The following is a 57,671-nucleotide window of genomic DNA, read 5'->3' on the forward strand; positions in this document are numbered from 1 at the left end:
TAAGTTTAACAAGTCGTTTAGAAATTCAGGGTCGCTAGGGTCTTGTGGTGCGTCTAATACATTAGGAATATGTACAACACCCACTAATGGTGTTGACTCATTTGGATATTGATCCGGGAAACTACCACTACCAAAACCGCGCGCATGAACTGCATCACCATCTTTGTGTAAGTAATCCAAATACTCTAATAAGTTAGTAATATAAATAAACTGGCTGATACCATCAAAATGTACTTTTGAGCCTGTGGTATGGTCTTTTTCATCTACGCGGCCATATACTGACGCTTCATCACGATCAAAATAATAAGTACCTAGCGCGGCTTGAGCAAACGGTGAGCTCGTTGGTAAGGCACTGCCAATAAGGGCATGTTTACCTGTCAAGACACCTTCAACACCAGTTACGCGGTTGCTATCATCAAATTTTCTTAATTTAATGCGCAGTAAGTCTTGTGGTTTACCGGTTAAGCCGCCGTCTTCATCTATGATTTCACAATTGTCTTGTAATTCAGCAGTGATTGGTGGAAAGGTTGGGAAATAATCGGCATATTGATCGGTAGGTTCATCACCTTCAGCGGTACGGACCTGATCTTCACGGTAAAGAACGTCGCCAGATTGCGCATCAACCATATATTTAAAAACACCAAATGGGTTAGTTGAATAGTAATAGAACTGCCAAACTAAACTATGGCCTTCACCTGTTTGTACAAAACGTAACTCAGGCATAGGTGTTTTAAATACGCCTAATTTAGTGGCAATAGTTTCAAATGCGGGTGTTAATACATCTAATGCCGCCGCAGGAATATCTTTTTGAAATTGTAATAAATTTTGGCTTGCCGCTAATACCGCAGCTTCTGCAGAAAGTTCAGGCTGACTAGCAACATTAAAGGCTTTTTGATACGGCCCCATAACACCACGAACATTATTATCTGCATCGATAACAACACCGACACCATTACCTTCTACTTTAATGCCATTAAACACTTGGTCGAAACGAACAACTTGACCACCTAAAGCGGGTTTTAAGCGGTTAGCATTAAATTGTAATTGGTCATTACTCAAACCTTCAAAAATATCTTGATGGTCGGCAATAAAATTGCGCGCCATATTTTCTGCAGAGTTACCTGAAGTTTTAATGGCCATCCCCGTCATAGCATCGATTGTTCCAGTCATATCGTTCACTGAAACCTGTGCATTGGGGTTTAACGCTTTAAACTGGTTAATGGCTTGAGTTTGTGTTGTGCTCAATGCCATTAAATGAGTAAACGCTGTATCTTGTAGCTGATTAAGTGTTGGCACGCCAACAACATCAAAATTTAAGATTTTATTTGCTTTCGCACTGTCTGTAATTGCAGCAGCATAAGCGTCGGTGGGTAAAACGGTGAAAGGTGTAGCAAGTGCAAACGCAATAGCGCTAGAGAGTAGTGTAGTTTTCATCTTAATAACCTTTATATTTTTTGCCGCTATAAACGAGAAAATATTCAAACGTTCATGGCCGCTTTATGGGTAAGAAAGTAATTCACCTCTCCACAGTGCCCACTTTTTCAACAAAGGTTAATCGGGTGTTCCCCTCACTCAAGCTAGGTAAAAACCCCTAGTGCTAGTTATACCAAATTGATTAATTAAATTGATATTACTCAAAGTTTAATCATACAGGTATCTTGCCATTAACATCTTCATGGTAAGCTTTAGGATGCATAAAAGGGCCTAAAAATAAAGCCCCTAAATCGCTGTAACCTAGGTAGCTATTGGTAACTTGACCAAATATTATGGTTATAGTGATCAAATAAGTTGTCACTACCTGTCATGATAAATAATAAAAATGGCGCAAATAACGTCGATAAAATTGCTATTACGCTCATCAATCGAAATAGGTGAAATTTTGCTTTCATTTTTTACTCCTTCAATAGTGTTTTATAAGCCAAATTATCAAGCAAAAATCTGTTAAATAAGCCGATTTTTTACCGGTTGAATAGCCGCTGGTAACTCTATTACACCTAAAATCTCTAACAAATTAATTTCAATACCACGAGATATTGCACTCAACGGCAAGTCGTTAGCGGAAAGGCCAAAGGGCTCTTCGAGTTCTTCACTTAACGCATCTAAACCAAAAAATGTGTAGGCGATTATGGCGCAAAATAACGGTGTGATCAGCCCCATTGAGCCAACAATACCAAACGGCAATATTAAACAATAAAGGTAGGCGGTACGTTGCACCAATAGCATATAAGCAAACGGCAGCGGCGTACTTTGAATGCGCTCACAGCCCGCTTGCACAGTAGCCATTGAAGTAATATTATCGTCGATAGATTGGATTAAAAAGTCAGATAATAAATTTTTATGTCGACAAGTACCGAGCTTTTTCCCCATTAAGCGTAACAGTGCGTCAGGTAAATTCTGTGATTTACGCAGCGCTGCTATATCTTCAGGATTAAGATATTTCTCAATATCACTCCATGGATCTGATTGTCGTAATTGATGTCTTAAGGCATGGCTAAAAGCGATCGTCAGATAAATCATCCGTTGCTGTAATTCAGCACCACCTTTGGCACTTTCATCTACATAAGACGTCACTTGACGGGATAAACTGCGCGCGTCAATGACCAGTTGCCCCCATTGCTTGCGTGCTTCCCACCAGCGCTCATAACTGGCATTGTTTCTAAAACCCAGAAATAACGATAAGGCCACACCTAATAGCGCTAATGGTGATAAGGTAAAAGTTGGAAATATAACAGGATAGTAGTATTGTGCAGCAGCAACCGCAGTACCTAACAGGGTAAAAAAGGCGATTTGCCCAAATATAAGTGTCACAACTGAGCCACGTAAAATAAACAACAGTTTAAACGCATTAGGTTTATCTCGAACAATCATTATTGCCTCGACTTAATATTATGTTTATTAGGTGTAGATCAAACGGCTCAGTGTTTACTGAGCAATCAATCCATTAAGCAGAATAGTATGATGAACAACAACGAAAGAGTACCCGTCGTTGTTAGTTCAGGGGGCTATCAGGCACTTTGCCGAGCAATAAATTGCTCGAATGAAATATCATCACTTGCTTCAAGTAATTGCTGCTGTTTTATTGACTTAATCGTCTCACGCTTCAACTGTGCTTCCATCGCGCTAGCTAGGCCACGTTTACTGAAATAAGCTTGATGTTGCTTTGCTTGTGCAAGCATCGAATCGATAAATTCATCGCCGTTATCACCAGAGACCATCATAATAGCTGACGGTGTTAGTTCGCTATTCTCTATCTTAGCCAATTGCTCGATCAGTGCTTGGCTGTGCATTGAGTTTTTATCGCTTATGGCATCATTAGACTGCTCAAAATGTGCATTATCGAGTAAATCAGCTATTGGCTGAAGCTCTGTCAGTAACGCGTTCGCGGCCTTTTTAAATGCAACAGGTTGGCCGTTTTGTGTAAGCATTAACTTAGGATTTCGCCCTTCTCGCACGACACGTTGCTGGTTCGCTTTAATTTCTTCAGATTCCTCAGCGCTCAATTCAGCACTTTCAGACAAAAGACAATACAACAAAAACACATCAAGAAATCGGATCTGTTGGGCATCAATACCCACCGGCAAAAACGGATTAATATCGAGAATACGTACTTCAATGTATTCAACGCCCCGTTCTTTAAGCGCAACTATCGGTTTTTCGCCCGACTGTGTCACACGCTTAGGGCGAATTTCGCTATAATATTCATTTTCAATTTGCAGCACATTGCTATTAATCTGACGATAGCTGCCGTTTACATTAATACCAATTTTTTCATAATCAGAGTAACCCTGCGCGATGGCCTTGGTAACATCGTCGACATAATGGTCTAGATTGATATAGCTAATATTTAAGTTTGCTTGCGCTTCGCTTTGGTAGCCTAGATCACTCATTCGAAGCGAAGTAGCAAACGGTAAGCCAAGAGTGTTTTTGCTGAATTTATCTAACTTATCGGTCTTTTCATCCGCCATAAAGCTATTATCTAAAGTCGGCGAGGCGCCAAATAAATAGACTAATAACCAAGAATGCCGGCGAAAATTACGGATCAAGTCAAAATAGCGCTGCGATGTAAAGGCTTGTATATCACCTTGTTCTCCCCAAACTTGCTGGCAATAAGGCCAAAAATCATCAGGCATTGAAAAGTTATAATGTATGCCCGCTATCGATTGCATTGTCCGACCATAGCGATACGCTAAGCCTTGGCGATAAACATGCTTCATTTGACCGATGTTAGAACTACCATATTGGGCAATGGGTATACTCGCTTCTCCTACCAGTCGGCATGGCATACTGGCAGGCCAAAGGTATTCATCCGGCATGTGGCGCAAGGTAAAATGATGCAAATCACTCAAGTAGTCGATAGTGTCATCAACTTGCTGAAACACAGGAGTGATAAATTCCAACAAAGCTTCAGAGTAATCTGTAGTAATGCTATTGTGCGTTAGCGTGGACCCAAGAGCCTCTGGGTGGCCGGTTTGTGCTATCGTAGCTTTTGATGTAACTCTTAGGCCTTCTTTTTCAATTCCCCGTTGAATTTGGCTTAAAAATGCTAAGCCACTTGGTGATTTGAGGTGTTGCAAACGAGTTTGGAATAAATCGGACAAGAAGGTTTTCCTTTAAAATAAATCAATCTAATACAGTTGAGTCTAATACAGTTGAATCTAACGTTATTTATTTAAGTGCTGAGCATGGAAGCGCAAATGTTCTTCAATAAATGATGAGATAAAATAGTAACTGTGATCATAGCCATCGTGAATAGCCAATTCTAACGGGTAACCATTAACTTTTGCTGCCGCTTCTAAAGCTTCAGGCTTTAGCTGCTCAGCAAGGAAATCATCCGCGCCACCTTGATCAACTTTAGCGGGAATAAACTGACTGGCTTTGCGCATCAATTCACTGGCATCATGGTTGCGCCAAGTTGCTTTATCTTTACCTAAGTAAGCGGTAAAAGCTTTTTTGCCCCAAGGCGCTTTTACGGGATTACAAATCGGACTAAACGCCGACATTGAGCTATAACGTTCAGGGTTTAACATGGCAATAGTTAATGCGCCGTGTCCGCCCATTGAATGGCCACTAATAGCACGTTCATTGGATACCGGAAATGAGGCTTCAATAATGGCAGGTAACTCATTAACTACGTAGTCGTACATCTGGTAATGACGATTCCAAGGTGCTTGGGTTGCATTAACATAAAAGCCCGCGCCCATCCCCAAATCATAACCTTCATCATTGGCAACACCTTCACCACGTGGGCTAGTATCTGGCGCCACAATCGCGATACCTAACTCGGCAGCTATGCGCTGTGCACCGGCTTTTTGCATAAAGTTTTCATCGGTACAGGTTAAGCCCGAAAGCCAATACAACACCGGTACTTTTTCGCCATTAGAGATTTGCGGAGGCAAGTAAATAGCAAAGCGCATCGCGCAATTTAATGTTTTCGATTGATGACTATATTGCTTCTGCCAACCACCAAAGCTTTTGTTTACACTGATATTTTCTATTGTCATGGTAAAACCTCAAAATGATAGAACAAGCTCTCTTAAGAGAGCTTGTTCTTATTGAACTCAACGCATCTTATTGATCAAAATAACGTTTATTTGTCGAAATGGATAACCGTGCGGATACTTTCGCCTTTGTGCATCAAATCAAACGATTCATTAATGTCTTCAAGTGCCATGGTATGGGTAATAAAGTCACTTAATTTAAATTCACCTGCTAAATAACGTTCGACATAATCAGGTAATTCAGTACGACCTTTAACACCGCCAAATGCTGAACCTCTCCATACACGCCCTGTCACAAGTTGGAACGGACGAGTTGAAATTTCTTGACCTGCACCGGCAACACCAATCACTACTGATTCGCCCCAACCTTTATGACAACATTCTAACGCAGAGCGCATTAAGTTCACGTTACCGACACATTCAAACGAGTAATCAACGCCGCCATCGGTGAGCTCAACAATCACGTCTTGAATAGGTTTGTCATAATCTTTCGGATTAATACAATCCGTAGCGCCTAACTTTCTCGCTAACTCAAATTTACTTTCGTTAATATCAATGGCAATAATACGGCCTGCTTTTGCCATTGTTGCGCCAATGACCGCTGACAAACCAATACCGCCAAGACCAAAGATGGCTACGGTTGCGCCCTCTTCAACTTTCGCTGTATTCATTACTGCGCCCATGCCGGTAGTAACACCACAACCAAGCAAACAAACTTCTTCTAAAGGCGCATCTTTATTAACTTTCGCTAACGAAATTTCTGGTAATACTGTGTATTCAGAGAACGTTGAACAACCCATATAATGGAAGATTGGCTGGCCATCTTTGTAAAAGCGTGTAGTGCCATCAGGCATTAAGCCTTTACCTTGGGTTTCACGAATTTTTTGACACAGGTTAGTTTTACCCGATAAACAGAATTTACATTCACCACACTCTGGCGTGTATAAAGGAATAACATGGTCGCCAACTTGAACACTGGTAACACCTTCACCAATTTGCTCAACAATACCACCACCTTCGTGGCCTAAAATTACCGGGAAAATACCTTCTGGATCATCACCTGATAACGTAAAAGCATCAGTATGACATACGCCCGAGGCAATCACTTTAACTAACACTTCGCCTTTGCGCGGTAACATTACATCGACTTCTTCGATAGATAACGGTTGCTTAGGACCCCAAGCAATAGCGGCTTTAGATTTAATAAATTTATCTGTCATAATTATTCTCACTTTTTAATTGTTGATATTTTAATAGTTTCGCACAAAGACTAACTTCGACTATGAAGCCAGTCTACTCTTCTTACTTAATGATGATAATACACCTAACATGTAATTCACCTTTACTAATAGGTAACAATAAAGCAATATTATTACCTATAACACTTACTTACGCTTATTTACACGCTTAGTAACTAACGGGTAAACAAATTAGATGGTTTTAATGACTATGACCTTGAGAAAGACTAATCATTGCAATGCCAATAGCGACGAATGCCATGCCAAACCATGTCGTTAAGTCTAGATGCTGACGGTAAATAACGGTAGATAATAATGTCACCGTGATAATCGCTAACCCTGCCCATAACGCATGCACAATACCAATGGGCATCCCTTTCATTGCTTGCCCTAAAAACATAAAAGCCGCTAAGTGCCCCAATAATACTAGCGCACTGGCACCTGGCTTCGTAAAACCATCGGTTGCTTTTAAGGCTACATGAGACATTGCCTCAGCAATAACCCCTAACAAAAGAAATATCCAACTCATTGCTACGTCCTCTTAAATTTCATGTACTGCAATAGCAATACGTTTAAATTATTTAACTTTGCTTATACTTACTACCAATTGTAATAAATAATCGTTTATTCTTAGGCGTACTAACTTCAACACCTTTATTTCGCGAATAACTTACATCCATCTATGAATATTGACGCTAAGGCATGAGTAATTCCTTTAACGTAATGTAGGTGTTTCTGTTTAGCCAACAACAATAAACATGTGATCCTAAATAGGTAGACTCACTTATCATTAAACGCTTACTCAATACAGATTAGTTTTACTTCTGCTTATGTCTTAAGTAGAGTTCACCTTTGCTTAAGTAAATCACGGTAATTTGTTTTGATGCGGCTATTATATTTATTTCCTAGAAGATGATAATATGCTAATTTGTAAAATCACTTGTACATATAGGTAATAATCATGCAATGGGAAGGTATTAGCGAATTTGTTTATGTCGCCGAGAATGAAAGCTTTACCTTGGCTTCAAAGAAAATGGAGATATCGACCGCGCAAGTTAGCCGCCAAATCAGTGCTTTAGAAAAGCGGCTTAATATCAAATTATTTTATCGTACTACGCGCAAAGTTTCGTTAACGGAAGAAGGACGGGTTTTTTATCAACATTGTCGTAGTGTGCTCGATGGCTTAGATGCTGCTGAGCGAGCCATAACTAATTTACAGTCCAAGCCGCAAGGTAAAATTAAATTAACCGCTCCGGTAACCTATGGCGAGCAGCGCATATTGCCCTTGGTGAATAACTTCATAAAGCGCCATAGCGATGTTGAAGTGTCGGCTTATTTAAGCAACCGACAGATCGACTTATCAGAAGATGGTTATGATTTAGCTATCCGTCTGGGCAAGTTAAGTGACTCGTCAATGATGGCAAAAAAATTAGGCACACGCAGCAACTACCTTTGCGCTTCTCCTCGTTATCTCGACACTCATGGCATACCCCACTCGATATCAGAGTTAAGTAAACACAGCTGTTTATTAGGCACACCTGATTATTGGCACTTTAGCGAATTAGGCAAAGAAAGAAGTGTCCGTGTAAAAGGACGGCTACGCTATAACAATGGCCATTGTTTAACCGATGCGGCTTTAAAAGGCTTAGGTATAGTACAATTACCCGATTATTACGTTCAGCAATATTTGAAAAGTGGCGACTTGGTGTCTTTATTAGACAATTACCGTGCTCCTGATGAAGGCATATGGGCGGTTTATCCACAAAATCGTCATTTATCACCGAGAATTAGATTACTGGTAGATTACTTGGCTGAGCAGCTGCTTTGATGTTATTTATTTCGTGACAGCACAATTAACTGAGTCAGTCATTTTCAAGGCACAGCTTCATCTGTAACATCAAGAACATCAAGAACATCAAGAACATCAAGACGAGATAATTTTAAAGCAGTTTAGCGATAGACTATTACTATAAATAGTCAAACATATTCACCTGTAACTTTACGTGTGGACACCACAATCGGCAACTTAGCTCCGCCACGTTTGTATCCATTAGCTAAGGCTTATCCACGTCTATCTGCGGATGAACAGCCAAATACTACCGCCCTAGCTAACCATACATACAACTATTACAGTACAGTAAAAGTGATTTTACATTTGATGGGATTATAACTTGTAAGAAAAGATATATCATACCTCCATCGAAACGAACCGTAGCCATTTAAAGAAAATCTATGCGCTATATTCGATCAGAAAATAATTCACTTTTACTTTTATAAACGGAGAAATAAAATGAGCGTATTTACTCATGTAACAGTTGGCACTAACGATTTAAACAAGGCTCGCGCCTTCTATGATAACGTTTTAAGCACACTTGGCCTTAAACGTATTGCCGATTTAGATGAAAACGGTTCAATCTGGGGCGTAGACGCACCTTCATTCTTTGTACTTAAGCCAGCGAATGGCCAACCAGCAAGTGTTGGTAACGGTGTTACCGTTAGCTTTGAAGCGCCTAACCGTGCGGCTATCGACGCCTTTCACGCAGCAGCTTTAGCGGCTGGTTGTCCTGATGAAGGCGCACCGGGTACTCGCGATTGGGCTCCTCACGCCTATGCAGCTTACACACGTGATTTAGACGGTAACAAACTTGCTGTTTATTGCTTTAAAGCGGCGTAATTTATAATTCTAGATCCAGTTGATCTTACATTATAATGACAACGGTCTGTTAGCCAATTTGGCTTTCAGGCCGTTTTCTCATGAATAAGTTATAGACTATAGGTTTTTTGAAATTATTATTTTTAGGACAACATTATGAGTATTACCACACCAAAAATTATTATCATTGGCGGTGGTGCTGGCGGATTAGAGCTAGCTACCCAATTAGGCCACAAGCTCGGTAAAAAAAAGCATGCCGATATTCTACTGATTGATAAAAATCGCACCCATATTTGGAAACCGTTACTGCACGAAGTAGCGACCGGATCTATTGACCCCGATTTAGATGGTGTTGTCTACTCTGCTCATTCTGCTAAGCATCATTACCGTTTTCAACTGGGTACATTTTGTAATATTAACCAAAGTAATAAAACCATTACCCTCGCGCCACTTTATGACGAGTTAGGCCACACTATTTTACCCGAGCGCAGTATAACTTATGATCATCTGGTTATTGCTGTAGGCAGCGTAAGTAACGACTTTAATACCCCAGGTATAAAAGAGCACTGCTACTTTTTAGATTCAAATCAACAAGCTGAGCGTTTTCAGCACTCATTACTAGACAGCTTTACTCGCCTTCACCAAGACGATAATCAACAACAATCGCTCAATATTGCTATTGTTGGCGGCGGTGCCACGGGTGTAGAGCTTTCAGCTGAGCTCTATCATGTCTCTGAGTTGTTAAAGTTATACGGCTTAACGAATATGTCATCTAAGCGTTTACATATTCATTTAATTGAAGCCGGCCCCCGTATTTTACCCGCCTTACCTGAACGCATTGCGACCAGTGCAAAACGCGAGCTATTAAAATTAGGCGTTAATGTACGTGAACATACACAAGTAAAAGAGGCTACCGAGCAAGGCTTTATTACCCAAAAAGACGAAATGATTAATGCGGATATTATGTTATGGGCTGCGGGTATAAAAGCACCTGACTTTATCAAAGACTTAGGTATTTTTGAGCTCACTCGCAGTAATCATATACAAGTAAATCAATTTTTACAAAGCACGGTTGATGACAATATTTTTGTTTTAGGTGATTGCTGCGCCTTTACCCAACCAGATGGAAAACAAGTACCGCCGCGCGCGCAATCGGCGCATCAAATGGCGCAATGTATTGAAAAAAACTTGCTTGCGACGTTAAAAAACCACCCTCTTTGTGCCTTTGAATATAACGACCATGGCTCACTAGTTAACCTGTCGCGCTATGGCACCGTGGGGAATTTAATGGGCAACCTGACCAGCAATAGCTTTTTTATTGAAGGTAAAATTGCTCGCTTTATGTATCTTTCATTATATCGCATGCATCAGCGCGCTATTCACGGCAGTGCTAAAACCATTGCTTTGTGGATCAGCGAAAAAATACTGCGCGTCGTGCGTCCAAAAATGAAGTTACATTAAGGTTAGTTTAAAATCCCCTAAACATTAGCTTAATCTGAAGCAGTCTCTAAACAACGCCGTGGTAATTTGATTACCGCGGCGTTAATGCTTAAAAGCGTACCTCACTTTACTCATACTTTAACCCATCTGCTAGGCAAATCAGCCACTGTCCCATTTTATTTCTTGCCATAATTTAACCTGTTATACCAATCTGCACAAAGATGTGATCTAATGTGTTTTTATTTTGGATGCAGACACCACGCTTTGGAACAACTCACCTCAGTAGATTTACTCAAATTATCAAGAAAGGAAAAAGATGGGCGAAAGCGTATGCGTTTGCTTGCTGTTTCATACTTTTTAGATGGTCTCAGCAGAACGGATATTTCAACGACATTAAAAGTCGCTCGTTCAAGTGTTAATCGTTGGGTCACTGCTTATTTGACGAAGGGCTTGTCGGGCCTTGATAGTGTTAGCCCGAAAGGAAGACCTTCTATGCTTTCTCCAAAGCAACTAAGCCAACTTGCTCAATACGTTGAAAATCAGAGTTGCTCAACGGAGGGAGGTCGACTTATGGGACAAGATTTTTGTACCTTTATTAAGGAAGAATTCGACATAGATTATCATCGAGATCATGTATATAAAATACTGAAAAAACTAGGGTATTCATGGATAACAAGTCGCTCTAAACACCCTAAGCAATCACAAAGCGTCCAAGACGTTTTTAAAAAGCTTCCAGATGGAAACGATCCTTAACATCCCCTTTAATATTAGCTTAGATAAAGTTGATGTTTGGTTTCAAGATGAAGCACGCTTTGGCCAGCAAAATACAACAACAAGGTTATGGGCGAAAACGGGCAGTAGACCTAGAGCAGTAAGACAACAACAGTTCGAATATGCATACATGTTCGGGGCTGTTTGTCCTTCGACGGGCGCTACAGAGGCATTGATCTCACCCGTGATGAACAAAGACGTAATGAAAAAGCATTTAAAACAAATATCACGAGCCACACCCGAAGGTAGATATGCTGTTGTAGTAATGGATGGAGCTGGTTGGCATACAGAAGACACATTTGAAGATTTAAAAAATCTAGTCATGATCAAGTTACCTCCTTATTCCCCAGAGTTAAATCCAATTGAGCAGGTATGGCAATGGCTAAGACAAAATTGCCTAGCCAATAGATGCTTTAATGGCTATGAAAATATAGTTGATGAATGCAGCAATGCTTGGAATATCTTCAGAAGTGACGTAAAAAGAGTAATGTCGTTATGTAATCGTGACTGGATTAATCTGATTTAATGCTTATGCAGATTGGTATTAACCTGATAAAATCCTGACTTTCTATGCTTTTAACATTATTACCTATAAGTAAAAGTCATTTGATTTTTATGGTGGTTATCATTTCTCATAAACAATGTAAAGTAGCCGCCATGAGTCAGATAGCAGCAATGCATCGGCTCTATAGTATTAATTACTATTAAAATTAAACATACGATTTATGTACCCGCTGCCACTTCAAGATGCAGCTTTTAGCAAGTAGTACGGGTATAGATACTGATTTTTCAGTACACCATATTAGGAATAAAAAAATGACTCAGTCTGTAAATGAAAATATCGCAACTAAACTAGCTCAAAAGCCGAGTATTCAACTGTTTAAAGCGGGTACGTTTAAGTTAAACGACCTAGCGGGCTTACTTGAAGTTAATAATCTGAAAAGCCAGATGGCAGAAGTTACTGTCACCGATAATTCAAATGGCTTAACCGTAGGTTTCTTTGCCATGCAACCTGGCGTTGAGTTCGAATTTGTTTATGAATTTGTCGAATACAAAGTCATCACGAAAGGCAAGATTGTGATGCGCGACTTACAAGGCAACAAATATGTAGCAGAAGTAGGTGACGTAATACTGTTCACCCCTAACGTTACCGTTATCTTTGATGCTGAAAGTGATGGTGAAGCCGTTTATACCGCACACCGCACCGCAGACAAAATGTTTGCACCTAAATAATTTTATTAATTTTTCTAAGGAATACACTATGAGCATATATACACATACAACACTTGGCACTAATGACTTAAACAAAGCCCGCGCCTTCTACGATAACGTTTTAAGCACCATTGGTCTTAAGCGAATTGCCGATTTAGATGAAAACGGTTCAATCTGGGGCGTAGACGCACCTTCATTCTTTGTACTAAAACCTGCCAACGGCCAGCCTGCAACTGTAGGAAATGGCACTATGGTTAGCTTTGAAGCGCCTAACCGTGCGGCTATCGATGCCTTTCACGCAGCAGCTTTAGCGGCTGGTTGTCCTGATGAAGGCGCACCGGGTACTCGCGATTGGGCTCCTCACGCCTATGCAGCTTACACTCGTGATTTAGACGGTAACAAACTTGCTGTTTACTGTTTTAAAGCCGCTTAACGTTAGCGTAAGTTACTTATAGCTATTAAAAATAGTCGTGAGAAAAACAGACAAAAAACACCGATTTATCGGTGTTTTTTACTTTAAAGACAGTCATCATTTATACTGGCTTATACTAAACTGTATCGGGTATTGCAGTGAAAATCAGTAATTCACAGCGCTGACTTCCTCTTCACTTTGAGTGCCGTAACAGCTATTCTTTTCTATTTTCAAATAGCCTAATTACCTCGCGCACTTCGACAACATGAAAGGCGCGGTTCGACTGGTCTTCGACTTAGCGACTTTCATCGGTGGACCTTGGGCAACAATCAAGCCACCTTCATCACCAGCACCGGGGCCAATATCGATAACCCAGTCGCTACTCTTGGCAACCTGCATATCATGTTCGACCATGATGACAGTGTTTCCGGCGTCAACGAGTCCATTTAATTGCGCCATCAACATCGACACATCTGCCGGATGTAAGCCATTTGTTGGTTCATCAAGCACGTAAAGCGTATCACCGCGTTGCGTGCGCTGTAATTCGGTGGCAAGCTTGATCCGCTGCGCTTCGCCCCCTGATAATTCAGTTGCCGGTTGTCCGAGTCGTAAATAGCCTAATCCAACTTGAAGCAATGCATCTAATGCCCGTAACACTGGCGTTTCATCGGTAAAAAATTCGTACGCAGCTTCGACGGTCAAATCAAGCACTTCAGCGATATTTTTCTCCCGATAGGTGATTTCTAACGTCTTATCATTATATCTCTGACCACGGCAAATCGGACAAGGTGAATAGACGCTGGGAAGAAACAGCAGCTCTACCCTAACAAAACCAACCCCTTCACAATTCGAGCAGCGCCCCTTAACCACATTGAACGAAAAACGTCCGACATCATACCGGCGGGCTTTCGATTTTCGGGTCGAGGCAAACAACTTGCGCACGTGATCAAACAGGCTAGTGTAAGTGGCAAGGTTTGAGCGTGGCGTCCGACCAATCGCTTTCTGGTCAACTGTTACCAGTCTTCGTATATGCTGCATACCATCAATAATCTGTCCGCCCGTTATCGTTTCAAGCTCCTGTTCCAGCAGTTCGGCCTCACCATTGGGCGCTTCAACAATACTTTTCTGTCCCAGCGCATCATAAATAAGTTCAACCAGTGCTTGGCTTACCAGGCTTGACTTGCCCGAACCTGACACACCCGTAACCGTCGTCATGACGCTTAGCGGAAAATCAACATTGAGCCCTTGAAGGTTGTTTCGCTCTATACCCGCCAACTTCAACCAATCTGTCGGCTGCCGCGGTGTGTGTTTCGCTGCATCATCAGGGGTAAAAAGGTAGCGACTGGTGTGTGAGTGACTAATATCTCTCAAACCGTCAAATGGACCACTGTAAATAACTTCGCCGCCATGGGTTCCCGCTTCTGGCCCAACGTCCACAATCCAGTCGGCATGGCAAATAACACTGACGTCATGTTCAACGACGAATAAAGAATTGCCTGCGAGTATCAGTTCATCCAACGCACCTAACAATGCTTGAGTATCAGCAGGATGTAAACCTGCCGACGGTTCATCAAGCACATAGACAACGCCGAACAGTTTCGATCGAATTTGGGTTGCCAAGCGCAAACGTTGCAGCTCACCTGGCGACAAGGTTGGCGTACTGCGTTCGAGTGACAGGCCCCCCAAACCTAGTCGCGTGAGTGCTTCAACACGGGATAAAATATCGCGGGTAATTCGCTGAGCAACAATGGATTTTTCTGGATGTAGTTCACTGTCTGCCGGATTTACATTAGCTGCATCTCCCAACAATCGAGTCAGTTCGGTTAGCGTCAACTGCGACAATTCACCAATATCGAGGCCAGCAAACTTCACCGATAACGATGCAGCTTTAAGTTTCTTGCCATGGCAATCTGGACACTCAGAAATTTGCATAAACTGGGCAACACGTTTTTTAGTGCGCTGGCTTTGTGTGGTAGCAAATGATTGTAAAATGAAGCTTTTAGCACTAGTGAACTTCCCCATGTAATGAGGTTCTTCACCGCTTTCGATCGCCGCGTTAATTTGGGCAAAATTGTATTCTGGATAAACGGGGACAACAGGCGTTTCCTCAGTAAACAGGATCCAATCACGTATTTTTTTCGGTAACAACTTCCACGGTTTATCAATGTCGTAGCCGAGGGTAACCAATATGCGGCTCAGATTTTTACCTTGCCACGCCGGTGGCCACGCAGCAATGGCGCGTTCTCGAATCGTCTTGGTATCGTCGGGAACGAGCAGCTTTTCCGTCACTTCAAAAACACGGCCAATACCATGGCAACGGGCACACGCTCCTTCCGGTGTGTTGGGTGAGAACGCATCTGCATACAATATTTTCTGGCCACGCGGATATTTCCCTGCCCGGGAGTAGAGCATACGCAGTGCATTAGAAATCGTGGTAACACTACCGACAGATGATCGCACCGACGGCGTGCCCCGCTGTTGTTGTAGAGCGACCGCCGGCGGCAGTCCCTCGATGACATCGACGTCCGGTTCATCAACTTGGTCAATCAAACGTCGCGCATAGGGCGACACTGAATCGAGATAACGACGTTGTGATTCCGCAAACAAGGTGCCAAAAGCCAGCGACGACTTTCCAGAGCCAGAAATGCCAGTAAAAACCACCAGTGCATTACGCGGTAAGTCAACGTCAATATTTTTCAAGTTATGAACGCGTGCACCCCGCACCTGAATACATTGGTCGGGATCACAGGAAATAGCCTTGCTCTTATTTCGATCGTGGGGGGGATTTTTTTTTGTGATGGCCATAAAACTGTTACTCCGTTTTACCGTGCTTTACAATGTTAATCCGCTTGGCTGTATCTACCAAACTCTAGGACTGATTTAATACGATCTTAACATATCCAAAGCACTGTCGATGAATATATCTAATGGAATACTTATACCAAGGGAATTGATCACTTGCCTAATTCAAATGATATTAAAGAGTGTTAGTGATGGCGCATGCTAAGCATCGGCGACCGATTATAAAAATCGTAATTTCTCACCAAAAATCAGACTGTTTGTTGATTACTGAACTGTTGATATAAACTCATTGGATTAAATATGGGTCGTTAGAAAATACTAAATAGCATGACTCATCATTAAATAATAAAAGGACAATCAGAGGTTGGCATTGCAATATTAGTTATGCTTCTCCTTAAACATCAAAGCATCACCAGCTTCAAGCAGTTCCTCGATTGTGGCATGTTTTTCTGGGTCGAACGTTACAATACCATGTGAAAATGTTATGTCGTACTCACGATTTTCAGCGCTATTTAATTGATCTAAAGAGCCTTTAAAGCGTTGAACAAACTCTTCTGCAATTAACCTTGTTGTATTTGTTAGTAAGACGGCGAATTCATCCCCACCTAAACGGGCAAAAACATCAGAATCGCGGCAAGTACTTTTCAGCGTATTAGCAAATGTAATTAAAGCACTGTCGCCTTCTGCATGACCATAATTGTCGTTAATACTCTTGAATTTATCTAAATCGAAGAATAGTAAAGTTTCAGACGTTTTATAACGAATAGCACTATTGATAATTTGTTCCGCTAACATCAGAAAACCACGACGATTAGAAATATTTGTCAGCTCGTCCACAGTTGCCATTTGCAATGCTGATATTTCAAGCTCTACTGTCGCAGCAAGATCGCTCAATGCTTGTATATCGTTTTCGTCAAATTGTCTTGATTTACTGTCGATAATGCAAAGTGTTCCTAGCATACTGCCATTTGGTGCTTGCAAAGGACAACCGGCATAAAAGCGAATTTTTGGCTCACCGATAACCCAAGGGTTATCGTAAAAGCGCTCATCTTCCAAGGTATTAGGAACGATGAAAACTTCACGCCCCAAAATGGCATGACCACAAAAAGAAATATCTCGTTCAGCCTCTCGAACTGGCAAGCCAACACAAGACTTAAACCATATCCGCTCTTCATCGACCAAGCTCACCACTGCAATTGGCACGTTAAACATTTTTTGTGCCATGCGAGTTAGTCGATCAAACCTTTCATCCTGTTGGGTATCCAGGATATTAAGTAACTTAAGCGTTTCATTTCGCGCTTGTTCATCTTCTGGAAGCTTTGGTTTTGTCATAAATATTGAAAAACTCTTTTATATCGATTTGATTAATTAAGTGATCTACTTTTTCATAAGGGAAAAAGGATAATGACAAGGCATAAAGTTAGTCAGTCAGTCAGTAGTTATGCTACTTATCAATTTTATAACGCCGTCATTATTAATTTTAACCATTAAAATGAGCCGTTAATTAATCAACTTGGTATTATACCTATAAAGATAAAAATCAAGCCTGAATCTGCATTAATTTTTAATTACTTTGAAGAGTATGCCTTACTATCCAAAATCGCAAGCGCTTCGCGGGATATCTGCTTTTTTCATACAAAACAGTTTAATTATATTCATTCACAATGATAAAAACCGTCCTTGAACTGTCGCACTTAATGTTTGTTTTAGCTTAAAACCAGCTGATTAATGACTATAAAAATACCAAAGATAACTACAAGTTTAACGATTTATAAAATGCTTTATTTTTCTAAACAGGTAAATGCGGAAATAACCCTATGGCTTGTTTAATAATTTCGGTTTTTTGACTTTTCGCTAAATAAACAGCAAATATTTCTCGATGATAAACCGGTGCACTTTCTACCACGAACAAATTATTCGCTTCTACTTGCTCAAAAGTCATTTGCCTAGGCAAGTGTGCACTGCCACCCGCTTGTAAAATATAATTTAAGGCAATGCGTGGTTGGCTCATAAAGTGTTTAGCCGGTGCCCCATCTTGAGATTCACGCATATGCAGGGTATTAACCGACTCGCCATAATCCACCATAATGTAATTATCTACATTCATTCCTTCAATGTGTTCAGGATCCGTTGTCACTAGATGCAGTGGCACCGTGGCTACTTTTTCTGTCACTAAATCTTCGATAAATGGTGGCTCAAATAAAAAGGCAATATCGACCGTGCGGTTAATAACATTTTTTCTTAATTCCATTGGTGAGTATGTACTGGTAAATAAGCTCACTGAGTCCAAGTTACGATGAATTTTTTGCAGCCAACCTTGTAAAACAATATCCCAGATAGAGTTCATTGAACCAATAGCAAGTTGTTGGGAATCATGCTCTGCTACGCCAACATCGTGCTTGGTTTTTTGCCACATGAAAAGAATTTCATTGGCATGCTTTATTAATCTGTGTCCTTCAGTGGTTAATTTTAAATGTTTATGACTGCGATCAAACAGCAAAACACCCAAGTCATCTTCTAATAACTTTATTCTTGCACTAACCGCGGACTGAGTAATAAAAAGATTTTCAGAAGCAACCCTAAAATGTAAAGTACGACTTACTTCTAAAAATGTCGTTAATAATTCAAATTTCATAAAAACCCTCTCTAATCAATTTTTTTGATTAAACCAGTCAAAATATTGCGTTTTATTATTCTAAAGCATGACTATACACTCTACTTACACATTTACCTCACTTTATTTATAAAAGTGGGAAAGTCGGACATATAATTATGAAAGTTGCAATCTTATCAAGAAATAAAAATCTATATTCTACAAAACGTTTAAAAGAAGCTGGCGAAGCCATGGGTCATGAAGTTGATGTTATTGACACTTTGCATTGTTATATGGATATCACCAGTAGTAATTCAAAAGTACGTTACCACGGTAAAGAGTTACCGATGTACGATGCTATTATCCCTCGCATTGGTGCTTCAGTAACATTTTACGGTACTGCTGTTGCTCGACAATTTGAAATGATGGGCACATTTAATATTAATGAGTCTGTTGCTATTAGTCGCTCACGCGATAAGTTACGTTCATTACAGTTATTGTCACGTAAAGGCATTGGTATGCCGCGTACGGGTTTTGCTAGTAAGCCAGATAACGCTAAAGATTTAATTAAAAACGTGGGTGGCGCACCCGTCGTAATTAAATTATTAGAAGGTACGCAAGGTATTGGTGTAGTTTTAGCCGACACTGCAAAAGCTGCAGAAGCTATTATCGAAGCGTTTATGGGCTTAAAAGCTAACATTTTAGTGCAAGAGTTTATTAAAGAAGCTGGCGGTGCTGATATACGTTGTTTAGTTATTGGCGGTAAAGTTGTAGCAGCCATGAAACGTCAAGGCGCTGAAGGTGAATTCCGCTCAAACTTACATCGCGGCGGCAGTGCTGAAGTGGTTAAATTGTCAAAAGCTGAGCGTGATACAGCGATTAGTGCGGCAAAAGCAATGGGCTTGAACATGTGTGGTGTAGATTTATTACGTTCACAGAATGGTCCTATGGTGATGGAGGTTAACTCTTCTCCTGGTTTAGAAGGCATAGAAAAAGCAACAGGTAAAAATATTGCAGGTATGATTTTTGAATTTTTAGAAAAAAATGCCAAGCCACATGCCAATAAAACTCGCGGTAAAGGGTAACTAATATGAAGGATATATTAAAGATTGGTGAGTTTGAAATATTACCCGGTGAACAGCGCAAAATTGAATTGCCTGTCGCCAAACTGTACACCGATGCTAACGTTTCATTACCTGTTCATATTATTCGAGCAAAAAAACCGGGCCCGACAATTTTTATAAGTGCTGCCGTGCATGGTGACGAATTAAATGGTATTGAAATTATCCGTCGCTTGATCAGCGAAAAGAAATTTAGGATCACCCATGGAACAGTAATAGCGGTACCTATGGTCAATGTTTATGGTGTAGTGAACCAAAGCCGTTATATGCCTGACCGCAGAGATCTTAATCGTTGTTTCCCAGGCTCAGCGAAAGGTTCTTTGGCCGGCCGAATAGCACACATTTTTCTTAATGAAATTGTTAAGCATTGTGATTACGGTATTGATTTACACACAGGTGCAATTCACCGTTCAAATTTACCGCAAATTCGCGCTGATTTGTCTTGTGCAGATACTAAAGAGCTTGCCATGGTGTTTGGCGTACCCGTTGTATTGAATTCCAACATTATTGATGGTTCTTTAAGGGAAGCAGCCGTAAAACATAAAACTAAAGTGCTACTTTATGAAGCCGGTGAAGCATTGCGTTTTGATGAGTATTCAATTCGTGCTGGCATGAAAGGCATTACTAACGTGCTAAAACATTTAGGCATGCGTAAAGCGTCAACTACGCGTAAAAAGGTAATCGAGCCGTTTGTTGCTAACAGTAGTCAATGGTTAAGAGCAAATGGTAGTGGTATTGTTAATCATCGCGTTAAGTTGGGAGACCAAATTAAAAAAGGGGATATTTTAGCTGAAATTGGTAGCCCCTATGGCGACATTTTAGATGTAGTTAAAGCGAGTAGAGCCGGTATATTAATTGGTCAACAAAACATTCCTTTGGTACAAGAAGGGGAAGCTATGTTCCATATTGCCTATTTTGAAGAAGATGATAAACATATCTCCCAGCAAATAGAGAGCTCTCAGGACAACTTATTACCGCAAAGCAGCATGTGAGAGGGGTAACGTAATATGACTAAAAAGCAAAAAGCAATTATAGGCCGTTTGGAAACAATTGCGCTACCTGAGTTAGCAATAGCAGATATACAGGTGCGCGTAGACACAGGAGCTAAAACCTCCTCTCTACATGTCGACAACATTGTTAAGTTTAAAAAAAATGGCAAAATAATGGTGAGGTTTGACCTGCACCCTGATGCTTACAATGTTGATGAAATAGTTTCTTGTGAAGCACCGATACATGACATCAGAAGAGTTAAATCTTCAAATGGTACCTCCGAGCAAAGATATGTAATATCAACACCGGTACAACTAGGTGAAACACTCTGGCCAATTGAAATAACCTTAACCGACCGCTCAGACATGAGTTATTTAATGTTATTTGGCCGTGAAGCCATAGGTACTAAATTCCTTGTTGATCCATCAAAAGTATTTGTAAGCTCATAACTTATTAAATTTTATTGAGGCGTTTGTATGACAATTGAACAGGCAATAGCACAAATTAAAGCTGTACTCTCTTACAACGTGATGACGGTATCAGATCAACTAGTGACATTAGGGGATATTCTTTTTATCCCCTTACTCATAGGGATCGGTTTATTGTTAAGTAAGTGGTTAATTAGGTTAATCAGTAAGCGCTTAAGAAATAAAAAAACCGATCCTAATGTCATTCATCTAGTGGAACGAATTTTATTCGTAATTGCAATAACGGTCATCATCATCAGCATATTAGACTTTATCAATGTGCCGATAGCCGCCTTTGCATTTTTATCTGGTGCCGTTGCAATCGGCTTTGGTTTTGGTGCACAAAACATCATCAACAACTTTATCAGTGGTTGGATTTTAATGTGGGAACGCCCTATCCGTATTGGCGACTTTTTAGAAGTTGAAGAAACTAAAGGGCTTGTTGAAGAAATTAATACTCGCTCGACACGGATAAAACGAGTAGACGGAGTGCATTTATTAATACCTAACAGTAAATTATTAGAAAATACCGTGGTTAACTGGACTTTAGTAGACCCGTTTGTTCGATGTTCTGTGACTGTTGGGGTTGCTTATGGCTCGCCAGCTAGAAAAGTTGCCGAGTTAATTATGCAAGCAACAACCGAGCAAACTGAAGTATTAAAAGAGCCTAAGCCCGTTGTTACATTTGATGACTTTGGCGATAATGCTTTAATGTTTCAGGTTACCTTTTGGATAAGCTCACAAGCTGAAAGTGGCTTAAGAATATCTAAAAGTAACGTAAGGTTTCGCTTGGAAGAGTTATTTGAAGAAAGTGATATTGTGGTCGCCTACCCGCAACGTGACATTCATATTGACGGTTCATTAAAGTTAATCAAAAGTGAAGTACAAGCGGATTAAATAAAGCGGCATAAACCGTTTCACAGCTAATTAATATTCATTGTTACCAATTAACTAGCTGTGAAACGACCAACGGTTAGGTGTTAATTTGAATAACTCGTATTCAAAACAATAACCGCCCCCATATTGTCTAATAAACGATATACGTAGTACGATAATAGTGCAATAAACAACGCTATTGTTGCCTGTTTTACTCATCGTATTATGACATTGCTAAAATTATAATTTATAACAAATCAGACACTTCAAAACTGATAATTTTAGCTATTTTTTTTATTTTCGAACCACAGTGCCATAAAATCAGCGGTCAATTTTTGCTCTATCCCAAGCGCTTTTTCTGTTGGACAAAAAATTGAAAATACCACCTGTGTATCACCAAGCTCAGAAGTAGATATTTGAATATGAGGCTCAGGACCAGCAATCTTGATATCTAAACGATTTTCTATTAATTGATTGTAGCGCATAGCCACTTCTTTAAATTCAATACAGTATAAATTTGCCTTTTCATGCAGCGTATCAATAAAAATAAAGGGATTAACGCTATCGTCTCGCACGATAGTGAAGTGATGCATTGCATAGCGCTTTAAAAAGTTAAGGTTCTTTATGACTGAGGTAATTAGCTGGCTATTTGGCACATATAAGGTTTTACCTGTATATTGATAATCGTGCTTATTAACCTCTAAAAGGGTGAGTTTTGCCCAGTCATTAGAGTGCACTTCACCATAATACTTGCCTACCTGTATCCAATCACCAATACGAAAAGGACGGCTTGATAAAATATATATAAAGCCAATAAAGCATTGAATAAACTCTCTGGTGGCAAGTACGATAGCGACAATAAATGCGGCGATTGAAAAAGCAAACTTTTGAATTTCACTCGACCAAATATTAAAGATAAAAACAATAACTAATAAGGTAAATATATTATTTACCATATTAATCTTTAATCTTTTACTCTTCTTCGACTTTCTTTTTATCAACCTGATTATGATTGCTTTGACGACAAAAAAAGCAATAATAAATAATATGGTTAATAAAAATTTATTCTCTAATAAAAATTCGATAATAGTTTCAAGATATAAAATAATAATGACCTTACTAGTGCTTAATGATTGTTTGCATTGTTATCAACTTAAGCTAAGTAAGCTAAAGTTGATACTCAAAAAACGTTATCTAACCATCAACTACTTTTTGATTGATTTTCTGTAAATGTAACAAGGTGCCTTCTACACCTAGCTTGTTAAAACTTGCGTTTATTTCTGCTTGCTTAGTTTGCAATAAGCTTATGCCTTCAACCTCAATATCAAAAAACAGCCAGGCTTGCTCATTGGACTGTAATAATTTTACAACCGCTTTATTCGTTTTTGTTTTTCCAACAATCGTGACATCTACCATCGCCAGTTTACCACTTTTAGAAAGTGTGCTTTGACCAACATGAATAACTTCATTATTGTATTTATTTAATAAATTACTGTAGGTGTTAATAAGCTGCAGAGATAATTCAGTTATAAAAGCTTCTTTAAGCTCATCTGGCACCTTAGGCATATTTTTATTTAGCACTTTGTAAGTAAAGTATCGAGCATCAAGCTCGGGTAATAAATACTGACTTAAAACATCTCTAATATTAGTTTTGGTTAATGCTTCAGTTTGCTTTAACTTAATCAGTGCAGATTCAACCTGACTAAATACCTCCTGAACCTTAGTTTTAGCATCTTCAGTTGACGCAAAAACAGTCGCAGAGATTAAAAGCGCTATAGTAATAATAACAACACTGATTAAATTGATGTTAATAGCACGTTTGGTTTTCATTTTATTGCTCAGTAGATCAAGTATATGAACTATTATAGTGATTCTCGTCAAGCTATCAAACGTATTAATTTACTCAGGTTAATTAAATAATTTTGTTAAAGTAGTTGCTGTAACAAAAATATAAACTAATAGTTTTTTTAATTAAATCTCAGAGATATAAGCCTGCAAGCAAAGTGGACCGGCTTAGCAGAATTAAATTAAGTTTTGTCGTTGCCAAAGTCCTATGAATTTAAACTTATCATATGATCTACCTGCTTAGTTTGTCCGTATTTTAGGTAAGTTTACTATAAAAGTATTTCTATTGTTTAATAACTACTCAGCAGAATACAGCTATTGTTAGCAGTGACACTCACCACATCATTATAAACATCAATAGTCTAGTAATACGCTGATTTATATATTATCTTAGTGATATAGTTAGCTTTGTTATTGATGTATTTTCATCAACATAAATTAAATTTTAGATGAATACCCTTAACTGGTAATAAAATTTAACTACATTGATCAGGCTTGTAGTATGTGTATTTATTTTGCACCAAGGACAGGCAGGTATATTTACCTGAAGTAATTAACACAGTAGATCGAGAGACATTTAATGAAAAATAACGCGACTGAAGTGAATCATGCGGATATTGAACGTCAGAAGTTAATTGACTCGAGCAAATTTCACGGTATTCATTGGTTAATACTAGCGCTGTCATCCATATTAACGGTTGGTGCATGGTATATTGCATCCGAGCAAGTTAATAAAAGAATAGCTGAGCGTTTTGAGCGCGAATCTTTGCACGTTATAGAACTTGTTAAAGAGAGAATGCAGTTATATGAGCACGCATTATGGGGAGCTGTTGCTCATGTTGATGCGAGCGAAAATGATGTTACTAATCAGCAATGGGAAAACTATAGTAACAGTCTTCGAATAGACAAAACCTACCCTGGTATTAACGGTTTAGGCTTAATTTATAATGTTAAAGCTGAGCAACGAAATAGCTTTATTGCAAAGCATCAAAAAAATAGACCCAACTTTTTCATCCACCCAACACATAATGAGCATGAACTTTGGCCCATAACTTTTATAGAGCCAATGGCTACAAATGAACAAGCTGTAGGGTTAGATATAGCGTTTGAAGAAAATAGGTACTTTGGTGTCCAAAAAGCAAGAGATACCGGTTTAGCGCAATTAACCGGCCCCATTACTCTCGTGCAAGATGCGAAAAAAACGCCTGGTTTTCTCTTTTACGCGCCGTTTTTTAAAAAAGGCTTGCCGCATAATTCAGTCAATACTCGTCGAGCGTCAATTCAAGGTGTAGCTTATGCACCTTTTATTATGTCTAAACTTATTTCGGGTACGCTTGCTGTTGACCAGCGACATGTTACCTTAAAAATTAGCGACACGGGCCTATTATTATATAATGATAGGAATAACTCACTTGCCGATAAAATAGATCCAAACCCCCTGTTTATCGATAAAGTTGAAGTAGGTTTCTATGGTCGTATCTGGCAATTTACTATCAGTTCAAATTTAAGTTTTCGCGAAGCTTCTGGCTCAAGTCAGCCATATTTTATCTTAGCTGGTGGTGTTTTAATTGACCTTTTACTTTTAGCTTTATTCATTGTACTTTCGAGATCAAACAAACAAGCACTGCTCTACGCGGACGAAATTACCCGAGAGCTAAAAATTAAAACTCAACGTTTAATTAAGTCAAACCAAGACCTTGAACAATTTGCTTATGTAGCATCGCATGACTTAAAGTCGCCGCTAAATGCCATGCGAAAATTAGTCAGCTGGATCGGTGAAGACTGTGAAGATATATTGCCAGACAGCTCTAAAGAACACTTAAAACTGTTGAATAATCGCAGTGAAAGAATGAATAAATTACTTGATGACTTACTCGATTATGCCCGTATTGGCCGTCAAGAATTTAAACCTAAGCCAGTAGATTTAAAAGAAACAGCTCATGAGATTTTTAGCTTATTAGATCATCCAACAACGTTTACCTTATCAGTAGAAAAGCAAATATTACTTCTACCTAAAACACCTATAGAAATTGTGCTACGAAATCTCATTTCAAATGCTATAAAGCATCACGATAAATCTTCTGGCCATATCATAATTCACTACAAAGTCGTTGACGACATGCATCATATTAGTGTGCAAGACGATGGTCCGGGTATCCCAAGCGAGTTATTTGAAAAAGCAGTAGAAATGTTCCAAACTTTACGACCGAGAGATAAAGTTGAAGGCAGTGGTATGGGTTTGTCGTTATCAAAGAAAACTATTGAACATTATGGTGGCAGTTTAATTATCAAGTCCGACGGTACTACAGGGACGACCATAGTGGTATTATGGCCAATAACAACGGAGAAATAATCAACTTAGCAATGGTATTAAATGAGTTCAACGGATAATAAAATGAGTGAAAAAACAAAAGAAGTAACGCTATTTTTAATAGAAGACGACGATATTGACGCCATGTCTATAACCCGTGCTTTTAAAAAAATGTGTATTGGCAATGAGATAATAAGAGCAACTGACGGCCTTGAAGGATTAGAAATGTTGCGCAGCGGCGCAGTACCGTCACCGTATATTATCTTGCTTGATTTACAAATGCCGCGTTTAAATGGTTTTGAGTTTTTAGATGAAATTCGCCAAGACCCGAAATTTGCCAAGAGTATTGTTTTTGTTTTAACCACCTCAAAATCTGATGAAGATATGACGGCCAGTTACAAAAAAAATATCGCGGGTTACTTTGTAAAAGAGCAAGTAGGCGAAGGCTTTCTAGATATCGTAAAAATGCTCAAAGGCTATTGGAAAATAGTCCATTTTCCAGAGAGCTAAATCATTCAGCTCGATGTAATTACCATGACAAAAAGAGAGTTATCTTTGAATATTTTAATTGTTGATGATGATATCGTCGATCGCGAAAGTATCAAGCGAACATTAAATCAATCGACCACCCTTTGCCACTTTGTTGAAACTGAGTCGGTTGATGAAGGTTTAGCTGCTTTTGCAGAGCAAAATTTTGATGTGATATTACTCGACTATCGCATGCCACAACGTGACGGTATTGAGTTATTATTAGAATTACGTAATGCATCGTTAGATAATAATGTTGCAATTATTATGCTCAGTAACTCTGAAGAATCTGAATTAGCATTAGAATGTGTCAGAGCGGGTGCTCAAGACTTTTTATTGAAATCAGAAGTAACTACATCGAGGTTACAACGTGCAATTTTACAAGCTCAAGCTCGTTTTGAATTAGAACAAAAACTCCACCATAGTTATCACCAAGCAAAAAAACTCGCAGAGCAGGACTCTTTAACCGGGTTGGCTAATCGTTATTCTTTTGAAGAAGCATTGCATTTGTCTATAACGCAACAACCGCGTGATAATTCCACATTAGCACTTATCCTCTTTGACCTTGATAATTTCAAGTATATTAACGACACGCATGGTCACGATGTTGGCGACGAAATATTGAAACAAGTCGCACAAAGAGTTAATCATTGTTTACGTGGCAATGAAGTATTCGCACGCTTAGGTGGAGACGAATTTGCCATTATATTAAGTAACTTACATAACGTCGACAATGTAACGAGAGTATCCAAGCGGATATTAGCTTGTTTAGATGAAGCGTTTAATATTTCAGATATCGTAATTAAAATGGGCGCCAGCATTGGTATCGCCATTTACCCTAACAACAGTACTGTCGCCAATGAGTTACTTAAATATGCTGATATTGCGATGTATCGCGCGAAAAAATCGGGTAGAAATCAAATATGTTATTTTGAAGAGGAGATGCAAGCGCAGTTTCTGCAACGATACCAAATTGAAGCTAATTTAATTGGTGCTGTCGAGCGTAATGAATTTGTCTTACATTACCAACCCATATTTGAAACAGCGACTAAAAACATTATTGGTTTTGAAGCGTTAATTCGATGGAGTTTTCAAAATAAACTGCATTTTCCAGATAGTTTTATTTCTATCGCTGAATGCTCTCACGCCATTATTGATATTGGCCGTTGGGTTATAACACAAGCCATATATCAACTATCAATATGGAATTTACGCAACGGTAAAACTTTTACCATTTCCATAAATTTATCAAGTATACAATTAGCTGATAAAACCTTGGTTAGTTTCATCAAAAACATGATAGAAAAGTATCATGTGCCAGCTAATTTAATAGAATTTGAATTAACCGAAACTGCCTTACTTGACAATAGTAAGCAAGCGGTTGGCGTACTTGAGTCACTGAGTGATTTAGGCTGTCAAATTGCATTAGATGATTTTGGTAGTGGGTTTTCTTCAGTATCACATTTACAAAATTTTCCTATTGATACAGTAAAAATTGATAAATCGTTAATACTAGCATCTGAGCAACCCAAAGCCAGAGCATTAGTAGCAGGACTTTCAGCTATGCTGCACTCATTGGAGTTAGATATAGTCGCAGAAGGCATTGAAAATAAACAAAGCTTAGCTTTCTGCCAACAACTTAATATACAGCGTGCACAAGGCTATTACTTTTCTCAACCTTTAACCGCTGAATGTATAGAAAAAACTTATCTTTGACACGTTTTATAGTCAAATTACCTTTGTGAAGTATTACACAGACTTAGAGACAATATATTGATTGCATTTTGTTATGTAAAAACTTAATCTGATCTTCAAGGTATAGCCTAACGCACTGTACCTTAAGCAGTTGATTTAATTTTTCAATAGTTATTTTAATAGTCATAATAATTGAATAAAATTGGTTTAAATATCCTCATGAAACATACTTATTCATGTGTTACAAAAACATAGTTTTAAAAGGAATTTATGAAAAATCGCTTTTTAAATATTTCAAAATTGGCCCTTGCGATTTTAGTACTTTGCACTCAAGCAAACGCCGATTCATTTTTAGTTCAAGATCAACAAGGGTTACCGCTTAAAAATGTGGTTTTAGAATTCACGGTAAATTCCGCTTCAACATCTTTAGTGTCTGGGCCAAAAACGTTAATTATGGATCAGGTTGATAAGCTATTTAAACCTGACGTTTTGGTTATTCACCAAGGCGACTTTGTTGACTTCCCCAACAGTGACAACATCAGGCATCATGTTTACTCATTTTCCTCAGTAAACCCTTTTGAATTAAAACTTTACTCAGGAAGACCAGAAGCCCCTTTACAATTTAATAATGCCGGTGTTGCCGTCTTAGGCTGCAACATACATGACTCTATGGTGGGTTACATTTATATTGCGACTTCAAAATATGTATTAATGACAGATGAGCAAGGTTTAGCCACACTCGATAATACGGTTAAATATGAAAGCGTGAATGTCTGGCATGCCAGTGCACTTACTAGCATTAAAAATATCACTTATGATGACATAACCAAAAAAGCAAACGACAACGCGTTATTTGTTATTGACCTCGTTGTTCAGTCACCTGAACCAAGAAATACATTCCAAAGTATTTTTAATCAGAATGGCGAATAAAACTTCTTTACGTAGGCAAATTACTCTACTGGGTGTGTCACTGGTTATTTTGACCGTGGCCAGTCTATTAGCTGTGTCTATTTGGAAATCAATATCCTCACATAGTCAACAAATAGACCAACGAATTACCAGTGCTGAAAATGTCTTAATAGAATATTTACAGGCCAAAGAAGAATTATTGCTGACTGCATCAAAAGTGCTAACAGCAGACTTTGGCTTTAAGCAAGCAGTTGCGACCCGGGACAAAGGCACAATCGCCAGTGTATTAGACAATCATAGCTCGCGAATTAACGCCAGTTTAATGGTACTGAGTGATTTAAACGATAATATTATATCTTCAAGTAATAACCAGCTTACCTTTGACTCGGTCTTTACTGAAAGTTTAATTAACGTAAAACAAAACTTAAATAAAACCCAGTTAATGTTATTGGGTGGTAATTTATATCAACTTATTGTTTTACCCGTAGATGCACCAAGAACCATTGCGTACTCCATAATAGGTTTTCAAATAGATCAGGCTTTCGTTAACGAATTAAAAAGATTAATGGCTATTGAAGTTAGTTTTTTTTATAACGACGGCCTCATCATTTCAACTTTACCCTATACCGATACTAGTCATACCGAACATTTTAGAAAAACGGATAATTCATGGTTGCTGTTTGAACGAAAACTCTATGAAAATAAAGCAATAGCATTTACTAATACTCACCATCAGACATATATTGCGCAACTATCTGTAGATTTAACGCCAAGTTATATCGAGCTTGATAAGTTAGTCGCCATTACCTTGTTTATATCACTGTTAATCATCGCTATTACTGCTTTTGCTAGTAGTTTGATTGCCAAAAATCTAACTAAACCACTGCATCAGTTAACGCGCTTAAGTCGCGACTTTGCTCAAGGTAAGTATGAGCACAGCGGAATGATGACTGAAGGTAGTGTTGAAGTTTTAAAGGTTTATACCAGCTTTATTAAAATGGGCCGAAAAATTGAACAGCGTGAAATTAAAATTAATTATCAGGCCAAGCATGACTCGTTAACCGATGTTTATAATCGCGCGACATTTCTTGAAACACTAACGCAACATATGGCCGCACATGATCACGACAAACAGACGTCATTATTGGTCATGGCAATTAATGTGCGATATTTTAAACGTATCAACGATAGTTTAGGCTCTGAAATAGGCGATATTACGCTTAAAGCTATTGCTGAGCGTATTAAAAGTATTTACCAAGAAAAAACCATTATGGTAGGTCGATTTTCGGGTACCGAGTTCTGTTTGGTGATCAACATAGAACATAATGAAAGTTATGACGATATCGTTGAAAAATTTTTATCGCAGCTAAGAGCACCATTACAAGTTAATAAACTCTGGCTGAATTTAAATTATCGTATCGGCACTTGCCTTTTCCCAGAACGCAGTAGCAATGCTAAAGAGTTAGTAAGAAGAACCACCATTGCCTTAGAAGCAGCAAGGCATGAAAACACAACGATAAGGGCCTACAAAGATGGTGAGGATGAAGCGTATTTAGAGCGATTAAACTTACTTGAAGAACTTAGAGAGGCAATGAAACACGATAGCGGCGAATTGTTCATGGTATATCAACCTAAACTAAATTTAGATAACGGAAAAATAGAAAAAGTAGAGTCGCTCATTCGCTGGATAAAGCCTGACGGACAATTTGTTTCTCCTGAGTTGTTTATTCATCTAGCTGAGCAATCAGGTCTTATAATCAAATTAACCCAGTGGGTAATTGATACCGTGCTTAAACAGCAGCAAGAGTGGCTTACTGAGAATATAAGGCTCAAAGTTGCTATAAATATTTCAGCACAAGATATTGCTCATGCCGACTTTATTGATTATATTTTTGAAAAAATTTCCCAATATAAAATTGACCCTAAGCTGATTACTTTAGAAATAACCGAACGCGATATTATGACTAACGAAGATTTAGTGGTCAGTCGACTTAAGCAATTGAAGCAGACCGGTATACAGATTTCTGTCGACGACTATGGCATTGGTCAATCGTCTTTAGGTAAATTAAAACAATTGCCTATTGATGAGTTAAAAATAGATAAAGCTTTTATACTCGAACTAGATAAATCTGAAAAAGACCAATTCATCGTTAAATCTACTATTGAATTAAGCCATAAACTAGGTATAAGTGTGGTCGCTGAAGGTGTAGAGAATAAAGCGTCTCTAGATATGCTTGCAGAGATGAAATGTAACCACGTGCAAGGTTACTTTATTTCTCGTCCAATAAAGTCAGCAGACTTACTAACGTGGTTAAACACTTATGAATAAATTATCTCCCCTACTTTATGCCTGTTTTTTTACTGTATTTTCTGCTAATTGTTTAGCCGAAGGTAAAATTCTTGCCACACCAGGAGTTTCTCAAATTGAAGGTTCAGGTGGTGGCGGTATTGTACCTTGGGCACAATTAGCCGGTTACGCTACCGAAGAAAGCATCTCGATTAGTGCCGCATGCAGCCGTGTAACCGTTAAAGACTTTTCTTTAAACAGTTGCGGTGTACAAGCAAATTTATATGACAAAATAGAATTGTCGTATGCCAAACAAACCTTTGAGGTGACCCCTCTTAAACTTGATTTAAAACAAACGATTATTGGCGCTAAGATTAATTTATTTGGTGATTTAGTCTATTCTACTTTGCCTCAAGTGAGTTTAGGCATTCAATCGAAACAATTAAAAACCAGTGATATCGCCTTTGCTTTGGGTGCAGAAAAAGATTCAGGTACCGATGTTTACCTAGCGGCAAGCAAATTACATTTAGGTTTTATTAACGGATACAATTGGTTATGGAACATAACTGCAAGACATACCAAAAGTAACCAAATAGGTTTATTGGGCTTTGGTGGCGCTAATGAAAATAAAAAAATTCAATTAGAGGCATCTACCGCTGTTTTATTAAACCGACATTTAGCCGTTGGCGTTGAATTTAGACAAAAGCCTGACAACTTAAATTTGGGCGAAGATCACTGGAAAGATGTTTTTGTGGCCTGGTTTCCAAATAAACATTTTAGCGTTACGTTGGCCTATGTAGATTTAGGTCGTATCGCTGCCATTGACAAGCAAACTGGCTGGTATTTATCTACTATGTGGTATTTATAATGAAAATAAAAAAAGTAACTAAATTCTTAATTTTAATACTGATTACAGGATGTATATCTTGCTCTTCACCTAACAATATTAATAACGAGAGCACCCCAAGTCTGTATCAAAAAATTGGTGAAAAGCCTGCAATTGATATGATCATTAATAATTTAGTCAATATTATTGGTCAAGATAAAGTTATTTTTTCGCATTTTGCCCAAAGTAATGTGACCCATTTTAAAGAGAAACTCTCGGTGTATTTATGCCACATAACCGATGGGCCATGTGAATATAATGGTGATACGATGCAAGATATTCATCGAGGCATGTATATTGATACCAACCAATTTAATCACTTTGTTGAGCTTTTTATCGGCGCTATGGATGCATCAGATATTAGCTACCCTATCCAAAACGAATTATTAGCACGATTAGCTCCGCTAAGAGAAAGTATTTTCAAAATGTAATAATTAAACGCTAAAGTAATTTATACCAATTTGATTAATTAAGTGAGCTACTTTTTCATAAGGAAAAATGAGCAACTAATTAATCAACTAGCTATTACACGCCAACGATTTTAGTGCTAGCGAAATAATGCCAACTAGCGCTGACTATGCTGCAATAGCCGTTTTACTTATGACAACGAAGACTGCATTATATTGTGATTATACAAGGTGCTCAGTTACTTTTCACTGTCACCAATTTCAGTACCTTTATCAAGCGTAGTAGCCACAGGAAATGGCTTAGTTGCCGTTCCTGCATATAAACTAACATGAGGGAATGGTATTTCAATGCCTTGCTGATCAAAAGCCTTCTTTATCTCGGTATACATACTATTTTTCAAAGCCAGAAAATTTTCTCGCCTTGCCCACACAGAAAACTGAATATCGATCGATGAACTACCAAAACCCGTTAAGATGAAAACAGGGGCTGGCTCTTCTAAACAAATTAAATTTTTCGCCGCAATATCAAGCAGTATTTTCCGTACCTTTTCTATATCTTCTTTATAAGCAATACCCAGTTTTAAATCAGCACGTCTAATCGGGTATTTAGTCATAGTGGTTACGGCACTTTTGATCATACTTTCATTGGGAATGCGGACAAATAAATTATCAAATGTACGTAACTTTACTGAGAGTAAATCGATAGAAATGACTTCACCGGTAATGTCATTTACCTTGATAACATCGGTAATAGAGAATGGCCGCTCAATCATCAGGAATAAACCACTGATTAAGTTTGAAGCGGACGTTTGCGACGCAAAGCCTAAGGCCACGGTAAAAATACCCGCAGCGCCTAGTAATATGCTTAAATCAATACCTACGTTATCTAACGCTGAAATAGTCACCAAAACTAAAATACTGTAAAAAATTGACCTTTTCAAAAATAATTGACCATGAGCAGTCATTTTATGTTTTACAATTTTTACTACGGCACTACTGATTAATCGAGCAAAGATAAAACCAATAATGAATAATAAAAGTGCTTGGCTCAATGCAAATAAATGCGAGGCTTTAAGAAGTTCGATAAACGCTACGATATCTTTCACAATAATTCTCTTTGTTAAGCAAATAAACTACTAATACTGCGTATGAGTATACTTTGTCCGGTTGCGACTCTCGGGTTACTAATTAACGTCGAAGATAGCGCTTCAACCGGTGCATGTTTGTCAAGGTGCAATTCTACGTTGTCTACATGACTCCCTCGATGAACCGACATGCCCGTTGTCCAAAGTTGATGCTCTTCATCGGCATACAAATGCAATAATGTTACCGGCACATTAATACGTTCTATTGTTAAAGGTTGGTCATGGTTATTAATTACACTAATCGGCGTAATTGCTCGATGCGGACGTTTTTCTATATTCGTAAGTTGAATGCGTGCCGCGGTATATTTTGCGTAACATATTTGTCCAACTCGGGTAGAGGGACCAAACCATGAGTCAGAGGGTCGCCAAAAAGGTAAATCAAGCAAACATTCACCTTTAGGCTCTAATTTAGCAGAGAACCAAATTGGCGTGCTAACGTAAAGCCTTGCCTTTTCGCCTGCCAGTAAAGTTAGCGGAGTATCTGGGCGCGCCACCACAGAACGGTCAGCTAATAACGGTAATACCTGTACTTTTTCTGAGGTATGTTGTTGTAAATACCGGCCAAACTTTGCTTGCTCAATACAGCAATTATCATCGAGTTCACCAACAACCATGGGCTCGTCACTTTCAGTATCAGTTTCTAAATTCCAGCTATTCCATTCATTTTCTAGGCGTTTTAAAATGATGGTTCTCTCGCCAAGTTGCCAACACCGTTGTTGTTGAAGGCTAAAAGTAAACTCGCCCCACCATGCATTATTAGCCATTTTATCTTCTCTATTTTACTTGCGCGTTAACTCATTAAAAAGCGATTATTTACTAATGATAATCTCAAAATTAAGCTTATTTTTCAATTAACAATGTCTTTCAACAAAATCTTTATATATTTATAGATTATGCTATCTTAAGTCACTTGTGTATATACCCAATACCGCTTATAAACTGGCTGTTACCCATTAACCATCCAAGGAACGTTTCATGACAACATTACACATTGTTTTGTCAGATTTGGAAGTCACTCATGCCATTCTTGCTAAAATAACCAAACTGCAGAATAAATATTCAGCGAATGTTGTTTGGTATTTACATCATCATCAACGATTTTTTGATCGTCTTTATTTTTCTAATGAATTGGCCGATATTTCAGATGATTTGCAAGCAAGTCATCAAAGCAAAGTTGCTCAAATCGGGCTTAAAATAACAAAGTACTTTCCGAAAAGTAGCATTAATATCTGCAAGGACAAATACTGGTCAAAACAACTGAACAACAACGCTAACAGTCTCGATAAAACGGTTATTATTCGTTCAAAGACAGGTCTTACCTCGGCTGATAATCAGTATATTAGTGACAATAAAAGTACAATATTTATATTAAATCAAGAAAAGTGGTTTTCTGATGGTAAAGCAATAGGGGCAATTGACCCTTTTCATGAAGATGATGAGGAAAATATATCAGCTCGAAACGTCGTAGACTTTATGAGGCATTGGAGCTCAGCCAGCGAGCAAACCGAACCACTTTTATTACACGTTATTCACATCCCACCTTTAGCGATTGAATATGAAAAAAAGATCGAAGCTCTGCACAAAGAACAAATTTATCGTTTCGCTAAAACAGTAAAATGTCCAAAGAATTTATTAACCTTTACTCGCGGAACACCCGAAGATGCTTTATTAAGCTACGCTGACAACAATAAAATAGATTTAATTGTACTAGGTTGTAGAGAGCACAGTTTATTTGATAAGTGGCTCAATGGCTCAACAATTTCAGCGCTGATCAGCCATCAGCAATGCGATATAGTTTTAATTAATACCCCTTAAATGAGCTGAGGATGTGACTGATGAATATACTAACGGTTTTTCATTAGTCACATCAATTACTGTTAACTTATATGCACTAAACTCTACATATTCAATATAAAAAATAAATCGCCAAACCCCCACAACAAGGTACCGGTAATAAGTAAAGAGACTTCGAGAATGCCAAGTTGTAATCTAACGGCTTGTAATATTTTCTCCGCTTTTTCTTCAAAGTCGTCTTCTATGATTTGAATTTCGTTCTCTATATTTTCGGCAGATACTTTTAGCTTACGAAGTTTTCTTTTAGCGCGAGCCAGTGTTATACGATGATGAAAATTAAGTCGGCCAATTAATAATCGCTCCTGTATTATGCCACCTAATCCCGACCAAACACCCAGTACTGCAATTAAACAACCACTGCGAGAAAGCCATTCCAAACCAGCAAATTGTATTATTGATAAATAGATCCCAAGCGCCGCTATTAGAATGGCTAATAACCAATTAATAAATGGATGACGTTGAGGAACAGTTACTGCGGCTACTAAAGCTTCTGGGGTCTGCTCAGCTGGATCTGTTGACATAAGTTACCTTTTTATTTTTTATTTTATGTGGCACGTTAATCGTTGTCTTTGTCTTTTTTTGTATCTTTGGCAGGTGAAAACTGCTTTTTATAGTTAATGTTAGCACTTATCTCATCTCCACTGATCGCTTCAAAAGATATACTCGGCGAAAGTTTATATTCTATGCTCCAGCCTGCTTGAACGCCGCTGTCAGAATCAATACTGGTACCATAACCAACATTTAAGCGGTCATTAATTTTCGCAGCAATATCAACTCGAGTACTGTTACCATTATTGCCGCTTTTACTGGTAAATTCGACATCTTTAAGTCCTAATTGATCACCAATTTTTTGCACTAATTTATTGGCACTCTCCACACCTAAGCTGATGGCTGCACTCGTCAATGCATTACCTTCTTGTTGTGATAAAGAGTTTAAATTACGACCGGTAATTAGTAATGACAATACATTTTCATCTGCCATCGTTGGCTCTGAGAATAAGGTTAAGCGCGGTTTCTGCAATGTGCCATCAGCAATAATACCAACTTTTATATCATCAACTATCCGAATTGCTCGAAATTGAATACTTGGGTTTGCAGCCGTGCCAAGAAACAGTAATTGTCCCTGCTCAATAGTTAAGGTTTGTTTATAAGCTTCAAATTTACCATCTTTTAAATCTAAACGACCATTAAGGGTTAAAGGATGACCCGAAAGCAGTGTTGAGGATAAGTTGCCCTGTATTTCACTTGATAAACCAAAGCCGCTGACTCGAACGTTATTACCTGCTGAAAGAGTTAGCGAAATATTATAATCGAATGGAGAGTCTTTTACGCTTAAGGCTTTTTCATCAACAATAACTTGGTCTTCTGACACATTAATAGCTGGCTTTGGCAAAGACGATATTTTAATATCTGCTTGGTCAACAACCAAGTTCCCGTCAACCGTTAAGAAATTGTCTTGGTAATTTGCCTTCAACGTCGGCGAAACAATTAATTTATTATCACTATTATTAACGAGGGTAACTTGTTGCCCTTCAACAGTTAGATTAGCTTTTATTGGCGAAGATAACTTTGCATCGCCAGCAATTGTTAAGGCTCCTTGCGGATTTTGCAGTTCACCCAATAATATAATGCTGTCTTGTTGGCTACTTAACTTTATTTTACTGTTACTGATATCTAAGCCATATTCATCAATAATTAATTGATTAATAGCAAGCGAACCCTCTCCGTCAAATAACGGTTTTTGCCAAGTACCTGCTAAAGTAAAGTTTTGCACTAAGCTGATATCTATTTTATCAATACTTTTTTGCCAGTGCTTGAGCCAGTCAAACTCTTTTATATTAAGTGATAAGTCACCACCAATGTTAGCAGAATCAACCAATGGCCAATCACTGTTTAGTTCAGCCGTTATTTCATCTACGCCGGGTAAGCGGATATTCAAACTCGTGTTTACTTTATCTTGCTGCCATTTACCTTGCAGCTTCACCAGTGCGATAGTTAGTATGCGTTTTGATAACGCCGTTTCATCTTTACTGTTTTCATCCGGAATACTTAAAGTAATATCAGTCTGTTCTAGATCAAAATCGACTTTATAGTCCGGCGTAATCGACATCAAGATCTGACCTTCAGGCATAACAATATTAGATTGCCACTGTGGTAAATTTACCAAGGTATTTATAGTTTGCCATTGTGTGGTTATTGCAATGTTATTTTGCTGCTGCTGGGAACTTAGCGTTAACGCTTGTGCATGCACTTGAACTTGTGAAGATTGCCATTTAAAACTAGGAATTGTTATATTGGCACTAACCTTTTCCAATTGTTTACCTTTCCCTACTAAAGCTAAGTTGCCCGTCACAGTTCCTTCAACTACCTGTAAATGACTTTGCGGTTGTGCGAGTAGTATTGATTGCCATGCTTGGAGTTGCTCAAAAACCGGTGACACTGCCCATTGTTCGAAAAACAAATCAGCTGACCACTGCTGATTTGAATTCTCAGCGTTAAGACATAATTTACCACTACCGCTAAGGCATAGATTTTTAATGCGCTGCGTATCAGCACTCAGCCTTAGTTGTTCAGACGCGACTAAAAATGTTTCTTTTTGATTTAGCGCCTCAAACTCAAGGTTATCGATTTGCCACATAGTAGTAGCTAAATCACTATCGAGGGTCAAAGGCTTAGTGTTTTTTTGCAACAGTTGGCCGTCAAGGGTTAAATTAACCGATGTATTTTCTGCTAATTTTGCGCTGACGAGTAAATGATGTTTTTCTGGTAATCCAGAAAACTTTAATGACGGCACCGCCACAGCGTTATCACTTATATTGAAAGAGTCTGCTGTCATGTCCGCCAACCAGCGTTTGCCTAAATCTATTGACCATTGAATATTTTTACCGTCAAAACTTGCCAAAGCTAGCTGTTCTATTTTACCTTCGCTGGTAACCAACCAAGTAGACTTCAGCTTTTCTATTTGCCAACTTGCTTTGATATTATTAACCTGCAGCGCATTTTCCAATATTAATGAGCGACCTTCAACGTGCCCTTTTAGCCATAAGTTTTCAGTGTTTGGATTATCAACATTTAGCTCGCCTTGTAATGCAGCGGTTAACTCACCGAATATAATTTCATTACTTTTAAACTTAAAAGCGCCCTGCTCGATGTTCATATCTAGATTGGCTAGAACTGGCCATGATTGCTTTACCGCTGAACTATCGTTATTAATCGCATCAGGAAATACTTGCTGTATAGATGAGGCTACCTGTGCTTCTTTGAGCTCACTTTTTAATAACAAAGTAGCTGTTGCACTCGAACGCCAATCAAGCACACTCGCGAGTTCTGTACTCACATCTACCGTAATAGGTTCAAACGTTTGCCAAGTTGCTTGTGCTTGCAAGTTAGCCGTTAATTTAGGCCAAGTAAGTGCAAAATTTGCTTTGACTTGTTCGACAGAGAGATTTTCATTAGCCAATGCTACTTGTTGTTTTTCAGCTATTAATTTGCCATTTTTTAAAAACAAACCTTGATTATAAAACCAATCGCTAGTTACCAGCAATTGATTAGGTGATTGCAATTTCAAGGTGAATTTTGATGATTCGCTTAAGCGCCCTTTTGATTTGACGTTGGCAGAAAGTTTTGACCCTTGGACATTAATTGCCAGCTGATGTTGCCATTTTTTGCGCATATCAATATAGCCAGATACCGAAATTTTATGATCATCAAAGGTAAGGTTTAAGGCACTGACACTCGCTTTACTGCCTGCTAGTGCTATTTTTTTTACGTCTAGCGCAGTAATAGTGTACTGGACACTTGCTTCAGGTGTATTTTCATTAGCTGACGTTATTTCAGGTGTCGTTGCTTTATAGTTTATAGCGGCAATACTAACTTGTTTAACTTTGATTTCAACCGGCAATTGTACTGTGCTAAGTTCTGGTAAAGCATCTTGTGGATTGGTCGTCTTTTTATCGCTAATTATTGACACATCTAACGAGCTTAAATTGATGTTATCGCAAGTTACTAACCTATCAATTAAAGTCAGCCATTGGCAGTCAACTGCGATATCTTTAACGTGCAAAGTTGTCCCAGGTTCTTGCCAATTAAGCTCTGTTAAATATATGCGCGAGCTTAATGTGCCGCTAACTTTACCTATACTCAAAGCTTGTGGTTGAAATTGTGCACCGCGTTTAACTAACCACTGCAAACCTGATTCAGTAGTATAAAGCCATGTCAGTATTAGCAGTACAATAGCAATTAACACGGTTGACACTAGGCTGAACCACTTTAACATTGCTTTCTTTTTGAAGTAGTTCATAGATCCGGCCCAATAGTAATATGAAAGCGCCACCCCTTGTTACCATCAAGTGCCTTAGCAATGTCTAGCCGAATGGCACCAATAGGTGTTACCCACCTTAAACCTGTGCCCACTGACTTTTGCAATTCCCAATCTTTCCAGTCATTAAAAGCATTACCCTGATCGGTAAATATCGCCCAACGAAAGCTTTCATTAAACAAATAATCAATTTCAACGCCTGAGGATAATAGGTGTTTGCCGCCAATAGGGGTTTCATTATCGATGGGCGACAAACTTTGATGTTCATACCCTCTGACAGAGACATCACCACCAGCAAAAAAACGATAGGTAGACGGCATGGAACGATTAAATTCTTCAGTATCCATCCAAGTTGTGCCTAATCTAGCACGCAACAACAAACGCCAGTCGTCATTTAACGACCAGATACGTTTTATTTTTTGGTCAGTTTGTAAAAACTTGATATCAGGGTTGCTCAGTTGTTCGCTACTGAAACGAATAGTACTTTGCCAACGCCAACCTTCAATTGCTGAAAAGGGATCAGTAACACTGTAGTAGTTTAATTGCCATGAAGGCACAATATATTTAAGATTCTGATTTACATCTGCCTCAGACTCTAATTGCTCTTGTGCCATCGCAATTGACCATTGACTTGACCAATGAAGATCAATTTTATTCGCTAAAATAGATTCTAAGGTGAGTATTTTGCTACGGCCTATTTCCTCATTTTTAATTTCATAGCTCAGTAGATTTATCCACTTGCTACTGGCTTTATCTAACGGTATTTCATATTGAAATGTTGCGTGTATATCAGCATTATCTAGTTTTACTTTATTAAAATCGACCGAAGCAACATATTGATGAGCTTTATTGTTTACCCGTCTATTTCGCCAACTAACACCTAGCTTTCCTCCACTGTCTGTACCATAACCCAGTAGCGTTTTCAGTTCATATTTCTCAGTATCAATTATTGAAAGGTTAATATCGACCTGATGGGTCACATGGTTAACAGATTGCTCAACAACCACTGATTTAAAAAACCCAGAACGATTAAGTGCCTGCTGGCTTGAAATAATATCGAGCTGACTGTATGCGTCACCTGGGCGAATAGTTGAATAACTATTAACTAAGTCATGAGATAAAACTGTCCCCTCAATGCTAATGCTCTTAATGGTATAACGAGCCCCGCAGTTGAATATCCACTTAACATTCGCTTGATGTTTTGCGATATCGACATTTAATGCACTAGCGGTAAATGTTGCATTCAACAGACCTAATTCTTGTGATACCCGTTCTATCGTTGATTTAAATTGACTGTATTCACCATGGTTAATTACCTTGCCTTTTAAAAAAGGATGTTTACCAACAAGTTTTGATATTTCCTCAACTTCAGTCTCACAGTTGAGCACAATACTAGTACTGTTCCAGCGCACAGGTTCTTGTAATTCAACCGTTAATGCTTTGCCTTGTTTATCGTCGGCCAAGGTTAACGTAGGTTGGTAATAGCCCAATGCTTGCAATGCGCTGCGAGCTTTAATTAAAATATAAGAGTCAGATTGTGGAAAGCCCAGCAAAGACAGGGGAATAATATTTTCATTAGTACTTAAATTACGCAAAATATTAGTTTTAAAGGCCGCTTCCACGCCAATAATATTAAGGTGAGTACCTAGCTTAGCGTCGGGTTCTGCTGACTGTACTTTAAAGGTACTAACCAACATAAACACAGAAATTAAGCTATAAATAACTCGAGTACTGTAGGGATAATTCAGATATTTCAATATTTTTCCATGGTTGATTAACGGGTGCAGTTTCTCAGCAGGTCATAATTATGACGACTTTGTAACATGAGTTCATTAAATAATTACTATTTACTTCAAATTGGAAGAAAACGTATTCGCTATAAAATAAAGTAGTTTACACTACTATCAAAACACCTAGTTTTTTACCTTAACTTTATCAACAATCATCGACATTTATAAGCAGTAACTTTAAATGTAAATTTACCCATTTACTCCAATATTATTTTTAAAAGGTTAACACCTATGCATATGGACCCATTTCTACCGCAAGCGGTTGGCGCTATTTTCTTTATATTACTGCTAGGTTTTATCTTGAAATTTTTTCGCCAACCGCATGTGGTTGCGTACTTAATTGCAGGGATTGTTATTGGGCCTTGGGGCGTTGGTTTAGTCACCGACATTGATAGTATTTCGCGTTTAGGTACTGCTGGTGTGGTTTTACTGCTCTTTTTTGTCGGCATGGAGACTGACATCCATAAATTAGTTGAAAACTGGAAGCTAATTATTTTCGGCACTCTAATGCAAATTTTATTAAGTGTGGCTTGTGTTTGGTTACTAGGGCTGTGGTTTGATTGGAGTTTAGCCAGAATTGTATTAATTGGCTTTGTTATTAGCTTAAGTAGTACCGCTATTGTTATTAAATTATTGCAAGATAATGGCATGCTTTCTTCAAGTTTAGGGCAAAGCGCTTTAGGTATTTTACTCGCGCAAGACTTAGCAATTATTCCTATGCTGATCATCATAGGTTTGCTAGGTGCTGGTAATATCGACAATGTCCAATTAGTTAAGCAAGGTGTCGGCACCATATGTGCCATCGTGCTATTTGGCTTTATCATCACCCGTAAACAGGTGCACTTACCACTGTCAAAATGGCTAAAAGATGATAAAGAATTACAGCTTTTTGCGGCATTAGGTATTTGTTTTGGCTTGGCTACGCTAACAGCATGGTTTGAACTATCGACGGCTTTGGGCGCTTTTATTGCCGGTATGCTAGTCGGCGCTGCGAAGGAAACGCTTTGGGTTCATCGTACATTAGACTCTTTCAAAGTATTATTTGTCGCGTTATTTTTTGTCTCTGTAGGCATGTTGCTTGATGTTAGCTTTCTTATCAGTCATTGGCAGCAAACTGCTATTCTGGTCATGGCTGCACTGGTCACCAATATTTTTATCAATGCTATTATTTTAAAACTGTCTAAATTTAGTTGGAAAGAAAGTCTTTATGCAGGGGTGTTGTTGTCACAAATTGGAGAGTTTAGTTTTGTGTTGGCAGCGGTTGGTTATCAGGCCAATATTATTAATGATTACGGTTATCAATTAGCCTTATGTGTTATTTCACTGTCTTTACTCACGAGTCCTATTTGGATCGGCATGAGTAAAAAATGGCTTAAATTCAATCATAACCCGGCCAAAGAGTCAGTCTAATTAAAAATTTGGAGTTTTGTAACATCAAGAGTTATATCGTTACTCACGGTATAACTCTTGATTCAACGGCTTGAGACTCAGGTTTAAGGTTCAGGCTTAAGATTCAGGCTTAAAGGTTACTATAACCAACGTTTTTTCTTAAACACCACGAGTAATACCACTGAAACCACAGCCATTACACCTAATAAAATGAAATAACCATTATCAGCTTTTAGCTCAGGTATATACTCAAAGTTCATGCCATAGATACCGGCAAGAAAGGTTAAAGGTACAAATAACGCCGTAATAACGGTTAACACCCGCATCGTGGCATTCAATTGGTGCGATGTTACTGACATGTAGCCGTTAATTAAATCACCACAAATATCGTAATACATTTGTGACAAACTTAGCAGACGGTCTAAACGTTCGCGCAAATCGGTAACCGTATGGGTTTCTTTATCGGTAATTAAGTCAGTATCCTCATCGTCGACATAAGCTTTCAAGGTTTCGCCCATGTTAACGTGATAATTAAAGGTACGCCTTATTTTCACCAGTTGTGAGCGGTATGAGGTAATTTGCTTCATCATTTGGTCATTACCGCTTAACTGGAAATCATCTTCAATTCTTTCTAGCTCAGCTTCAAAATTAAACATTTCCTTAAGATAGAAGCCACAGCTGCTGTGGAAAAGTTTAAGTGCTAAATGTATTGGACTGCGTTTAAGGTGTTTTTCACCGACTTCGCTAAATAATTCATTAATCGCTAAAGAGCTTTTTGGGTGTCGGGTTATTAACACACGTTTACCGATAAACAAGCTTACTTGTAAATGGTTAAAATTAAGGCTGTCTTCATTGGCTACTATGCCGCGATACAGCATAAAGATATAATCTTTAAACAATTCGATTTTAGGAGGATGGCGCTCACGAAGCGCATCACTAATCGCAAGGGGATGGCAGTTAAATTCCGTTAGTATCTGTGTTTCTTCTTTTATTTCAACGTTATCAAGATCAATCCACAGTGTAGTATCTTCGTTTTTTTGCCATTGACTTATTAATTCACTACTACCAATTACGGTTTTTTCCGTCGGTGATATCAACATACATTTTATCATTATATAATCTCTATATGCCCCGCATTGAACGGGATGTTTTATTAACCCTGATCCTTGTATCATTTGATGGTTAGGCACAAAGTCAGTAACAAAGAAAACTTTCAAAAGAAGTTAACTAATTGTATTTAAAGTTAACTGATTTCCTCTTGATTGTAATACAATTAACTATAAATACGAATAAAATTAACATCATAATAGCTAATCGTAGATGTTATACAGATACTCAACTAATAAAGATCATATCCCGTTATTAAAACGGTTTTAAGGATAAACGAATGTTAGAAAATGCCATTGATAAATTATCCTTAGTCATCGACGATATTCTCATTGCAGAGCACGAGCAAGACATTGCTACCATTATGCTCGCTGCAAATGAAACACTAGTGGCTGAACAATTTGCCTTGTTGATTGAAGCCCTGCCGCAAGATAAACGCTTAAGTGTTTGGGCTACTTATCCAGAAGAAACGCAAAGAGCTGCTTTTGTTGATATGGGGCAAGGCACAAGAACAAGCCTAATACAGGCATTAAGCGATGAAGAATGTTTCGATTTACTTGCTCAACTAGACGTTGATGATGTAATTGAAATTGCAGAAGAAATACCCAGTCGTTTATTAAAATATGCGATAAAAAGCTTAGACGACTCACAACGTAAGTTATACCAACAAGCACAGCAATTTAGCGTTGATGAAGTCGGCCATTGGTTAGACTACAATTATGTTCGCATTTCGGAAAAGCTTAAAATAACCAGTGCTCAGTTACTGTTACAAAAAGGTTTATCACCATATACCGAAGACTTTTATGCGGTAAATAAAGAAGGCGTTTTAACTGGTACTGTCGACATCAATAGTTTGATTCAAAGTGATGGTGAAAACACCTTAAAAACACTTTTTTCGCCTGAAATAATCAAACTTAATGGTCATGACGAATTAACAGCGGCCGCAGAAGCGGTAATATTATCAGGCAAAATGTCGTTACCAGTAGTTGATGAAAACGATCATTTTCTTGGTCGCTTTACTGTTGAAACGGCTTATCAAGTAAAACAAGAAACGCAGACAGAGCAAATCAATAGTGCTGCGGGTTTAACTACCGACGAAGATTTATTTTCGAGCGTTAGAACCAGTGCGAAAAACCGTGGTATTTGGCTTGGCATTAATTTGTTGACGGCTTTTTTAGCCTCTTGGTTTATTGGTTTTTTTGAAGCAACACTACAACAAGTAGTCGCTTTAGCGGTATTAATGCCAGTAGTCGCGTCTATGGGTGGGGTTTCTGGTAGTCAAACCTTAACTGTAATTGTTCGAGGTATGGCATTAGGCCAAATAACAGAACAAAACAGAAAGGTGCTGCTGCGAAAAGAATTAAAAGTTGGTGGGCTAAATGGCATAATTTGGTCTGTTGTTATTGGTGCTATCACCTACTTTTGGTTTGACAGTGCAGAATTAAGTTTAGTTATTGCTTTAGCAATCTTATTAAATTTACTGACGGCGTCAGCATCCGGCGTTATGATCCCGGCTATATTAAACAAATTGAATATTGACCCTGCTTTATCTGGCTCAGTTATTTTAACCACAGTAACTGATATTGTTGGTTTTGTTGTGTTTTTAGGATTAGGTAGCTTACTGCTACTATAGAAAAGTAAAAGAGGATTTAAGTAATGCCCGTAGAAACTATCACCTGGATTGCTATTGTGTTTTGTATTTCACAATCAGCTATTTTTTCAGGATTAAATTTAGCCTTTTTTTCTCTCAGCAGATTACAGCTAGAAGTTGAAGCGAATAAAGGCAATAAAGCAGCAAAAATTGTCTTAACGCTGAGAAACGATTCTAATTTTTTACTTGCGACTATTTTATGGGGCAATGTCGGTATTAATGTTTTATTAACCATGTTGTCAGATTCGGTATTGGCCGGTGTTGGTGCGTTTCTATTTTCAACGATAGCCATTACCATCATAGGTGAGATAACCCCCCAAGCATACTTTTCTCGTAATGCTTTAAAAATGGGTAGCATGCTGGCACCTATTATTCGTTTCTATCAATTTGTGCTTTATCCTGTTGCGCGTCCAAGTGCTTTGATACTTGACGCTTGGTTGGGCAAAGAAGGTATTACCTATTTAGGCGAGAGTGAATTAGGTAACATCATTAAAGAGCATATACGAGCTGAAGAAGCAGACTTGAATCATGTTGAAGGTATTGGTGCATTAAACTTTTTTGCTTTAGATGAAATTAAAGTAACAGAAGAAGGTGAAGTGATAGACCCTCACTCTATTATCGCCTTACCGACAAAACTTGATTTACCTATTTTGCCAGATACCTATACAGGTCCAAACGATCCGTTTTTAACCATGCTTAACCAGTCAGGCCATAGTTGGGTGGTTATTACCAACCTTGAAGGTACCCCGTTATTGGTTATTGATGCAGATGGCTTCTTGCGTAGCGCGCTGTTTCAGTCAGAAACTTTTGACCCTTATAACTTTTGCCATCGCCCGGTTGTTATTACCGATGAAACAACCTCGTTGAATGAAGCTATTTTAAAAATGAAAGTGAATACGTCAACTGATAAGAACTTTGATGGTGTGATAGAGCACGATGTACTGCTGGTCTGGGGTGAAACTAGACGAATTATTACCGGTGCAGATATTTTTGGTCGCTTACTTAAAGGCATGTTGCCATTAGTGCAACACAACGAGAAAGTAGCAGAGTTGATTAACGCTAAGAAGTGAATATAGCTCTATAAGATGCCCTTTCGAAAAATTAACTTCGGCTATATATTTAGCCGAAGTTTTTCTATTAAACTCTGATTAACGAAAGCTGACAGCAAACCGATAACAATATAATTAATCAATATAATTAATTCGCTACTTACACCAAGTTAATTAATCAAATGGGTATTACTCTGGTTTTAAAGCAAGCACATCAGATTTTAATAAACTCAATATTTTCTCCGCTGTATTACCTAACACTTTGGCTTTTAAACCTTTCCGGCCAACTGTTCCGATAACGACTAGCCCTGCTTTTTGTTTGGCTGCAATACTGGGGATCACTTTTTCAGGATCGCCTGCTTTAATGAAAAAATTAGCCACAGGAATTCCGTATTCAGTGGCCAACTTTTCAATTTTAGCCTTTAAGGATTTTTCTGCTTTTCTTTCCAATTCGTCTTTGTAATGTATGCCTAAATCACGTAATACTTTCGAAAACAGTACGGTATAGCATACAAATAACTCAGCCTCATTGGTTTCGGCAAATAATTTCGCTGCTTTTAATATTTGATGATTAAGTGCTTGTTTGCTTTTGCGTTTTGTTTCTAGGTCAACAGCGGCTAAAACATTAGGCGATTTACGCCACTTATTATCGCTAACAATAAATACCGGTGCTGGACATTCACGTAATAATTGCCAATCGGTTGAAGTGTACAAAAACGTCTCACTACGATTTGCAGTTTTTACCACCATCAGTGGGTTTTGCTCTTTTGCGTAGCTATTTATCCAATCGTAAATACGTTTTTCCCACACCACTTCAAAGCTGTAGTTAATGCCTTTAGGAATTAAAGTCGCGAGTGATTTTTTTGCCTCATCACTCACAGCATCAAGTAATGCTTGTTTTATGTTTTGGGGATCATCTTGAATAAGCCGTAAACTTTGATAACAAAAATAAACAATATGCAAAGAATTGCTGGTGTTTTTAGCCAATTCACAAGCGCGTTGAATGGCGACTGGTTTGCTATCCGATAAATCGGCGACAACGAAGATACTGTTCATAAAGTCCTCTTTTATTAATGTGTATATAATAAAAGTAGCATACAAAATTTTTATTTTCTTTGATATAAAACAACTATTTAATAAAAATAATGTTTAAGTGCATTAGAAAACCAAATTTTAACTAAATTAAACTTATACACTCAACGAACAAACCGTAATTTTAAGTGTTCTTTATCGCTAGCTTGCTAATTTGTTTAATGATCAAGCCAGTTATCACAACCGGCAATAAGGACAATAAGCCAAAAATAAAATTACCGCTGACAAAAATTAAAATGCTTGATAACAAAAAGCACAAAACGACAGTGGTTGCGCCAACTAACGTTATGGCTTTATGAGTAAATAAAGCACCTCCAGAGAGTACAACAGCCGACAAAATTTGAATGACACCAAAAAGTGTAATGGTGAAGTCATTAAACATGAAACCTTGCAGAAATTGTACTTCTTGGGGGCTGTGAGTAACCTTAGCTATACCCGCGGCTAGACTTAATAATGCGATAATGACGATCAGTAAATTAATAACAGTTTTCATTTAAACTCCGTGCACTAACGTTTGTTATAAGGCCCTTTATTACAAGGTCCTTTTATTACAAAGTTCTTATTAACTTATATGCTAACCAGTGGTGTTAACTAAACTCAACCGCATAACTCAACGGTTAAATCTTAAGGCACTATTAACTGTCACATTCAAGCGAACTGTCACACTCAAGCTAACTGTCACACTCAAGCTTCGCTTTATATTTTTTACTGGCATAAATATATAAAAAAACTGCAATAACGATATTAAATATACATCGTAATATTTCAGCTAATTGAAAGTTCAAGGTAACTAAAGAATAGAGCAAATCAATCGTTGATCCCAAACCCAATATAATGGCTAAAATCATAAATATTTTTTCTAAAGACATTGAGTTAGACATAATTACCAAAATTTGTGTACATACCTAATATTATCGAACTATACACTTTATAGTTTTTAAATGAAAATGAACAAATGCTTAATGCCTTACCGTATTTATAACTCTGTGCATACACAGAATTAGCCTACCAACTTACTCACCACCTTTACATTATTATGCAGGGTTTTATGAACTGGACATTTATCTGCTATTTCTAGAAATCGTGTTTGTTGCGCGGTATCTAACTCTCCAACAAAACTAATTTCACGCACGATAGCTTCAATACCTTGACCTTGATTTTCGCATTCTTGGCAATCTTGTTGATAATCTCGGCTATGTTTTAACTCAACTTTGATATGCTTTATGGCAAGTTTTTTACGCGTCGCGTACATGCGAAGTGTCATGGCAGTGCAAGCACCTAAGCCCGCAAGTAGGTGTTCGTAGGGATCAGGCCCCATATTATCGCCGCCTGCACTTTGCGGTTCATCAGCAAGCCAGTAGTGGCTATTCGTACTTACGTGTTGGGTAAATTTATGATTTTTTTCTTCGACAATTACATGCCCTTTGACCACGTTAACTTTCTCATCGGCGGACTTGTTATCACCTGCATTAATTTCAGTACTATTTTGAGTATTACTTGGGACTGAAATATATCGCCCTGCCCATGAAGCTATTATGTCTGCAGCATATTCGGCGTCAGGTTTATTGGTTAATAAGTGATCGGCACCATCTAAGCTGACAAAACTTTTGGGGTGCAATGCCGCTTGATATATTTTCTCCGCTTCACTGATATTGACTGTGCTGTCAATTGGAGAGTGCATGACTAAGAGCGCCTTTCTTAATTGACCAATGTGGCTGGTATTGTAGCGTTTAATATCATCTAAAAATTGTTTCTCGATAGTAAACACACGCCCTGCTAAATTGACTTCAGCTTTGCCATTTTTTTCAATATCATCAATTTGTAGCGCAAAGTTATGAGCAACATGCTGTGCATCTGACGGAGCCCCAATAGTAACAACGGCCATAGCCTCTTCAACATGCTGAGCAACATTAAGCACCGCCGCACCGCCTAAGCTATGGCCAATGAGTAGTCGAGGCGCTTGATATTCAGCACGGAGAAAATTCGCTGCAGCAATTAAATCTTTTATATTTGACGAGAAGTTACTATTAGCAAAGTCACCATCACTATTGCCTAAACCGGTAAAATCAAACCTTAACACGGCAATACCTTTACGCATTAAAGCTCGACTAATTCTTGATGCCGCTGCAATGTCTTTGCCACAGGTAAAACAATGCGCGAATAAGGCATAAAATTTCACATCTGATTCAGGCGTTTCAAGTAATCCACTGAGTTTGTGTTCACCGCTGATAAATTCAACTTTTTTACGCATATATTACCCTTTTAGTTAGTTCGTCTATTCGTCACATTTCTGCGCTACTGGAATTGACCGTAAGGTTTTAAGAAAAATTTCTTTTATCATAATACTAGCTAAACTTTTACGATACATTGCATATAATTTTGTATAAAATATACCGGTATTAATCAAATTCTTTAAGGAACAAGTATGACTATAGGTGTGGGCGGCTCTACCGCGAAAATTGAACTTGAGAAGTTAGTCGATATGACCGGTCAAGTCCAGGCTATAACTGAGGCTGAATTAAAACAGCGCATTGCGAAAGCGCAAACAATAATGGCTGAAAATAACATTGCAGCCACCTATATTGATGCCGGAACAAACTTATATTACTTTACAGGAACGCGATGGTACGCCAGTGAACGTATGGTGGGCGCTATTATTCCTCAACAGGGAGAAATTAAATATATTACACCGTTCTTTGAAGTGAATACGCTTAGTCAATATATGACGATAAAGGGCGAAATAAAAGGTTGGCAAGAACATGAAAGCCCTTATCACCTCGTTCAGCAAACCTTAGCTGAAGTCGGTATTACTTCAGGCCGATTAGCTATTGATGAGTCTGCCGCTTTTTTTATTGCTGACGGTATTAAAAAAGCCGCCCCCGACTTAGAACTTGTTGATGCAAAATGTGTAACAGCCGGTTGTCGTGCAGAAAAGTCAGACGCTGAAATAGCCTTATTGCAACAAGCCAAAGATATGACCATAGAGGTTCATAAAGCGGTAGCACGTATATTACATGTCGGTATTACTACTCAAGAAGTCACTAGTTTTATCGACCAAGCACATCGTAAAGTGGGCGCACCTGCCGGCTCATATTTTTGTATTGTGCTCTTTGGTGAAGATTCATCTTATCCACACGGTGTTAAATCACCAAAAACCTTAGAAAATAATGACATTGTATTAATTGACACCGGCTGCCAGGTTGAAGGATATAACTCTGACATTACACGTACTTACGTTTTTGGCGAGCCAAACCAGCGCCAACGTGACATGTGGCAAATAGAAAAACTAGCACAGAAAGCGGCCTTTGATGCGGCCAAAATTGGCGTAGCTTGTGGTGATGTGGATGTTGCAGCAAGAGATTATTTAGCAAGTCAAGATTTAGGGCCAGATTATCAAACACCTGGCTGCCCTCACAGAACTGGGCATGGTGTAGGTTTAGACATTCACGAATGGCCTTACCTAGTGCGAAGCGATAGAACACCACTAACTAAAGGGATGTGTTTTTCCAATGAACCTATGTTGGTAATACCTAATGAGTTTGGTATTCGATTGGAAGACCATTTTTATATGACTGACACGGGCGCTAAGTGGTTTACTGAGCCTTCATATTCGATCGACGACCCGTTTGGCTATCAACAAGCTTAAACAAAACTCCAACTAAATTGGTTATTTTTATGTTAGAAGTCAGGATTAAATACCTCGTTTATCCTGACTGCTAAAAACTAATACACTTTGTAGTAGTAAATAGATTGGCGTATGTCTTTGGCTTTGGATAGAATCAATACATTATAATTTTTGATATCGAGCTTATGCACGCATTTTTAGAATACATTCCGTTAGTTATTTTTTTCGTTTTTTATAAGTTTGCCGATATTTATTGGGCAACTGCCTCATTAATCGTTGCATCTGCTATACAAATAGCCTATTTCTTAATACGAAAACAGCCAATTCCAAAAAGAAATCTAATTTTCTTTGGCCTAATCGCCGTATTTGGTGGCCTGACTATTTATATGCATGACGATACCTTTTTAAAATGGAAAGTAACTATTATCCAAGGTATTTTTGCTATTGCGCTTATTGTTAGTCAAAAAATATTTAATAAAAATATTATGAAAGAGTTTTTAGGTGAAGCCTTAACCCTACCCGAAAACATCTGGAATAGATTAAATCTTGCATGGGCGCTGTTCTTTGCGCTATGTGGTTTCCTCAATTGGTACATTGCCTTTAACTTTAGTCTAGAAACCTGGGTTAACTTTAAAGTATTTGGCTTAACGGCATTAACTTTTGTGTTTGCTATTGGCTCGATAATATCATTGTATAAATACATGCCTGAAGACAAAGCAGAAGAAAAGCAAGAATAGCTTGGCATGCGTTTTTCGCGGCTTTTAATTAAACAATAATTTTTTGGATGTAAAATGTTTTATCTTATCTATAGTGAAGATGTTGAAAATAGCTTAGCGCTGCGTATGAGTGTACGTGAAAATCATTTAGATCGACTACGTGCGTTACAAGATCAAGGCAAGCTACTTGTAGCGGGCCCTTGCCCTGCTATTGATAGTGAAAACCCAGGTGATGCAGGCTTTACTGGTTCACTTATTATCGCAGAATTTGACAGTTTAGACGCTGCTAAACTGTGGGCAGACGCAGACCCTTACATAGCCGCGGGCGTTTATAAGAACGTTACCGTTAAACCGTACAAAAAAGTACTTCCAGCATAAGTATTGATTTTTAGCCATGAATAATAAAAATGTCAGTAAATACATCTTGGCAAGCTTACTACTATTTTCTAATGTGGTATTGGCTAAAAATAACGTAGCAAAGTGTGAAACAAAAATGGACACTTTATCCGAAGTGTCCCGTTGTTTGGATGGTACTAAAGTAAAAAAAGATCGAGAGTTACAAACTTGGGTAAATAATCAAATTTTTATCTTAGAAGAGTTAGCTGCTCATAACGGTCGCCGTACTTCGCTCGATATGTTTAAGCGCTCGCAACGTAATTTTATTAGCTATCGGGAAAATAACTGTCGGTGGCAATATTTAGTGGTTGCGCCTGATGAAGGCGCCGCTATTGCCTATAAAAAATGTTATATAACCTTGACACAGTATCGCATTGAAGAATTAACCCACCTTAATAAATAATTATTTTTGTATTATGACCTCTGGTTCAAAAAACGTCTTATCATCATGATAAAATTCCATAACTTACGCTCACCCATAGACTAAGTTATTCCTTGATTAAGTTATTCATCGCTTGATATATAACATGTTGTTAACATTATACAATCATGACAAACTAGCTTCACTTAATTTAATGAAGTAAATTTATGTACGCGCACAAAAACATCTGCCTTTACAGTTTTCTCATATTATTAATTATTAATCTTGTGGGCTGCGCTACCAAGCCTATGGACCCCTCAGAGCCGCTATCGCTAACAACTGCACGTTATGGTCACGCCGTTGTTAATGACGGAAACAAAATATATGTCATTGCGGGTGCTAACCAGTCTGGCTTCCTTTCTGATATAGAGGTTATTGACCCATCTACGAATAAAATTAATGTCTTGGCGAATAAAGTTATCCCAAGAAGATACTTTTCAGCGGTCTGGGATGGTAAGCATTCGATATATATATTAGGTGGCGTTAGCCTGAAAAATAAAAAGTTTCGGTATGAAAAGCGAGTTGAGATATTTGATACCCGCACAAATACAGTAAGTTTTGCTAAACCTATGCCTTTGCCAACACGGATCAACAGCGCAGTATTACTAAATGAGAAAATTTTTGTTCTAGGGGGCGCATACCCTAAAAATGGCAAATTAACCGCTAGTGCTTTAGTGACTGTGTTTGATATTAAAAATGACAATTGGAAGAGATCAGCTAATATGCCTACGGCAAAAACCACTCGGGCATTTATTAAAGGTAACTTTGTGTATGTTGTTGGTGGTTACGACAGCGTTTCATCTCTTGATGTATTTGAACGTTTTGACCCGATAATAAACCAATGGCTTACGCTCCCCCCATTACCTGTTAAAATAAGCGCTCACAGCATAAGCCTCATTGAAAATAAACTATTTATTTTTGGCGACTATAACAACTTAACCTCTACTTATCGTTATGATTTTGATGCTAACAAGTGGGAAAAAATAGATATAGACTATAAAGCTAGTCGCCATAATGCCACAACAACGCTAGGTGAAAGCACCTATGTTATAGGGGGTAATACCGGTACAAAAGGCCCGTTCCTAAATTATATTCAAGTATTTAAGCTGTAACCGAAAAACTTGACTATCGGTCTATATAAAGGTTTATCAACACTTTATCAGTAAATTTAAACTAAAGATAATTTTAGCCGTTCATATTATATATAGTTATTTTTGCGACTATAAATGTAGTTTTTGGTAAGATAAGAGTCGCAATAAAGCTTGATATACAACACAATTTACCCTAAATTATGGTTTGATTGCACATGAATGATTAGATTCAATATCTACGATGCTAAAATTTACAGATCATTAAATATTTAAAGTCACTTTTACAATCGCATGCTATTCACTGGGCTATTTTGTAAGGTATACCACAACCTAAAATTCAGTCTTTGCATATTTTAATATGTTATTGATATTTGTATTTTTTAAAATATCAAATGACACAACTTATACCAATCTGCACAAAGATGTGATCTAATGTGTTTTTATTTTGGATGCAGACACCACGCTTTGGAACAACTCACCTCAGTAGATTTACTCAAATTATCAAGAAAGGAAAAAGATGGGCGAAAGCGTATGCGTTTGCTTGCTGTTTCATACTTTTTAGATGGTCTCAGCAGAACGGATATTTCAACGACATTAAAAGTCGCTCGTTCAAGTGTTAATCGTTGGGTCACTGCTTATTTGACGAAGGGCTTGTCGGGCCTTGATAGTGTTAGCCCGAAAGGAAGACCTTCTATGCTTTCTCCAAAGCAACTAAGCCAACTTGCTCAATACGTTGAAAATCAGAGTTGCTCAACGGAGGGAGGTCGACTTATGGGACAAGATTTTTGTACCTTTATTAAGGAAGAATTCGACATAGATTATCATCGAGATCATGTATATAAAATACTGAAAAAACTAGGGTATTCATGGATAACAAGTCGCTCTAAACACCCTAAGCAATCACAAAGCGTCCAAGACGTTTTTAAAAAGCTTCCAGATGGAAACGATCCTTAACATCCCCTTTAATATTAGCTTAGATAAAGTTGATGTTTGGTTTCAAGATGAAGCACGCTTTGGCCAGCAAAATACAACAACAAGGTTATGGGCGAAAACGGGCAGTAGACCTAGAGCAGTAAGACAACAACAGTTCGAATATGCATACATGTTCGGGGCTGTTTGTCCTTCGACGGGCGCTACAGAGGCATTGATCTCACCCGTGATGAACAAAGACGTAATGAAAAAGCATTTAAAACAAATATCACGAGCCACACCCGAAGGTAGATATGCTGTTGTAGTAATGGATGGAGCTGGTTGGCATACAGAAGACACATTTGAAGATTTAAAAAATCTAGTCATGATCAAGTTACCTCCTTATTCCCCAGAGTTAAATCCAATTGAGCAGGTATGGCAATGGCTAAGACAAAATTGCCTAGCCAATAGATGCTTTAATGGCTATGAAAATATAGTTGATGAATGCAGCAATGCTTGGAATATCTTCAGAAGTGACGTAAAAAGAGTAATGTCGTTATGTAATCGTGACTGGATTAATCTGATTTAATGCTTATGCAGATTGGTATTACAAGTTATTAATTGAACTACCTTATGGAAATATTATCAAGTCTTTCAGTTTATTTAAGTAACCCGCGTACCTCTTTAAATAAGAAACTATTAAAGATTTGCACAACCATTAAAGCTGCTATTCCTGAATGTGATCGTGTAAGTATTTGGCTATTCTGTAGCGACTATTCTGAAATGCTTACATTGATGTGTGTCGACGAAAAAGGTCAACAGTCGATAGGTGAACATCTAATTGCAAGTGATTATAAAGATTACTTTATTCATATTATAGAGAATGAGTTTTTAGTTGCTTCCGATGCAAGAGAAAATGAGATATCAAAATGTTTTAACAATGGCTATTTTAAAGCACACGACATCCGCTCTTTATTGGATATTACTTTCAAAAAAGACTTTATTCCTTTAGGTATAATTTGCTGTGAACGCACAGGTGATACAACAGAGTGGCAACCAGAAGATATTAAAATACTTAAAAGCATTTCTGTAAAGGCATCGCTATTTATTAGTGATAATGTTTCCGATACTTATGCTAGTAAATCCAAAGAAGGTATAATTAAACTGCTAAATAGTTAATTTTATTTATGAACAATTAACCCTAAATAAATATGTTATTCAAGCGGTTATAAATCACATATATTCTGTAAAAAATCACCTTCTAACTTGGTAACGACTTAAAGCCGCATCAATAATTCCGGCTAATATCAAAGCGACTAAAAGTAACTGGCCGGCAATGGCAGCAAAAATATCAGGCGCTTTCATTAAAGTTGACATCAGCGAGTCTTCGTAATAAAAAAACCATTGATGATCGCCAGGAAATATCACAGTGTGCAAATAATAGAATATGTGTGTAAAGCCCCATACTCCCAGCATAGAAACCACCAACAAAACCAAACAGACTAACGATACTAACTTTTGTTTTCCTGTTGGCATTCTCCTTATTGAACTGAGGCTTAATAGCTTTAGCTTACCAAAATATAATAGTAAAAAACTGAACATAAAAGTTAAATTAAACCACCAAATAGATTCGACATTATCGAGTAAATTAGCAACATCTTGTAGGTGTTGCACTTCACTTTTAGTTAATAATTTTTTTACTCCAGCCTGTTGACTTACATAACTAATATCGACTAAACCATCACCGTGTTTGTGAATAGATTGAACAATATCGGCAAACTTTGTTACATGTAATTTAATATCATTAACCGGAAAGTCACGTTTACCTTGCGTATTCTTAGGCACATTGGTGCTAATCACCTCATTAATTTGTAATGTGGAATACCAAAAGCCGTATAGAAAGTTAGTTGCTTTACTCGCTTGCCAACTTATACCTAAAGAAAAAATGAGTAATGTTAAAGCAAAAATACACCAAATACATTGTCGAATGAATACATGTTTAAACATGGAGATTATGAAGCCTTTTTGATCATTGAGCGGAAAATTTTGTCCATCTAACTTGATAAATATGCATGCCCTTTACCGAGAAATTGGTGTTCGAATAACTCAATATTATAGTAATGCTAAAGCACATAATAACAGTAGCATAACCCAATAAAAGAAAACTGAATTCATTA

Annotated in this window: 51 protein-coding genes (1 of these 51 only partly in view); 28 read left to right on the plus strand and 23 right to left on the minus strand. The window is 38.1% G+C overall.

What is annotated here, in order from left to right; genetic code table 11:
• The 7 genes from B5D82_RS18935 to B5D82_RS18960 form a co-directional block, all read right to left on the minus strand.
• Positions 1-1,434, minus strand: the beginning of a protein-coding gene (locus B5D82_RS18935) for a M36 family metallopeptidase (RefSeq protein WP_081153928.1). It extends 2,016 nt beyond the left edge of the window; the window shows 1,434 of its 3,450 coding nt (coding positions 1-1,434); it begins with the start codon at positions 1,432-1,434; its stop codon lies beyond the left edge, outside the window.
• Positions 1,435-1,742: 308 nt separating this feature from the next.
• Positions 1,743-1,889, minus strand: a complete 147-nt coding sequence (locus B5D82_RS19965; protein WP_157673937.1) for a hypothetical protein — start codon at positions 1,887-1,889, stop codon at positions 1,743-1,745.
• A 52-nt stretch (positions 1,890-1,941) separates the two neighbouring features.
• Entirely contained in the window at positions 1,942-2,868 is a 927-nt protein-coding gene (locus B5D82_RS18940) for a bestrophin family protein (protein WP_081153930.1), read from the minus strand.
• Positions 2,869-3,005: 137 nt separating this feature from the next.
• Positions 3,006-4,598 (minus strand): glutamate--cysteine ligase, encoded by a 1,593-nt coding sequence (gene gshA / locus B5D82_RS18945; RefSeq protein WP_081153932.1) that lies wholly within the window; start codon positions 4,596-4,598, stop codon positions 3,006-3,008.
• A gap of 63 nt (positions 4,599-4,661) precedes the next feature.
• Positions 4,662-5,501 carry an S-formylglutathione hydrolase gene (gene fghA / locus B5D82_RS18950; RefSeq protein ID WP_081153934.1) on the minus strand — a complete coding sequence of 280 codons (840 nt, stop codon included), beginning with the start codon at positions 5,499-5,501 and terminating at the stop codon, positions 4,662-4,664.
• Positions 5,502-5,587: 86 nt separating this feature from the next.
• Positions 5,588-6,718: an S-(hydroxymethyl)glutathione dehydrogenase/class III alcohol dehydrogenase gene (locus B5D82_RS18955; protein ID WP_081153936.1), complete on the minus strand. Its 1,131-nt coding sequence runs from the start codon at positions 6,716-6,718 to the stop codon at positions 5,588-5,590.
• A gap of 220 nt (positions 6,719-6,938) precedes the next feature.
• Positions 6,939-7,265 (minus strand): DMT family transporter, encoded by a 327-nt coding sequence (locus B5D82_RS18960; RefSeq protein ID WP_081153938.1) that lies wholly within the window; start codon positions 7,263-7,265, stop codon positions 6,939-6,941.
• Between the two features lie 432 nt (positions 7,266-7,697).
• Here B5D82_RS18960 and B5D82_RS18965 point away from each other — a divergent pair, with 432 nt between their 5' ends.
• The 6 genes from B5D82_RS18965 (at position 7,698) to B5D82_RS18990 (ending at position 13,245) form a co-directional block, all read left to right on the plus strand.
• Positions 7,698-8,564, plus strand: coding sequence for a LysR substrate-binding domain-containing protein (locus B5D82_RS18965; protein ID WP_081153940.1), 867 nt, complete (start codon positions 7,698-7,700; stop codon positions 8,562-8,564).
• A gap of 462 nt (positions 8,565-9,026) precedes the next feature.
• Positions 9,027-9,410, plus strand: coding sequence for a VOC family protein (locus tag B5D82_RS18970; RefSeq protein WP_081153942.1), 384 nt, complete (start codon positions 9,027-9,029; stop codon positions 9,408-9,410).
• Between the two features lie 135 nt (positions 9,411-9,545).
• Positions 9,546-10,850 (plus strand): NAD(P)/FAD-dependent oxidoreductase, encoded by a 1,305-nt coding sequence (locus B5D82_RS18975; protein WP_081153944.1) that lies wholly within the window; start codon positions 9,546-9,548, stop codon positions 10,848-10,850.
• 309 nt (positions 10,851-11,159) lie between these two features.
• A protein-coding gene (locus B5D82_RS18980; RefSeq protein WP_425429896.1) for an IS630 family transposase occupies positions 11,160-12,126 on the plus strand; the annotation gives its coding sequence in 2 pieces (ribosomal slippage) (positions 11,160-11,564 and positions 11,566-12,126; 966 coding nt in all).
• 290 nt (positions 12,127-12,416) lie between these two features.
• Positions 12,417-12,833, plus strand: a complete 417-nt coding sequence (locus B5D82_RS18985) for a cupin domain-containing protein (protein ID WP_081153946.1) — start codon at positions 12,417-12,419, stop codon at positions 12,831-12,833.
• 28 nt (positions 12,834-12,861) lie between these two features.
• Complete coding sequence (locus B5D82_RS18990; protein ID WP_081153948.1) at positions 12,862-13,245, plus strand: VOC family protein; 384 nt, start codon at positions 12,862-12,864, stop codon at positions 13,243-13,245.
• A gap of 222 nt (positions 13,246-13,467) precedes the next feature.
• On the opposite strand, the gene B5D82_RS18995 is transcribed toward B5D82_RS18990, so the two are convergent.
• From B5D82_RS18995 to B5D82_RS19005, 3 genes are all read right to left on the minus strand, one after another.
• On the minus strand, positions 13,468-16,029 hold the full coding sequence (locus B5D82_RS18995) for an excinuclease ABC subunit UvrA (protein ID WP_081153950.1): 2,562 nt from the start codon (positions 16,027-16,029) through the stop codon (positions 13,468-13,470).
• Between the two features lie 375 nt (positions 16,030-16,404).
• Complete coding sequence (locus B5D82_RS19000) at positions 16,405-17,358, minus strand: sensor domain-containing diguanylate cyclase (protein WP_081153952.1); 954 nt, start codon at positions 17,356-17,358, stop codon at positions 16,405-16,407.
• A gap of 457 nt (positions 17,359-17,815) precedes the next feature.
• Positions 17,816-18,661, minus strand: coding sequence for a LysR family transcriptional regulator (locus tag B5D82_RS19005; protein ID WP_081153954.1), 846 nt, complete (start codon positions 18,659-18,661; stop codon positions 17,816-17,818).
• Between the two features lie 137 nt (positions 18,662-18,798).
• On the opposite strand from B5D82_RS19005, the gene rimK reads away from it, so the two are divergent.
• Genes rimK through B5D82_RS19025 form a run of 4 tightly spaced genes read left to right on the plus strand, consistent with a single transcriptional unit; the run spans position 18,799 to position 22,094 of the window.
• Positions 18,799-19,704, plus strand: a complete 906-nt coding sequence (gene rimK, locus B5D82_RS19010) for a 30S ribosomal protein S6--L-glutamate ligase (RefSeq protein WP_081153956.1) — start codon at positions 18,799-18,801, stop codon at positions 19,702-19,704.
• Between the two features lie 5 nt (positions 19,705-19,709).
• Positions 19,710-20,732: a succinylglutamate desuccinylase/aspartoacylase family protein gene (locus B5D82_RS19015; protein ID WP_081153958.1), complete on the plus strand. Its 1,023-nt coding sequence runs from the start codon at positions 19,710-19,712 to the stop codon at positions 20,730-20,732.
• A 15-nt stretch (positions 20,733-20,747) separates the two neighbouring features.
• A complete protein-coding gene (locus tag B5D82_RS19020; protein ID WP_081153960.1) occupies positions 20,748-21,179 on the plus strand; it encodes an ATP-dependent zinc protease family protein in 432 nt (143 codons plus the stop codon).
• A gap of 27 nt (positions 21,180-21,206) precedes the next feature.
• Positions 21,207-22,094, plus strand: coding sequence for a mechanosensitive ion channel family protein (locus B5D82_RS19025; protein ID WP_081153962.1), 888 nt, complete (start codon positions 21,207-21,209; stop codon positions 22,092-22,094).
• A gap of 260 nt (positions 22,095-22,354) precedes the next feature.
• Here the strand turns inward: B5D82_RS19025 and B5D82_RS19030 are convergent, their stop codons facing one another.
• Entirely contained in the window at positions 22,355-23,029 is a 675-nt protein-coding gene (locus B5D82_RS19030; RefSeq protein WP_094122834.1) for a mechanosensitive ion channel family protein, read from the minus strand.
• 238 nt (positions 23,030-23,267) lie between these two features.
• Complete coding sequence (locus B5D82_RS19035; RefSeq protein WP_081153966.1) at positions 23,268-23,903, minus strand: MlaC/ttg2D family ABC transporter substrate-binding protein; 636 nt, start codon at positions 23,901-23,903, stop codon at positions 23,268-23,270.
• A 595-nt stretch (positions 23,904-24,498) separates the two neighbouring features.
• On the opposite strand from B5D82_RS19035, the gene B5D82_RS19040 reads away from it, so the two are divergent.
• The 7 genes from B5D82_RS19040 (at position 24,499) to B5D82_RS19070 (ending at position 32,965) form a co-directional block, all read left to right on the plus strand.
• Entirely contained in the window at positions 24,499-26,271 is a 1,773-nt protein-coding gene (locus B5D82_RS19040) for a CHASE domain-containing protein (RefSeq protein ID WP_081153968.1), read from the plus strand.
• A 42-nt stretch (positions 26,272-26,313) separates the two neighbouring features.
• On the plus strand, positions 26,314-26,739 hold the full coding sequence (locus B5D82_RS19045) for a response regulator (RefSeq protein WP_081154620.1): 426 nt from the start codon (positions 26,314-26,316) through the stop codon (positions 26,737-26,739).
• 45 nt (positions 26,740-26,784) lie between these two features.
• Positions 26,785-28,473, plus strand: coding sequence for a putative bifunctional diguanylate cyclase/phosphodiesterase (locus tag B5D82_RS19050; protein ID WP_081153970.1), 1,689 nt, complete (start codon positions 26,785-26,787; stop codon positions 28,471-28,473).
• A 249-nt stretch (positions 28,474-28,722) separates the two neighbouring features.
• Complete coding sequence (locus B5D82_RS19055; RefSeq protein ID WP_081153972.1) at positions 28,723-29,382, plus strand: methylamine utilization protein; 660 nt, start codon at positions 28,723-28,725, stop codon at positions 29,380-29,382.
• Positions 29,372-31,690 (plus strand): bifunctional diguanylate cyclase/phosphodiesterase, encoded by a 2,319-nt coding sequence (locus B5D82_RS19060; RefSeq protein WP_081153974.1) that lies wholly within the window; start codon positions 29,372-29,374, stop codon positions 31,688-31,690. Before B5D82_RS19055 ends, B5D82_RS19060 begins: the two co-directional genes overlap by 11 nt.
• Complete coding sequence (locus B5D82_RS19065) at positions 31,683-32,516, plus strand: DUF3034 family protein (RefSeq protein WP_081153976.1); 834 nt, start codon at positions 31,683-31,685, stop codon at positions 32,514-32,516. The genes B5D82_RS19060 and B5D82_RS19065 overlap by 8 nt, the downstream gene beginning before the upstream one ends.
• A complete protein-coding gene (locus tag B5D82_RS19070; RefSeq protein ID WP_081153978.1) occupies positions 32,516-32,965 on the plus strand; it encodes a group I truncated hemoglobin in 450 nt (149 codons plus the stop codon). The genes B5D82_RS19065 and B5D82_RS19070 overlap by 1 nt, the downstream gene beginning before the upstream one ends.
• A gap of 215 nt (positions 32,966-33,180) precedes the next feature.
• On the opposite strand, the gene B5D82_RS19075 is transcribed toward B5D82_RS19070, so the two are convergent.
• Complete coding sequence (locus B5D82_RS19075; RefSeq protein ID WP_081153980.1) at positions 33,181-34,047, minus strand: mechanosensitive ion channel family protein; 867 nt, start codon at positions 34,045-34,047, stop codon at positions 33,181-33,183.
• Positions 34,048-34,061: 14 nt separating this feature from the next.
• Positions 34,062-34,850, minus strand: coding sequence for a hypothetical protein (locus B5D82_RS19080; protein ID WP_081153982.1), 789 nt, complete (start codon positions 34,848-34,850; stop codon positions 34,062-34,064).
• 211 nt (positions 34,851-35,061) lie between these two features.
• On the opposite strand from B5D82_RS19080, the gene B5D82_RS19085 reads away from it, so the two are divergent.
• Positions 35,062-35,901, plus strand: coding sequence for a universal stress protein (locus B5D82_RS19085; protein ID WP_081153984.1), 840 nt, complete (start codon positions 35,062-35,064; stop codon positions 35,899-35,901).
• 83 nt (positions 35,902-35,984) lie between these two features.
• On the opposite strand, the gene B5D82_RS19090 is transcribed toward B5D82_RS19085, so the two are convergent.
• The 3 genes from B5D82_RS19090 to B5D82_RS19100 are packed head-to-tail and all read right to left on the minus strand — an operon-like array spanning position 35,985 to position 42,015.
• Positions 35,985-36,461, minus strand: coding sequence for a hypothetical protein (locus B5D82_RS19090; RefSeq protein WP_081153986.1), 477 nt, complete (start codon positions 36,459-36,461; stop codon positions 35,985-35,987).
• Positions 36,462-36,496: 35 nt separating this feature from the next.
• Positions 36,497-40,216: a translocation/assembly module TamB domain-containing protein gene (locus B5D82_RS19095; RefSeq protein ID WP_157673939.1), complete on the minus strand. Its 3,720-nt coding sequence runs from the start codon at positions 40,214-40,216 to the stop codon at positions 36,497-36,499.
• A gap of 20 nt (positions 40,217-40,236) precedes the next feature.
• The gene (locus tag B5D82_RS19100) at positions 40,237-42,015 is read right to left on the minus strand and encodes an autotransporter assembly complex protein TamA (RefSeq protein ID WP_157673940.1); all 1,779 of its coding nucleotides are present in this window, start codon (positions 42,013-42,015) and stop codon (positions 40,237-40,239) included.
• Positions 42,016-42,279: 264 nt separating this feature from the next.
• On the opposite strand from B5D82_RS19100, the gene B5D82_RS19105 reads away from it, so the two are divergent.
• On the plus strand, positions 42,280-43,458 hold the full coding sequence (locus B5D82_RS19105; RefSeq protein ID WP_081153992.1) for a cation:proton antiporter: 1,179 nt from the start codon (positions 42,280-42,282) through the stop codon (positions 43,456-43,458).
• Positions 43,459-43,577: 119 nt separating this feature from the next.
• Here B5D82_RS19105 and B5D82_RS19110 read toward each other — a convergent pair whose 3' ends face one another.
• Positions 43,578-44,537 carry a magnesium transporter CorA family protein gene (locus B5D82_RS19110; RefSeq protein ID WP_157673941.1) on the minus strand — a complete coding sequence of 320 codons (960 nt, stop codon included), beginning with the start codon at positions 44,535-44,537 and terminating at the stop codon, positions 43,578-43,580.
• A 287-nt stretch (positions 44,538-44,824) separates the two neighbouring features.
• On the opposite strand from B5D82_RS19110, the gene B5D82_RS19115 reads away from it, so the two are divergent.
• Positions 44,825-46,177: a magnesium transporter gene (locus B5D82_RS19115; protein ID WP_081153996.1), complete on the plus strand. Its 1,353-nt coding sequence runs from the start codon at positions 44,825-44,827 to the stop codon at positions 46,175-46,177.
• A 23-nt stretch (positions 46,178-46,200) separates the two neighbouring features.
• Positions 46,201-47,265 (plus strand): DUF21 domain-containing protein, encoded by a 1,065-nt coding sequence (locus tag B5D82_RS19120; RefSeq protein WP_081153998.1) that lies wholly within the window; start codon positions 46,201-46,203, stop codon positions 47,263-47,265.
• A 168-nt stretch (positions 47,266-47,433) separates the two neighbouring features.
• On the opposite strand, the gene B5D82_RS19125 is transcribed toward B5D82_RS19120, so the two are convergent.
• The 4 genes from B5D82_RS19125 to B5D82_RS19140 all read right to left on the minus strand — a co-directional run bounded on the left by B5D82_RS19125 (position 47,434) and on the right by B5D82_RS19140 (position 50,587).
• The gene (locus B5D82_RS19125; RefSeq protein WP_081154000.1) at positions 47,434-48,300 is read right to left on the minus strand and encodes a universal stress protein; all 867 of its coding nucleotides are present in this window, start codon (positions 48,298-48,300) and stop codon (positions 47,434-47,436) included.
• Positions 48,301-48,460: 160 nt separating this feature from the next.
• Positions 48,461-48,829: a hypothetical protein gene (locus B5D82_RS19130; protein WP_081154002.1), complete on the minus strand. Its 369-nt coding sequence runs from the start codon at positions 48,827-48,829 to the stop codon at positions 48,461-48,463.
• A 178-nt stretch (positions 48,830-49,007) separates the two neighbouring features.
• Positions 49,008-49,217, minus strand: a complete 210-nt coding sequence (locus B5D82_RS20075) for a hypothetical protein (protein WP_155866818.1) — start codon at positions 49,215-49,217, stop codon at positions 49,008-49,010.
• A 119-nt stretch (positions 49,218-49,336) separates the two neighbouring features.
• Positions 49,337-50,587, minus strand: coding sequence for a bifunctional alpha/beta hydrolase/OsmC family protein (locus B5D82_RS19140; RefSeq protein WP_081154006.1), 1,251 nt, complete (start codon positions 50,585-50,587; stop codon positions 49,337-49,339).
• Positions 50,588-50,761: 174 nt separating this feature from the next.
• Between B5D82_RS19140 and B5D82_RS19145 the strand changes: the two genes are divergently transcribed.
• From B5D82_RS19145 to B5D82_RS19175, 7 genes are all read left to right on the plus strand, one after another.
• Positions 50,762-51,982 carry a M24 family metallopeptidase gene (locus tag B5D82_RS19145; RefSeq protein WP_081154008.1) on the plus strand — a complete coding sequence of 407 codons (1,221 nt, stop codon included), beginning with the start codon at positions 50,762-50,764 and terminating at the stop codon, positions 51,980-51,982.
• Positions 51,983-52,146: 164 nt separating this feature from the next.
• On the plus strand, positions 52,147-52,698 hold the full coding sequence (locus tag B5D82_RS19150) for a septation protein A (RefSeq protein ID WP_081154010.1): 552 nt from the start codon (positions 52,147-52,149) through the stop codon (positions 52,696-52,698).
• 54 nt (positions 52,699-52,752) lie between these two features.
• Positions 52,753-53,055, plus strand: a complete 303-nt coding sequence (locus B5D82_RS19155) for a YciI family protein (RefSeq protein ID WP_081154012.1) — start codon at positions 52,753-52,755, stop codon at positions 53,053-53,055.
• Positions 53,056-53,071: 16 nt separating this feature from the next.
• The gene (locus B5D82_RS19160) at positions 53,072-53,476 is read left to right on the plus strand and encodes a lysozyme inhibitor LprI family protein (RefSeq protein WP_081154014.1); all 405 of its coding nucleotides are present in this window, start codon (positions 53,072-53,074) and stop codon (positions 53,474-53,476) included.
• Between the two features lie 266 nt (positions 53,477-53,742).
• The gene (locus B5D82_RS19165; RefSeq protein ID WP_172820661.1) at positions 53,743-54,606 is read left to right on the plus strand and encodes a Kelch repeat-containing protein; all 864 of its coding nucleotides are present in this window, start codon (positions 53,743-53,745) and stop codon (positions 54,604-54,606) included.
• A 510-nt stretch (positions 54,607-55,116) separates the two neighbouring features.
• Positions 55,117-56,083, plus strand: a protein-coding gene (locus tag B5D82_RS19170; protein WP_245807639.1) for an IS630 family transposase whose coding sequence is annotated in 2 segments (ribosomal slippage) — positions 55,117-55,517 and positions 55,516-56,083 — 969 coding nt in all. Because the reading frame shifts where the segments join, the coding sequence is not laid out codon by codon here.
• 44 nt (positions 56,084-56,127) lie between these two features.
• Positions 56,128-56,673 (plus strand): GAF domain-containing protein, encoded by a 546-nt coding sequence (locus B5D82_RS19175; RefSeq protein ID WP_081154020.1) that lies wholly within the window; start codon positions 56,128-56,130, stop codon positions 56,671-56,673.
• A gap of 75 nt (positions 56,674-56,748) precedes the next feature.
• Here B5D82_RS19175 and B5D82_RS19180 read toward each other — a convergent pair whose 3' ends face one another.
• Positions 56,749-57,501: a lipoprotein intramolecular transacylase Lit gene (locus B5D82_RS19180; RefSeq protein ID WP_081154022.1), complete on the minus strand. Its 753-nt coding sequence runs from the start codon at positions 57,499-57,501 to the stop codon at positions 56,749-56,751.
• Positions 57,502-57,671: the final 170 nt, after the last annotated feature.

Origin of the sequence: Cognaticolwellia beringensis (assembly GCF_002076895.1) — a bacterium.
In the GTDB taxonomy this organism is placed as follows: Bacteria; Pseudomonadota; Gammaproteobacteria; order Enterobacterales; family Alteromonadaceae; genus Cognaticolwellia; species Cognaticolwellia beringensis.

What these genes read in the sequence shown, in the direction of transcription:
- B5D82_RS19150 (WP_081154010.1), top strand. Translation starts at nt 52,147, where the DNA reads ATGCACGCATTTTTAGAATACATTCCGTTAGTTATTTTTTTCGTTTTT.
- B5D82_RS18995 (WP_081153950.1), bottom strand. Translation starts at nt 16,029, where the DNA reads ATGGCCATCACAAAAAAAAATCCCCCCCACGATCGAAATAAGAGCAAG.
- B5D82_RS19070 (WP_081153978.1), top strand. Translation starts at nt 32,516, where the DNA reads ATGAAAATAAAAAAAGTAACTAAATTCTTAATTTTAATACTGATTACA.
- B5D82_RS19160 (WP_081154014.1), top strand. Translation starts at nt 53,072, where the DNA reads ATGAATAATAAAAATGTCAGTAAATACATCTTGGCAAGCTTACTACTA.
- B5D82_RS18990 (WP_081153948.1), top strand. Translation starts at nt 12,862, where the DNA reads ATGAGCATATATACACATACAACACTTGGCACTAATGACTTAAACAAA.
- B5D82_RS19035 (WP_081153966.1), bottom strand. Translation starts at nt 23,903, where the DNA reads ATGAAAACCAAACGTGCTATTAACATCAATTTAATCAGTGTTGTTATT.
- B5D82_RS20075 (WP_155866818.1), bottom strand. Translation starts at nt 49,217, where the DNA reads ATGTCTAACTCAATGTCTTTAGAAAAAATATTTATGATTTTAGCCATT.
- B5D82_RS19065 (WP_081153976.1), top strand. Translation starts at nt 31,683, where the DNA reads ATGAATAAATTATCTCCCCTACTTTATGCCTGTTTTTTTACTGTATTT.
- B5D82_RS18970 (WP_081153942.1), top strand. Translation starts at nt 9,027, where the DNA reads ATGAGCGTATTTACTCATGTAACAGTTGGCACTAACGATTTAAACAAG.
- B5D82_RS19030 (WP_094122834.1), bottom strand. Translation starts at nt 23,029, where the DNA reads ATGGTAAATAATATATTTACCTTATTAGTTATTGTTTTTATCTTTAAT.
- B5D82_RS19165 (WP_172820661.1), top strand. Translation starts at nt 53,743, where the DNA reads ATGGACCCCTCAGAGCCGCTATCGCTAACAACTGCACGTTATGGTCAC.
- B5D82_RS19130 (WP_081154002.1), bottom strand. Translation starts at nt 48,829, where the DNA reads ATGAAAACTGTTATTAATTTACTGATCGTCATTATCGCATTATTAAGT.
- B5D82_RS19005 (WP_081153954.1), bottom strand. Translation starts at nt 18,661, where the DNA reads ATGAAATTTGAATTATTAACGACATTTTTAGAAGTAAGTCGTACTTTA.
- B5D82_RS19020 (WP_081153960.1), top strand. Translation starts at nt 20,748, where the DNA reads ATGACTAAAAAGCAAAAAGCAATTATAGGCCGTTTGGAAACAATTGCG.
- B5D82_RS19000 (WP_081153952.1), bottom strand. Translation starts at nt 17,358, where the DNA reads ATGACAAAACCAAAGCTTCCAGAAGATGAACAAGCGCGAAATGAAACG.
- B5D82_RS18940 (WP_081153930.1), bottom strand. Translation starts at nt 2,868, where the DNA reads ATGATTGTTCGAGATAAACCTAATGCGTTTAAACTGTTGTTTATTTTA.
- B5D82_RS19055 (WP_081153972.1), top strand. Translation starts at nt 28,723, where the DNA reads ATGAAAAATCGCTTTTTAAATATTTCAAAATTGGCCCTTGCGATTTTA.
- rimK (WP_081153956.1), top strand. Translation starts at nt 18,799, where the DNA reads ATGAAAGTTGCAATCTTATCAAGAAATAAAAATCTATATTCTACAAAA.
- B5D82_RS18975 (WP_081153944.1), top strand. Translation starts at nt 9,546, where the DNA reads ATGAGTATTACCACACCAAAAATTATTATCATTGGCGGTGGTGCTGGC.
- B5D82_RS19045 (WP_081154620.1), top strand. Translation starts at nt 26,314, where the DNA reads ATGAGTGAAAAAACAAAAGAAGTAACGCTATTTTTAATAGAAGACGAC.
- B5D82_RS19140 (WP_081154006.1), bottom strand. Translation starts at nt 50,587, where the DNA reads ATGCGTAAAAAAGTTGAATTTATCAGCGGTGAACACAAACTCAGTGGA.
- B5D82_RS19040 (WP_081153968.1), top strand. Translation starts at nt 24,499, where the DNA reads ATGAAAAATAACGCGACTGAAGTGAATCATGCGGATATTGAACGTCAG.
- B5D82_RS19145 (WP_081154008.1), top strand. Translation starts at nt 50,762, where the DNA reads ATGACTATAGGTGTGGGCGGCTCTACCGCGAAAATTGAACTTGAGAAG.
- B5D82_RS19080 (WP_081153982.1), bottom strand. Translation starts at nt 34,850, where the DNA reads ATGGCTAATAATGCATGGTGGGGCGAGTTTACTTTTAGCCTTCAACAA.
- B5D82_RS18965 (WP_081153940.1), top strand. Translation starts at nt 7,698, where the DNA reads ATGCAATGGGAAGGTATTAGCGAATTTGTTTATGTCGCCGAGAATGAA.
- B5D82_RS19180 (WP_081154022.1), bottom strand. Translation starts at nt 57,501, where the DNA reads ATGTTTAAACATGTATTCATTCGACAATGTATTTGGTGTATTTTTGCT.
- B5D82_RS19110 (WP_157673941.1), bottom strand. Translation starts at nt 44,537, where the DNA reads ATGTTGATATCACCGACGGAAAAAACCGTAATTGGTAGTAGTGAATTA.
- fghA (WP_081153934.1), bottom strand. Translation starts at nt 5,501, where the DNA reads ATGACAATAGAAAATATCAGTGTAAACAAAAGCTTTGGTGGTTGGCAG.
- B5D82_RS19125 (WP_081154000.1), bottom strand. Translation starts at nt 48,300, where the DNA reads ATGAACAGTATCTTCGTTGTCGCCGATTTATCGGATAGCAAACCAGTC.
- B5D82_RS19085 (WP_081153984.1), top strand. Translation starts at nt 35,062, where the DNA reads ATGACAACATTACACATTGTTTTGTCAGATTTGGAAGTCACTCATGCC.
- B5D82_RS19175 (WP_081154020.1), top strand. Translation starts at nt 56,128, where the DNA reads ATGGAAATATTATCAAGTCTTTCAGTTTATTTAAGTAACCCGCGTACC.
- B5D82_RS19015 (WP_081153958.1), top strand. Translation starts at nt 19,710, where the DNA reads ATGAAGGATATATTAAAGATTGGTGAGTTTGAAATATTACCCGGTGAA.
- B5D82_RS19090 (WP_081153986.1), bottom strand. Translation starts at nt 36,461, where the DNA reads ATGTCAACAGATCCAGCTGAGCAGACCCCAGAAGCTTTAGTAGCCGCA.
- B5D82_RS18960 (WP_081153938.1), bottom strand. Translation starts at nt 7,265, where the DNA reads ATGAGTTGGATATTTCTTTTGTTAGGGGTTATTGCTGAGGCAATGTCT.
- B5D82_RS19095 (WP_157673939.1), bottom strand. Translation starts at nt 40,216, where the DNA reads ATGTTAAAGTGGTTCAGCCTAGTGTCAACCGTGTTAATTGCTATTGTA.
- B5D82_RS19060 (WP_081153974.1), top strand. Translation starts at nt 29,372, where the DNA reads ATGGCGAATAAAACTTCTTTACGTAGGCAAATTACTCTACTGGGTGTG.
- B5D82_RS18955 (WP_081153936.1), bottom strand. Translation starts at nt 6,718, where the DNA reads ATGACAGATAAATTTATTAAATCTAAAGCCGCTATTGCTTGGGGTCCT.
- B5D82_RS19120 (WP_081153998.1), top strand. Translation starts at nt 46,201, where the DNA reads ATGCCCGTAGAAACTATCACCTGGATTGCTATTGTGTTTTGTATTTCA.
- B5D82_RS18985 (WP_081153946.1), top strand. Translation starts at nt 12,417, where the DNA reads ATGACTCAGTCTGTAAATGAAAATATCGCAACTAAACTAGCTCAAAAG.
- B5D82_RS19115 (WP_081153996.1), top strand. Translation starts at nt 44,825, where the DNA reads ATGTTAGAAAATGCCATTGATAAATTATCCTTAGTCATCGACGATATT.
- B5D82_RS19025 (WP_081153962.1), top strand. Translation starts at nt 21,207, where the DNA reads ATGACAATTGAACAGGCAATAGCACAAATTAAAGCTGTACTCTCTTAC.
- B5D82_RS19105 (WP_081153992.1), top strand. Translation starts at nt 42,280, where the DNA reads ATGCATATGGACCCATTTCTACCGCAAGCGGTTGGCGCTATTTTCTTT.
- B5D82_RS19155 (WP_081154012.1), top strand. Translation starts at nt 52,753, where the DNA reads ATGTTTTATCTTATCTATAGTGAAGATGTTGAAAATAGCTTAGCGCTG.
- B5D82_RS19965 (WP_157673937.1), bottom strand. Translation starts at nt 1,889, where the DNA reads ATGAAAGCAAAATTTCACCTATTTCGATTGATGAGCGTAATAGCAATT.